General features: G+C 65.7%; 51 protein-coding genes (1 of these 51 running past the window's edge). 21 read left to right on the top strand and 30 right to left on the bottom strand.

Annotated elements, in window-relative coordinates; all coding sequences use genetic code 11:
- Positions 1-9, top strand: the 3' portion of a protein-coding gene (locus tag QQL87_RS29815) for an enoyl-CoA hydratase (RefSeq protein ID WP_284423407.1). 810 nt of this gene lie to the left of the window's left edge; 9 of the gene's 819 nt are visible here — the last part of the coding sequence; its start codon lies beyond the left edge, outside the window; its stop codon occupies positions 7-9.
- Here the strand turns inward: QQL87_RS29815 and QQL87_RS29810 are convergent.
- The 3 genes from QQL87_RS29810 to QQL87_RS29800 form a co-directional block, all read right to left on the bottom strand.
- Complete coding sequence (locus QQL87_RS29810) at positions 6-1,085, bottom strand: isocitrate/isopropylmalate dehydrogenase family protein (protein ID WP_284423406.1); 1,080 nt, start codon at positions 1,083-1,085, stop codon at positions 6-8. The genes QQL87_RS29815 and QQL87_RS29810 overlap by 4 nt on opposite strands.
- Positions 1,086-1,214: 129 nt before the next feature.
- Positions 1,215-2,282 carry an alcohol dehydrogenase gene (locus QQL87_RS29805; RefSeq protein WP_284423405.1) on the bottom strand — a complete coding sequence of 356 codons (1,068 nt, stop codon included), beginning with the start codon at positions 2,280-2,282 and terminating at the stop codon, positions 1,215-1,217.
- A gap of 227 nt (positions 2,283-2,509) precedes the next feature.
- The gene (locus QQL87_RS29800) at positions 2,510-3,679 is read right to left on the bottom strand and encodes a CaiB/BaiF CoA transferase family protein (protein WP_502871232.1); all 1,170 of its coding nucleotides are present in this window, start codon (positions 3,677-3,679) and stop codon (positions 2,510-2,512) included.
- Positions 3,680-3,926: 247 nt separating this feature from the next.
- Here QQL87_RS29800 and glgA point away from each other — a divergent pair, with 247 nt between their 5' ends.
- Positions 3,927-5,342, top strand: coding sequence for a glycogen synthase GlgA (gene glgA, locus QQL87_RS29795; RefSeq protein WP_284423404.1), 1,416 nt, complete (start codon positions 3,927-3,929; stop codon positions 5,340-5,342).
- A 439-nt stretch (positions 5,343-5,781) separates the two neighbouring features.
- Here the strand turns inward: glgA and QQL87_RS29790 are convergent, their stop codons facing one another.
- The 12 genes from QQL87_RS29790 to QQL87_RS29735 all read right to left on the bottom strand — a co-directional run bounded on the left by QQL87_RS29790 (position 5,782) and on the right by QQL87_RS29735 (position 19,060).
- On the bottom strand, positions 5,782-7,905 hold the full coding sequence (locus tag QQL87_RS29790) for a methyl-accepting chemotaxis protein (protein ID WP_284423403.1): 2,124 nt from the start codon (positions 7,903-7,905) through the stop codon (positions 5,782-5,784).
- Positions 7,906-8,143: 238 nt separating this feature from the next.
- Positions 8,144-9,286, bottom strand: a complete 1,143-nt coding sequence (locus tag QQL87_RS29785) for a DUF3734 domain-containing protein (protein ID WP_284423402.1) — start codon at positions 9,284-9,286, stop codon at positions 8,144-8,146.
- A gap of 229 nt (positions 9,287-9,515) precedes the next feature.
- On the bottom strand, positions 9,516-9,701 hold the full coding sequence (gene ccoS, locus QQL87_RS29780) for a cbb3-type cytochrome oxidase assembly protein CcoS (RefSeq protein WP_284423401.1): 186 nt from the start codon (positions 9,699-9,701) through the stop codon (positions 9,516-9,518).
- Positions 9,689-11,893, bottom strand: a complete 2,205-nt coding sequence (locus QQL87_RS29775) for a cation-translocating P-type ATPase (RefSeq protein WP_284423400.1) — start codon at positions 11,891-11,893, stop codon at positions 9,689-9,691. The genes ccoS and QQL87_RS29775 overlap by 13 nt, the downstream gene beginning before the upstream one ends.
- 14 nt (positions 11,894-11,907) lie before the next feature.
- Complete coding sequence (locus QQL87_RS29770) at positions 11,908-12,408, bottom strand: FixH family protein (RefSeq protein ID WP_284423399.1); 501 nt, start codon at positions 12,406-12,408, stop codon at positions 11,908-11,910.
- A 17-nt stretch (positions 12,409-12,425) separates the two neighbouring features.
- Positions 12,426-13,892 (bottom strand): cytochrome c oxidase accessory protein CcoG, encoded by a 1,467-nt coding sequence (gene ccoG / locus QQL87_RS29765; protein ID WP_284423398.1) that lies wholly within the window; start codon positions 13,890-13,892, stop codon positions 12,426-12,428.
- A gap of 111 nt (positions 13,893-14,003) precedes the next feature.
- Positions 14,004-14,876: a cytochrome-c oxidase, cbb3-type subunit III gene (gene ccoP / locus QQL87_RS29760; protein ID WP_284423397.1), complete on the bottom strand. Its 873-nt coding sequence runs from the start codon at positions 14,874-14,876 to the stop codon at positions 14,004-14,006.
- A gap of 6 nt (positions 14,877-14,882) precedes the next feature.
- Positions 14,883-15,047: a CcoQ/FixQ family Cbb3-type cytochrome c oxidase assembly chaperone gene (locus QQL87_RS29755; RefSeq protein WP_041750607.1), complete on the bottom strand. Its 165-nt coding sequence runs from the start codon at positions 15,045-15,047 to the stop codon at positions 14,883-14,885.
- Between the two features lie 18 nt (positions 15,048-15,065).
- Entirely contained in the window at positions 15,066-15,800 is a 735-nt protein-coding gene (gene ccoO / locus QQL87_RS29750; RefSeq protein WP_284423396.1) for a cytochrome-c oxidase, cbb3-type subunit II, read from the bottom strand.
- Positions 15,801-15,811: 11 nt separating this feature from the next.
- Positions 15,812-17,431 carry a cytochrome-c oxidase, cbb3-type subunit I gene (gene ccoN, locus QQL87_RS29745; protein ID WP_502871235.1) on the bottom strand — a complete coding sequence of 540 codons (1,620 nt, stop codon included), beginning with the start codon at positions 17,429-17,431 and terminating at the stop codon, positions 15,812-15,814.
- A 332-nt stretch (positions 17,432-17,763) separates the two neighbouring features.
- The gene (locus QQL87_RS29740; RefSeq protein WP_284423394.1) at positions 17,764-18,189 is read right to left on the bottom strand and encodes a CBS domain-containing protein; all 426 of its coding nucleotides are present in this window, start codon (positions 18,187-18,189) and stop codon (positions 17,764-17,766) included.
- 37 nt (positions 18,190-18,226) lie between these two features.
- Positions 18,227-19,060 carry a putative universal stress family protein gene (locus QQL87_RS29735; RefSeq protein WP_284423393.1) on the bottom strand — a complete coding sequence of 278 codons (834 nt, stop codon included), beginning with the start codon at positions 19,058-19,060 and terminating at the stop codon, positions 18,227-18,229.
- 304 nt (positions 19,061-19,364) lie between these two features.
- On the opposite strand from QQL87_RS29735, the gene fixL reads away from it, so the two are divergent.
- The 4 genes from fixL (at position 19,365) to QQL87_RS29715 (ending at position 22,795) form a co-directional block, all read left to right on the top strand.
- Entirely contained in the window at positions 19,365-20,876 is a 1,512-nt protein-coding gene (fixL, locus tag QQL87_RS29730; RefSeq protein ID WP_502871231.1) for a sensor protein FixL, read from the top strand.
- The gene (gene fixJ, locus QQL87_RS29725) at positions 20,869-21,486 is read left to right on the top strand and encodes a response regulator FixJ (protein ID WP_284423392.1); all 618 of its coding nucleotides are present in this window, start codon (positions 20,869-20,871) and stop codon (positions 21,484-21,486) included. The genes fixL and fixJ overlap by 8 nt, the downstream gene beginning before the upstream one ends.
- A gap of 77 nt (positions 21,487-21,563) precedes the next feature.
- On the top strand, positions 21,564-21,968 hold the full coding sequence (locus tag QQL87_RS29720) for a response regulator (protein WP_284423391.1): 405 nt from the start codon (positions 21,564-21,566) through the stop codon (positions 21,966-21,968).
- A 110-nt stretch (positions 21,969-22,078) separates the two neighbouring features.
- Complete coding sequence (locus QQL87_RS29715; RefSeq protein WP_284423423.1) at positions 22,079-22,795, top strand: helix-turn-helix domain-containing protein; 717 nt, start codon at positions 22,079-22,081, stop codon at positions 22,793-22,795.
- Positions 22,796-22,809: 14 nt separating this feature from the next.
- Here the strand turns inward: QQL87_RS29715 and QQL87_RS29710 are convergent, their stop codons facing one another.
- The 4 genes from QQL87_RS29710 to QQL87_RS29695 form a co-directional block, all read right to left on the bottom strand.
- Positions 22,810-24,132, bottom strand: a complete 1,323-nt coding sequence (locus tag QQL87_RS29710) for an MFS transporter (protein WP_284423390.1) — start codon at positions 24,130-24,132, stop codon at positions 22,810-22,812.
- A gap of 97 nt (positions 24,133-24,229) precedes the next feature.
- The gene (locus tag QQL87_RS29705) at positions 24,230-24,739 is read right to left on the bottom strand and encodes a PRC-barrel domain-containing protein (protein ID WP_284423389.1); all 510 of its coding nucleotides are present in this window, start codon (positions 24,737-24,739) and stop codon (positions 24,230-24,232) included.
- Positions 24,736-26,937, bottom strand: coding sequence for an amylo-alpha-1,6-glucosidase (locus QQL87_RS29700; RefSeq protein ID WP_284423388.1), 2,202 nt, complete (start codon positions 26,935-26,937; stop codon positions 24,736-24,738). Before QQL87_RS29700 ends, QQL87_RS29705 begins: the two co-directional genes overlap by 4 nt.
- A gap of 73 nt (positions 26,938-27,010) precedes the next feature.
- A complete protein-coding gene (locus QQL87_RS29695; RefSeq protein WP_284423387.1) occupies positions 27,011-28,774 on the bottom strand; it encodes an ABC transporter ATP-binding protein in 1,764 nt (587 codons plus the stop codon).
- 316 nt (positions 28,775-29,090) lie between these two features.
- Between QQL87_RS29695 and QQL87_RS29690 the strand changes: the two genes are divergently transcribed.
- Positions 29,091-30,161, top strand: a complete 1,071-nt coding sequence (locus QQL87_RS29690) for a glycosyltransferase family 4 protein (protein WP_284423386.1) — start codon at positions 29,091-29,093, stop codon at positions 30,159-30,161.
- A gap of 44 nt (positions 30,162-30,205) precedes the next feature.
- On the opposite strand, the gene QQL87_RS29685 is transcribed toward QQL87_RS29690, so the two are convergent.
- The 5 genes from QQL87_RS29685 to bioB form a co-directional block, all read right to left on the bottom strand.
- Positions 30,206-32,071 (bottom strand): alkyl/aryl-sulfatase, encoded by a 1,866-nt coding sequence (locus QQL87_RS29685; RefSeq protein WP_502871234.1) that lies wholly within the window; start codon positions 32,069-32,071, stop codon positions 30,206-30,208.
- A 164-nt stretch (positions 32,072-32,235) separates the two neighbouring features.
- Positions 32,236-33,498, bottom strand: coding sequence for an adenosylmethionine--8-amino-7-oxononanoate transaminase (locus QQL87_RS29680; RefSeq protein WP_502871233.1), 1,263 nt, complete (start codon positions 33,496-33,498; stop codon positions 32,236-32,238).
- On the bottom strand, positions 33,498-34,130 hold the full coding sequence (gene bioD, locus QQL87_RS29675) for a dethiobiotin synthase (RefSeq protein WP_284423383.1): 633 nt from the start codon (positions 34,128-34,130) through the stop codon (positions 33,498-33,500). The genes QQL87_RS29680 and bioD overlap by 1 nt, the downstream gene beginning before the upstream one ends.
- Complete coding sequence (locus QQL87_RS29670; RefSeq protein ID WP_284423382.1) at positions 34,112-35,275, bottom strand: 8-amino-7-oxononanoate synthase; 1,164 nt, start codon at positions 35,273-35,275, stop codon at positions 34,112-34,114. Before QQL87_RS29670 ends, bioD begins: the two co-directional genes overlap by 19 nt.
- 388 nt (positions 35,276-35,663) lie before the next feature.
- Positions 35,664-36,716, bottom strand: coding sequence for a biotin synthase BioB (bioB, locus tag QQL87_RS29665; protein ID WP_284422426.1), 1,053 nt, complete (start codon positions 36,714-36,716; stop codon positions 35,664-35,666).
- A gap of 121 nt (positions 36,717-36,837) precedes the next feature.
- Between bioB and QQL87_RS29660 the strand changes: the two genes are divergently transcribed.
- Both QQL87_RS29660 and QQL87_RS29655 read left to right on the top strand, forming a co-directional pair.
- Positions 36,838-37,473, top strand: a complete 636-nt coding sequence (locus QQL87_RS29660) for a GntR family transcriptional regulator (RefSeq protein ID WP_284422449.1) — start codon at positions 36,838-36,840, stop codon at positions 37,471-37,473.
- A 491-nt stretch (positions 37,474-37,964) separates the two neighbouring features.
- Complete coding sequence (locus QQL87_RS29655; protein WP_284422427.1) at positions 37,965-39,077, top strand: hypothetical protein; 1,113 nt, start codon at positions 37,965-37,967, stop codon at positions 39,075-39,077.
- Positions 39,078-39,252: 175 nt separating this feature from the next.
- On the opposite strand, the gene QQL87_RS29650 is transcribed toward QQL87_RS29655, so the two are convergent.
- Positions 39,253-40,383: a sterol desaturase family protein gene (locus QQL87_RS29650; protein ID WP_284422428.1), complete on the bottom strand. Its 1,131-nt coding sequence runs from the start codon at positions 40,381-40,383 to the stop codon at positions 39,253-39,255.
- A 249-nt stretch (positions 40,384-40,632) separates the two neighbouring features.
- Between QQL87_RS29650 and QQL87_RS29645 the strand changes: the two genes are divergently transcribed.
- Positions 40,633-40,941, top strand: coding sequence for a hypothetical protein (locus tag QQL87_RS29645; RefSeq protein ID WP_284422429.1), 309 nt, complete (start codon positions 40,633-40,635; stop codon positions 40,939-40,941).
- A gap of 85 nt (positions 40,942-41,026) precedes the next feature.
- On the opposite strand, the gene QQL87_RS29640 is transcribed toward QQL87_RS29645, so the two are convergent.
- On the bottom strand, positions 41,027-41,518 hold the full coding sequence (locus QQL87_RS29640) for a CBS domain-containing protein (RefSeq protein WP_284422430.1): 492 nt from the start codon (positions 41,516-41,518) through the stop codon (positions 41,027-41,029).
- Positions 41,519-42,029: 511 nt separating this feature from the next.
- Here QQL87_RS29640 and QQL87_RS29635 point away from each other — a divergent pair.
- The 8 genes from QQL87_RS29635 to soxA all read left to right on the top strand — a co-directional run bounded on the left by QQL87_RS29635 (position 42,030) and on the right by soxA (position 49,556).
- Positions 42,030-43,427, top strand: coding sequence for an MFS transporter (locus QQL87_RS29635; RefSeq protein WP_284422431.1), 1,398 nt, complete (start codon positions 42,030-42,032; stop codon positions 43,425-43,427).
- Between the two features lie 137 nt (positions 43,428-43,564).
- Complete coding sequence (locus QQL87_RS29630; RefSeq protein WP_284422432.1) at positions 43,565-44,014, top strand: (2Fe-2S)-binding protein; 450 nt, start codon at positions 43,565-43,567, stop codon at positions 44,012-44,014.
- 10 nt (positions 44,015-44,024) lie between these two features.
- Positions 44,025-46,208, top strand: coding sequence for a xanthine dehydrogenase family protein molybdopterin-binding subunit (locus tag QQL87_RS29625; RefSeq protein WP_284422433.1), 2,184 nt, complete (start codon positions 44,025-44,027; stop codon positions 46,206-46,208).
- A 55-nt stretch (positions 46,209-46,263) separates the two neighbouring features.
- Entirely contained in the window at positions 46,264-47,541 is a 1,278-nt protein-coding gene (locus tag QQL87_RS29620; protein WP_284422434.1) for an NAD(P)/FAD-dependent oxidoreductase, read from the top strand.
- Positions 47,525-47,971, top strand: coding sequence for a sulfur oxidation c-type cytochrome SoxX (gene soxX / locus QQL87_RS29615; protein ID WP_284422435.1), 447 nt, complete (start codon positions 47,525-47,527; stop codon positions 47,969-47,971). Before QQL87_RS29620 ends, soxX begins: the two co-directional genes overlap by 17 nt.
- 6 nt (positions 47,972-47,977) lie before the next feature.
- Positions 47,978-48,463 carry a SoxY-related AACIE arm protein gene (locus tag QQL87_RS29610; protein WP_284422436.1) on the top strand — a complete coding sequence of 162 codons (486 nt, stop codon included), beginning with the start codon at positions 47,978-47,980 and terminating at the stop codon, positions 48,461-48,463.
- A complete protein-coding gene (gene soxZ, locus QQL87_RS29605; RefSeq protein ID WP_284422437.1) occupies positions 48,463-48,783 on the top strand; it encodes a thiosulfate oxidation carrier complex protein SoxZ in 321 nt (106 codons plus the stop codon). Before QQL87_RS29610 ends, soxZ begins: the two co-directional genes overlap by 1 nt.
- Positions 48,780-49,556, top strand: a complete 777-nt coding sequence (soxA, locus tag QQL87_RS29600; RefSeq protein ID WP_284422438.1) for a sulfur oxidation c-type cytochrome SoxA — start codon at positions 48,780-48,782, stop codon at positions 49,554-49,556. Before soxZ ends, soxA begins: the two co-directional genes overlap by 4 nt.
- Before the next feature lie 327 nt (positions 49,557-49,883).
- Here the strand turns inward: soxA and QQL87_RS29595 are convergent, their stop codons facing one another.
- Positions 49,884-50,843 (bottom strand): LysR family transcriptional regulator, encoded by a 960-nt coding sequence (locus tag QQL87_RS29595; RefSeq protein WP_284422439.1) that lies wholly within the window; start codon positions 50,841-50,843, stop codon positions 49,884-49,886.
- 102 nt (positions 50,844-50,945) lie between these two features.
- Here QQL87_RS29595 and QQL87_RS29590 point away from each other — a divergent pair, with 102 nt between their 5' ends.
- The 3 genes from QQL87_RS29590 (at position 50,946) to QQL87_RS29580 (ending at position 52,511) form a co-directional block, all read left to right on the top strand.
- Entirely contained in the window at positions 50,946-51,383 is a 438-nt protein-coding gene (locus QQL87_RS29590) for a DoxX family protein (RefSeq protein ID WP_284422440.1), read from the top strand.
- Positions 51,384-51,445: 62 nt separating this feature from the next.
- Positions 51,446-51,913, top strand: coding sequence for a DsrE family protein (locus QQL87_RS29585; RefSeq protein ID WP_284422441.1), 468 nt, complete (start codon positions 51,446-51,448; stop codon positions 51,911-51,913).
- 106 nt (positions 51,914-52,019) lie between these two features.
- A complete protein-coding gene (locus tag QQL87_RS29580) occupies positions 52,020-52,511 on the top strand; it encodes a TlpA family protein disulfide reductase (protein WP_284422450.1) in 492 nt (163 codons plus the stop codon).
- 59 nt (positions 52,512-52,570) lie between these two features.
- Here QQL87_RS29580 and QQL87_RS29575 read toward each other — a convergent pair whose 3' ends face one another.
- The 3 genes from QQL87_RS29575 to QQL87_RS29565 all read right to left on the bottom strand — a co-directional run bounded on the left by QQL87_RS29575 (position 52,571) and on the right by QQL87_RS29565 (position 57,030).
- The gene (locus QQL87_RS29575; RefSeq protein WP_284422442.1) at positions 52,571-54,226 is read right to left on the bottom strand and encodes a regulator; all 1,656 of its coding nucleotides are present in this window, start codon (positions 54,224-54,226) and stop codon (positions 52,571-52,573) included.
- Between the two features lie 107 nt (positions 54,227-54,333).
- On the bottom strand, positions 54,334-55,020 hold the full coding sequence (locus QQL87_RS29570) for a cysteine hydrolase family protein (RefSeq protein ID WP_284422443.1): 687 nt from the start codon (positions 55,018-55,020) through the stop codon (positions 54,334-54,336).
- Positions 55,021-55,596: 576 nt separating this feature from the next.
- Positions 55,597-57,030, bottom strand: a complete 1,434-nt coding sequence (locus QQL87_RS29565; RefSeq protein WP_349817302.1) for a COG3904 family protein — start codon at positions 57,028-57,030, stop codon at positions 55,597-55,599.
- Positions 57,031-57,671: the final 641 nt, after the last annotated feature.

Raw genomic sequence — 57,671 nt, 5'->3', positions numbered from 1 at the left:
GGACGCTAGAGCGCCTCCAGAACCGCCCTGGTCACCTCGGCCGTCCCGGCGCTGCCGCCGAACTCGAATGGCTTGAGGCCAGCTGCATACACCTTGTCGACGGCCTGCTCGATCCGCTGGGCCGCCTCGGCGGCGCCCTCGATGCCACGGGTATCGGCCAGCCAGTCCAGCATCATCGCGGCCGACAGAATCATCGCGGTCGGGTTGGCCTTGCCCTGCCCCATGATGTCGGGCGCAGTGCCGTGGCAGGGTTGGAACACCGCATGCGTGTCGCCGATGTCGGCCGACGGCGCCATGCCCATGCCGCCGACGAGGCCGGCAGCGAGATCGGACAGGATGTCGCCGAACATGTTCTCGGTGACCAGCACGTCGAAATCCCACGGGCGCTTCACCAGCATCAGCGCACAGGCATCGACGTAGAGATGATCCGCCTTCACATCCGGATGAAGCTGAGCGACCTCGTCGAAAATCTTGCGGAAGTAGGCGAAGGCCTTGAAGACGTTGGCCTTGTCGACGCAGGCTAAGGTGCCCGGGCGGCCGCGCGCCTTGCGGCGGGCGGCGAGCTTGAAGGAGAAGTTGAAGAGACGCTCGGAGGTCTTGCGGGTGATGACGAGGGTCTCGCGCGCATCCTCATGCGTCACCACGCCTTTCCCCATCGAGGCGAACAGGCCTTCGGTCGACTCGCGGATGACGACGAAGTCGATGCCCTTGCTGTCGGCGCCGACGATCGGGCTCGGCACGCCCGGGATCAACCGCGCCGGCCGCACGCCCGCATAGAGGTCGAAATGGAAGCGCAGCTCGATCTGCGGCGCGATCTCGGTGTTGTCGGGATAGCGCACCGACGGCAGGCCGCAGGCACCGAGCAGGATCGCATCCGCCTCGTCGCACAGCCGGATGGTGGACTCGGCGATCGAAACCCCGGTCGCTAGATAGTTGTTGGCACCGGCCTGAGCCTCCGTGAAGCGCAGCGACAGCCCGGCCTTGGCCTCGACCTTGCGCAACACTTCAAGGGCCGGCGCCATGACCTCCGGCCCGATACCGTCACCGGGGAGGACTGCGATGTGGAGTGCGTTGGTCGAGGGCATGTTTTTCTTCGTCGCATGAGGGATTTGGCGCCGTCATTGCGAGCGAAGCGAAGCAATCCAGGGCCCTGGTTGAGACTCTGGATTGCTTCGTCGCTTCGCTCCTCGCAATGACGATGACGAGGGTGTGTTCTACGGCGTCAGCACGGCGCGGCCGACCAGTTGGCCCTTCTGCAGCTCGCGCAGCGCGTCGTTGGCCTTGGCGAGCGGCATCGGCGTCACCGGGATCGGCGCGATGTGCTTGGTGCGGACGAGGTCGAGCAGTTCCTTGGTCTCGCGGAGATTGCCGACATAGCTGCCCTGGATCGTGACCGCCTTGATCGGGATGAGCGGCAGCGCCCATGGCGCGCCGCCGCCGAACAGGCCGACGATGACGAGCTTGCCGCCCTTGGTCAGGCAGTCGAAACCGAGCTGCGCCGTGGCAGGATTGCCGACGAGATCGATGACCGCCCGGATCGGCTCGCCCGCCGCCTTGTTGAGCTGCTCCAGCGCGTCCGGCGCCTTGCCGTCGACCGCCGCCAGCGCGCCTGCGGCAAGCGCCGCCTCGCGTTTGCGGGCATCGATGTCGACGACGATCGCGCCCTTGCCGCCCATCGCCTTGAGGATCGACAGCGCCATCAGCCCGAGGCCGCCGGCGCCGAAGATCACGATCGGCGTATCGAAATCCTTCTCGACCTTCTTGAGCGCGCTGTAGGTCGTGACGCCCGAGCATGCGTAGGGCGCAGTCGTCACCGGATCGAGCCCGTTGAGGTCGATCAGGTGGCGCGGATGCGGCACCGTCATGTGGTCGGCATAGCCGCCGTCGCAATAGACGCCGAGCGAGGCCGGCTTCAGGCACATGTTCTCGTCGCCGGCGAGGCAGGTCGCGCAGGTGCCGCAGCCGATCCAGGGATAGACCAAGGCGACGTCGCCGACCTTCAGCCCGCCCTTCTCGGCTTCGGTGACCTCGGGTCCGAACGCCACGATCTCGCCGGCGCTCTCATGGCCCATGGTCCGCGGCAGCGACACGCCGCGATCCCTGAGGGACAGCGGCTTGCGGCCATGGCCGAGATCGTAGCCGCCTTCCCAGATGTGCAGGTCGCTATGGCACACGCCGGCCGCCTTCACCTTGATCAGCACCTGCTTGCCGAACGGCTGCGGAGTCGGCTCGTCGACCTCGGTCAGCGGCGCGTTGAAATCGGTGACCTTGAAGCTCTTCATGCTTTCACTCCCGTGGTCCGGACGGCGGCGGGACCGGACGGCGCAACGACGGACGGGCGACGGCGGCGCACGGCAACGGCGTCACGACATCTCCTCCCGGCATGCGCGTCCGGCGGATCCGGACTGTTCTTGCAACCTCGCGACATTGGCCGGAAACGCGCGGAGCGGCAAGACCACGCGCGCTGCGCGCGATCATGGCTGCCCTGCAGCCTTTTGCCTCAGCGAGCTCAACGTTTTGCGGCGTCGATCGCAGCCGCCTCGCGCAAGATATCGGCGGTATGCTCACCCAGGCTCGCCGCCCGCGGACCGGCTGTGACCACAGCCTCGGACATCCGGAACGGCAGGTTGACGACCTTGAAGCTGCCGGCGGCATCCTCGACGTCTGCCAACGCACCGCGATGCGCGATCTGCGGATCGGCCAGCGCATCGGCCACGCTGCGATAGGCCGAGCTCGGCACACCACCGGCGTTCAGGGCGTCCAGGCATCCGGCCACGCTCAGTTGGCGCGACCAGGCTTCGACGCCATCCATCAGCGCCCCCCAGTTTGCCCGCCGGTCGGAATATTTCTCGAACCTCACGTCACCAACCCACTCCGGATGGCCGATCACGGTCATCAGGTTCTGGAACGTCTTCTCGCTGGCGATCGCGATCATCACATAGCCATCCCGGCACTCCGCGGGACCAAAGGTTGGCCGCGATGGCTGCGCGACCGGAAATTGCGACCATTGGATCTCGTTCAAGGTCAGGCTGAGCATCGATTCCAGCATCGAGCAGTCGATGTGCTGGCCGCGCCCGGTGCGCTCGCGCTGATAGAGCGCCGATGCGATGGCGCCGAAGGCGTAGGTCCCGGTCACGACGTCGGCGTGATAGATGCCGCAATAATCGGGCCGGCTGCGTCCTGGCTGATAGGAGAGGTGCGCCATGTCATAGCCGGAGGCGGCATGGATCACCGGCGCATAGGCCGGGAGTTCCGCCGACGGGCCGGTCTGGCCGTAGCCGGAGATGGAGCAGTAGATCAGCCGCGGGTTGAGCGCGCTCAGAACCGCAAAGTCGAGGCCGAGCCGCTGCATCACGCCAGGCCGGAAATTCTCGACCAGGACATCGGCCGCTCCGACCAGCCGACGCACCGCCTCGACCGCCTCGCGCGACTTGAGATCGAGCACGACGCTCTTCTTGCCGACGTTGAGCTGACCGAAAGCCGTCGAGCAGCCGCCACGGACCGGCGGCCGGGTGCGCATCGTTTCACCTTCGGCTGACTCGATCTTGATCACGTCGGCCCCCATGTCTGCAAGCATGCGTGCACAATGCGGACCGGCGATCGTGGTCGAAAAATCCAGGACGCGCAGGCCGTCGAAACATCCCTTCACACGGCTCTCATGCTCTCCATCTAAGTTCACGCGTACAGCTCCCCTGTTCTGGCGTTTCTTCTGTGTCGGGCGCGGCCGAAACTGGCGAAAGGCCGCCGCGGCCGCGCTGATTTACGAAGCGTAAGCCATCGGACGCCGAGCCCGTCTTGTCCAGATCGAACCATTCGATGTCGAAAGCGTTCGCCTCTCACCGCCGTGCGGCGCGCCATTTTCTTCATGACCAGATTTGGACCTTTTCTTGCATAGGACAGCCATGGGGCTTGATCGAGGACATCTCTTGCGGGTTCTGTTCGTTACGACCGAAATGGACGATTTCGTCCGGGTGGGCGGACTGGCTGCGGTTTCCGCAGCACTTCCCCGGGCCCTGCGCTCACACACCGACGTCAGGATCATGTTGCCCGGCTACCGGGACGTGATCGAGCAACTCACTCACATCGAGATCGTTGGCCAATGCGCCGCCCTGGCAGAGATGCCGGCGTGCGCACTCGGACGATCATCGACACGCGATGGCCTGCCGGTCTACGTCCTGCTCTGCGACGAGCTGTATGACCGGCCGGGCAATCCCTATGGCGACGAAAGCGGGCAGGACTGGCCCGACAACGACATCCGCTTCGGCCGTCTTGCCGCGGCCGCCGCCGAACTGGCTGCGGGCACACTGGACACGAACTGGGCAGCCGATCTCGTCCACGCCAATGACTGGCAGGCGGCGCTGGTGCCGGCCTATCTGGCGTGGCGCGGGGTCGACGTGCCGTCGATCCTCACCATCCACAACCTCGCCTATCAGGGCCTGTTTCCGCGCGACTCGTTGCGCCGGATCGGCGCGCCGGAATCGTCGTTCCACATCGACGGCCTCGAATTCTACGACAAGCTCTCGTTCCTGAAAGGCGGCCTGGTCTATGCGTCGCACCTGACCACGGTCAGCTCCACCTACGCCCAGGAGATCACGACCTCCGAGCTCGGCTGTGGCCTCGAGGGCCTGCTGCGCCAGCGCTCCAGCGCGCATGAGCTGACCGGCATCCTCAACGGCATCGACGAGAGCTGGGACCCCCGCTACTGCCAGCAGCTGGCGCAGCCGTTCGCGGCCGGCGATTGGGACGGCAAGAAGGCCAACGCCGATTATGTCCGCAAGCAGTTCGGGCTCGCGGTCTCGCGCGGTCCGATGTTCGGCATCGTTGCGCGCCTCGTGCATCAGAAGGGCATCGACCTGGTGCTGGAGGCCGCCGACGAGATCGTCGGCGCCGGCGGCCAGATCGTCGTCACCGGCACCGGCGAGCCGGCGATCGAGCGCGCGCTGATGGAGGCTCACCGGCGCCGTCCCGATGCGATTGGGGTGGCAATCGGATTCAACGATGCCCAGGCCCGGCGCATCTTCGCCGGCAGCGACTTCACCCTTATGCCGTCGCGCTTCGAGCCGTGTGGTCTCAGCCAGATGTATGCGCAGCGCTTCGGCTCGCTGCCGATCGGCCATCAGACCGGCGGCCTCGCCGAGACCATCACCGATGGCGAGACCGGCTTCCTGTTCGAGAAGCCGTCGGCGGAATCGTTCCTCGGCGGCGTGAAGCGCGCCTTCTCCGCCTTCACCAGCACCGAACGGCTGAACGCAATGCGGCTCTCGGCGATGGGGCGCTCGTTCAGCTGGGACCTGTCGGCCGCCTGCTACAACGCGTTGTACCGGAAGATGCTGGCTTCGTAGTCGAGGCTGGTCCCGCCGCCACCCTCCCCTGGAGGGCAGGGCTATCGCATATGAAGCGGAGGAACTGTCCCGGCGGGCAATCCTGCCAATTTGTTACTCCGTCATGCCCGGGCTCCGTCCCGGGCATCCACGTCGTTCCCAGCATGCCGAGCGACGTGGATGGCCGGGACAAGCCCGGCCATGACGACGTGGAGAGAGACGAGCGCAAACTGCGATCGTCATATGCGATAGCCCTGCCCTGGAGGGGGAGGGTGAAACTGAGATCGCGGCGCCTGCTGTCGTCGTCATCGGGACTTTGGCGATGAGAGCAGCATGCGTTTCCTCGAAATCCAGTGCGATAAATAGCCCGGATAAGCGCAGCGACATCCAGGCTGCGCTCAAACAATAAAGCCCGGACAACGTCCGGGCTTTTTTCATTGGCGCCTTAAAGCTGCAACCTTTACGCCGCGCGCACCGCTTCGAGGAAGTTGCCGACCTCGCGCTTGAGGCGGTTGGAATCGCCGGCGAGCGATTTGGCCGACGACAGCACTTCGGCGGAAGCCGAGCCAGTCTGAGCCGCACCGCGCTCCACATCCGTGATGTTGGACGAGACCTGCTGGGTGCCGTGCGCGGCCTGCTGCACATTGCGGGAGATTTCCTGCGTCGCCGCGCCCTGCTCTTCGACGGCGGCGGCGATCGCAGCGCCGATTTCAGCGAGCCGCTCGATCGTCGAGCTGATCGCCTGGATCGAGCTCACCGATTCCTGCGTCGCGGCCTGGACCCCCGAGATCTGCTGCGAGATTTCTTCGGTCGCCTTCGCGGTCTGCTCGGCGAGGGCCTTCACCTCGGTCGCGACCACGGCAAAACCTCGGCCGGCATCGCCGGCGCGGGCGGCTTCGATCGTCGCATTGAGCGCCAGGAGATTGGTCTGCCCGGCGATGCTGTTGATGAGCTCGACGACGTCGCCGATCCGCGCCGCGGCCTGCGACAGCTCGGCGACCCGGCCGTTGGTCTGACGAACCTGCTGCACCGCCTCGCCCGCCATGCGCGCCGACGACTGCACCTGACGGCTGATTTCGTTCACCGAGGACGAGAGCTCCTCGGTGGCGGAGGCCACCGACTGAACGTTGGCGGATGCTTCCTCCGATGCCGCCGCCACCACCGTGCTCAGCTCCTTCGAACGGTTGGCGGTGTCGGTCAGCGTATCCGCCGACGTCTCCAGCCCCGAGGCGGCCGACGACACGGTGTTGACGATGTCGGCGATCGTCGATTCGAAGTTGCGCGTCAGCGTATCCAGCCGCCGGGCCCGATCGATCTGCGCCTGCGCGTCGCGCTGCGCGGCCTCATCGGAGTCCTTCTTGGCGATCAGGGCGTCCTTGAAGATCTTCAGCGCGCGCGCCATGGCGCCGATCTCATCCTTGCGGGACTCGTTGGGAATGTCTGCGCTCAATTCGCCATTGGCGAGGCGCAAGGTCACGCCGGTCAGGCCGACCAGCGGGCCGATGACGCCGCGGACGACGCCGATGACCACGGCGACCGACACGATCACAACCATCAGCAGAACACCGAGCGCGATGGACAGGCGCAGCCGTGCCGCACTGATGGACTGATCGATCGCCTGATGGGCCGACTTGAGTGCGGCGTCGCGCAGCACGATCACGTTGTTGAGCATCGGCGTGGTCCAGCGCCCCCACTCCTCCGCCGTGATCGGCGACGGCTGACCGTCGCGCCCGGCGGTGACGAGCTGACGGTAGCGGCGCTCGCCCTCGCCCATCAGTGTCGAGCGCACATGCTCGAGCGCCGACGCGACTTCCGGCGTGTTGCGGACGCTGCGCGCGGCAAGTTCGATCTGCTGCCACAGCAGGGTCACCTGGCCGCTCTGCTCGGTCACCTCGGCCAGTCGGGCCGGCGTCCAGTTGGTGTTCTGAATGAAAAAGCGCAGCACCGCGGAGCGCGCGCCGTTGATCGTGCGCATCGACTGCGACAGCTGCGCCAGCTGGCCCGATGGCAACAGGTTCTCGACATCGCCGCCGACCCGCGACAGCTCGATCGCCGTCTCGTCGATCGCCGCGTTCAGGGACTCGGCTGCACGGCCGAGACCGTCGGTCGTCGTCGCCTGGATGTTCGCCGGGCGCTGCGCGGCCGGAAGCGGCGCGGCGCTGCGCGCCGCGGATCGAACGCCGCGCAAGGTCTGCTCCGCGGCATCGAGACTCGCGGTCGGCAGACCGGCGGCCTGCGCTGCGGTCTTGGCCTGCAGCAGCGCCTCATCGGTGGTTGCGATGGCCTTGTCGAGCTTTGCAATGTCGTCGGCCGACGCGGACCCGGCCGCAGCGAGCAGATTCCACTGGCTGCGCTCGAGCGGGATCTGGGCGTTGACCTTGAGCGCCAGCTCGAAGGCATCGAGGACCCGGGACCCCTGCTCGCGCTTGCGCAGATCGCCCCATCCGCTCCAGGCGAGCACGACGGCGAAGGCCATGGCAAAGAAGCCGGTCAGCAGGTTGCCCGCGAGGATCTTCCATTTCAGACTGACCGCGCCCGCCTCGGCCTGCGGGGTGGTGCTTCGGATCGCTACACGGTCGGACATTGGCCAATCCCAATCGGATGTTGCCTCGCAGGCCACATGGTGAGCACGACCGCGCGCAGCGAAGCTGACGCGTGGCACCCCGTACGGACAGCGAAAAGGCGTTGCGGCAATGGTGCCGCCGCCGCAATGATTAAGAACAAACTACAACTAATCCCTTAAACCGAATCGACGCCGACGGTACTCGGATGCGGGGCAACCGGACGATAGAGTGTCGATCGTGATTGCAAGCCAACGCCCGCTATTCGGCCGCGGCCAAGGGATCGTGCAGCACGACCCCCGACAGCGGATCAAAATCGCCAACCCATGGCATCCGCTCGAGCACCGATTGTGTTTGCTGATAGCCAGCGTTCCAGCGCGTGGTAATGCCCCGCTCGGTGAAATCGATGTCCTTGGTGTGTCGCTCGCGATCGAGTTGCGGCGCCAGCAGCTGGACGACATGCATCCGGGTCTGACAACCGTAGCTTGCAAGCTCGCGCAGCGCCGGATCGTTGCGCGCCGACTCCGGCAGCCGCGCGGCCAGCTGATTGATGACGTGGCGCAGCCGGTGCGTCTGCTGATGACGCTCGATTTGGCTGCCGATGCGGTTCGAATATTGAACGTCCTTGTGGCGGTTGAACACCTCCGCCATGGTCACAGGCTCAGGTCCCTGCGGATTCCACAGATTCACGGCGAAGATCAGCGAGTCCTTGCGCGGATTGTCGTCGAACACGACCTCGGTCGGGGTGTTCGAGAGGATGCCGCCGTCCCAATACAGCTCGCCATCGATGCGGACCGCTGGAAACGCCGGCGGCAGCGCGCCTGACGCCAGGATGTGGCGGACATCGATGATGCCGTCGCGGCTGTCGAAATAATGCATCCGACTGGTCCGGACATGCGCCGCTCCGACCGTCAGGCGGAGCCCGCCCTTGTTCAGAAAATCGAAGTCGACCAGCTCCTGCAACGTCTCGCGCAGCGGAGCGGTGGAGTAATAGCCGGCGTGCTCGGCGCCGAGCGGATAGGCCTCCCCGGCCTGCGCCATCGCGTTGGGACGGAAGAAACCGGGGATGCCCTGGGTCACGGCGGTCCAGCAGGACAGCAGCTCGTTGAAATCCGGAAAGGCAGTCGGCAGCGTCCAGGCCGGGCTGCGATGCATCCGCTTCCAGAACTCTTGCAGCCGCGTCATGCGCTCATGCACCGGGTTGCCGGCGATCAGGCCGGCATTGATGGCGCCGATCGAGGTTCCGATCACCCAGTCCGGCTCCAGGCCGGCGTCGTGCAGCGCCTGGTAGACGCCGGCCTGATAGGCGCCGAGCGCACCGCCGCCCTGCAGCACCAGAACCACCTGTCCCGGGACGTGATGACGATCGATCGCCGGACCCGCCGCGTTATCGATCTCGGTCATGTCTGCCCCTCCATCCACACGGCGTATTGGTCTGTTCGTCAACGAGACGCCGTTGTTACGCCATCCAGCCATCGATACCGCGGCAATAGCGCACCATCTGGCAGGCGCAAGGCCGCAACGACTCCTAAGGCCCCTCGCACGATGACGTCGCGGGGACGGGCCTGCGGTTCGCAGCGATATTGCACGCCATCAGGTGGGATGTGCGACCGATGATGCCAATGCCGGGCGTTCAGGGCCGGCTCGGCGCGGCCTCGGGCTGAACCGGCGCAACGGGCTCATCGTCGTCGGCGATGGCGCGCCACGCCGCGCCTTCGAGATCCTCATACTGGCCGCTCTTCAGCGACCAGAGGAAGCCGACCAGGCCGGCCAGACCGAGCGCCAGGGCCAATGGCACCAGAATGATCATGACTTCCATGAGGTGGCCTCCCCGGCGACCTTGCGGGCGCGCAACGCGTTCAGCATGACCAAGATCGACGAGCCCGACATTGCGGCCGCCGCGATCAGCGGGGTCACGACGCCGCTGATCGCCAAGGGCACCGCGAGGACATTGTAGCCGACCGCGAGCCACAGATTCTGCCGCATCAGATGCAGCGCCTTGCGGGCGTAGTCGATCGCGGCCAGCACCGGCGCCAGCGGCCGGCCGAGGAACACGAGATCGGCCGTGGCCTGGCTGAGATGCGCGGCCGAGATCGGCGACATCGAGACGTGGGCGGCGGCGAGCGCGGGCGCATCGTTCATGCCGTCACCGACCATCATCACCTTGACGCCCGAGCGCTTCAGTTGCTCAATCCGCGCGATCTTGTCGGCGGGCGTCACACCGGCACGCCACTCGCCGATGCCGAGCGCCTTGGCGGCCGCGGCCACCGCCGCCTCGCGATCACCCGAGAGAATCTCGACCTTGATGCCGCGCCGCTGCAGGCCGGCGATGATCTTGTCGGCATCCGGACGAAGGCCCTGGCGCACCGAGAACAGGAAGGTCTCGGTGCCGCGGCGGAAGGCGACGACGGACGCCTCGGGATCGACGTTGCCGTTCTGCGCGACGAGCGCCTCGGCGCCGCAGAAGGCCGGACGGCCCAACCGGATCTCGACGCCATCGACGACGGCGCGAACGCCCTGCCCCGGCTCCTCGGTCGCGCCCATCAACGGCGACCGAGCCTGCGCGGCCTGCGCGACGGCCGCTGCGACCGGGTGATGGCTCGACAGCGCGAGCTGGCCTGCAAGCGCGAACACATCGGCCGGGATGTCGGCGGCGTTGACGACCTCGAGCTCCGGCAGCGTGAGCGTGCCGGTCTTGTCGAAGATGACGTGATCGGCCTCAGCCAGACGCTCGATCGCGTCGCCCGCATTGAGCAGCACGCCGGATTTGAACATGGCGCCCGAGGCCACCGTCTGTACCGTCGGGATTGCAAGGCCAAGGGCGCATGGACAGGTGATGATCAGCACCGCGATGCCGGTGACGATGGCGTCGTGCCAGCCAGCGCCGGCGAGCACCCAGCCAAGCACGGTGAGCGCGGCCGTCGCATGCACCACCGGCGCGTAGAGCCGCGAGGCGCGATCGGCGAGCCGCATGTAGCGCGAGCGCGCCTGCAGGGCATTGTCGAGCAGACGAGTGATCTCGGCCAGCAGCGTGCCCTCGGCCGCGGCCGACACACGGACACGCAGCGTGCCGGAAATGTTGAGCGAGCCGGCATAGACTGCCGTGCCCTGCTCGGCCGGCACGTAGAGCGTCTCGCCGGTGATCAGGCTCTGGTCGATCTCGGAGCGGCCCTCGATGACGACGCCGTCGACGGCGCAGCGCTCGCCGGGCCGCAGCAGCACGAGATCGCCGGCACGAACGGCAGCGACCGGGACTTCGGAGATCTCGTCGGGGCCGACGAACTTGGTCGCGGTCTCCGCCTTCAGCGCGGCGAGATTGCCGGCGACGGCGCGGGTCCGCCGCCGCATGTTCTGGTCGAGATAGCGGCCGACCAGGAGGAAGGTCAGCAGCATGATCGCGGCGTCGAAATAGGCGTGCTCGGCGTGATGGAAGGTCTCGACGATCGACATGCCCAAGGCGAGGATCACGCCGATGCAGATCGGCACGTCCATGTTGACGTTGCCGGTCTTCAAGGCGCGCCAGGCGGAACGGAAGAACGGCTGGCCGGCATAGGCCACCGCCGGCAGCGCGATGACGGCCGAGAGCCAGTGGAAGAAGTCGCGCTGCTCCGGCAGCATGTCGCTGACATTGCCGGACCATACCGGAACCGACAGCATCATCACGTTCATGGTCGCGAACGCCGCGACACCGAGGCAGCGCAGCAGGAAGCGCGATTCCTCCGCCTCGGTGGTTTCCGCGCTCGCCTTCTCGAACGGATAGGCCTTGTAGCCGAGCTCGGCGAGCCGATCGATGAACTTCGCCGGGTCGAGCGTGCCCTGCTTCCATTCCAAGGCGACGCGGCGGTCGGTCAGATTGACGCGCGCCAGGGTCACGTCGGGCAGCGCGGAGAGGCCGCGCTCGATCTTGGCCATGCAGCCGGCGCAGCTGACGCCTTCGACCGCGAGATCGATGTGCTTCAGACCGGCACCGAGATCCTTGACGTAATGGGAGAAGTCACGCGTCACTTGCATGATCGGAAGTCCCTTTAGTTCAGCAGCACGCGGTTCTTAGACATGAACAGACGCCGGCCGCTGGAATCGCCTTCGATCACGAGGTCCCACTGACCCGGCGCAATCGCCTCCGCGGTGCCGCGATAGACGCCGCTGCCGATCTCGGCGAGCGCAACGTCCTGATCGGCGCGCTTGTCGGCGGGACGCTCGAGCCGGCCCTGGAAGGTCAGGCCCGAGACCGGATTGCCGCTCGCGTCACGCGCACTGACCTGAACCACCGCAGCGCCGCTTGCACCGCGCTCGATATGCGCCTCGACGTTCCAGCGCCGCGCCTCCTGCGCGCGCGCAGCCGCGATTTCCTTCTCATAGCCGAGGCTGGCGCTATAGGCGCTGTCGACCTCGGTGCCCGGCAAGGTCGAGATCGCCATCTTCATCATGTAGACGTTGACGCCGATCACGAGCCCGAAGAAGGCGAGGAGCATGGCGAGCACCATGCGTCCGGTCAGCTGGAAAGACGGGTTGGAACGGCTGGCCATTGACGGGCTCCCCTAGCTTACGGGCTGACGAAATTGTCGGTGGCGGAGGCGACGACGCCGAGGCCGATGTCGGTGACGTGGAACTTCACCGGGATCGACTTCGCGGGATTGTTCTCTTCGGGCGCGGTCACGAGCAGGCGCAGCTCCTCGGTCTGGTCGCGGCCGATCACGATCATCGGCCGGTCAGGCGTCACCGAATCGGCGCCGACGACGTGAACGGTCGAATTGACCGGCCCCTCGATGTCGATGGCGATGACGCGATCGAAGCCGTGCTTGTTGAGAACGCGCACCGTATAGGCGTTGCGGATCGAGCCATCGGACAGCTTGATCGCGATCGGGTTGCGATCATGCAGCACGTTGACCTCGAGCAGCGAGCGGGTCGCGAGCTTGTAGACCATGGCCCCGCCGACGACGGCGATGATCGCGGCATAGGCCACGGTGCGCGCGCGCACGAGCTTGTAGATCGGCGGCTTGCCTTCCTGGCGGCGATGAATGTTGATGTCGTTGTCATACGCAATCAGCCGCGTCGGGCGACCGATCTTGGTCATGACCGTGTCGCAGGCGTCGATGCACAGGCCGCACTGGATGCAGTCCATCTGCGATCCGTCGCGGATGTCGATGCCGGTCGGGCACACGGCCACGCACTGCTTGCAGTCGATGCAGTCGCCGGCGGGCTGGCCCGCCGCGCGCAGCTCGGCGGCCTTCTTGACCGACATGCGGCTCTCGCCGCGGTCATAGCGATAGGTGACGTTGAGCGCCCATTCATCGGTCAGTGCGGCCTGGATGCGCGGCCATGGGCACATGTAGACGCAGACCTGCTCGCGCATGAAGCCGGCGAGCGTATAGGTGGTGGCGGTGAGGATCGCGATCCAGATATAGGCCAGCGGCGGCCCCTGGAAGGTGACGAGCTCCTTCACCAGGGTCGGCGCGTCGCTGAAATACAGCACCCAGGCGCCGCCGGTCCACCAGGCGATCATGAGCCAGATGGAATGCTTGAGCACGAGCTCGGAGATCCGCTCCAGCCGCATCGGATCGTTCGCGGCATCCTTCTTCATGCGCTCGCGCCGGTCGCCCTCGATCAGGCGCTCCACGGCATAGAACAGGTCGGTCCAGACCGTCTGCGGACACAGATAGCCGCACCAGATGCGGCCACCGATCGCGTTCATCAGGAACAGGCCGATCGCGGCGATGATCAGGAGGCCGGTAAAGTAGTAGACCTCCTGCGGCCACAGCTCGATGAAGAAGAAGTAGAAGCGGTGGTTGGGGAAATCGATCAGCACGGCCTGGTCGGGGGCGCCGAGGCCGCGATTCCAGCGCACGAAGGGCAGGAAATAATAGACGCCGAGGCAGACGCCCATCAGCCCCCATTTGATCCGGCGGAACGTCCCCGTGACGCTCTGCGGATAGACCTTTTTTTGCGCGGCGTAGAGCGGACCGTAGTCATCTACAGGCTGCAGGTCGTCCGGTTTTACCGTCTGGTTCATGGCTGGCGCGTCATGGCTGGGGTCTTCTCGCAGTTGCGGCCGAAGGTATGCCCACCTCCGGCCGCTCGGTTGATCCAGCTCAATTGAAGGGAAAGTTCCGTTGGATTTCCGTTACTTTCCTCCGCCGAGCGAGTGGACATAGACCGCCATGGCCTTGATCGTGACCGGGTCGAGACGGCCTTCCCAGGCCGGCATGACACCTGCGCGACCATTGGTGATGGTCTCGATCAGGGTCGCCTCCTCGGAGCCGTAAAGCCAGATCTTGTCGGTCAGGTTCGGCGCGCCGACGTCCGGATTGCCCTTGGCGTTGTCGCCATGGCAGGCCACGCAGTTCTCGGCGAAGACCTTGGCCCCCGCCTTGGCGTCATAACCCGGCCGGGTCGGCAGGCCCGCCAACTCGCGGACGTAGTTGGCGACCGTGACGATCTCCGCCGGCTTCAGGACTCCGTCCTTGCCGAAGGCGAGCATCTGGCCTTCCCGCGCCTTGGCATGACCCGAGCGCACGCCGTACAGCAAGGTCTGCTGGATCTGCTCCAGCGAGCCGCCCCACAGCCAGTCGTCGTCGTTCAGGTTCGGGAAGCCCTTGGCGCCGGCAGCTCCGGTGCCGTGGCAGGCAGCGCAATTGTCGCCGAACACGGTCTTGCCCTTGGCGCGGGCCAGGGCCAGCATCGCCGGATCCTTCTCGATGTCGGCGAGCGAGGCGGTGGCGAGCGCCACCATCTTGGCGCCGCGGATCTTCTCGAGATTGGCGAGCTCGACCGCCACGTCCGCGCGGGACGAGTAGCCGAACAAGCCTGCCGTGTTGCTGGAGATGGTCGGCCAGGCCGGATAGACGATCCAGTAGCCGATCGCCCAGACGATGGTGATGTAGAAGGTGATCACCCACCACCGCGGCAGCGGGGTGTTGAGCTCCTTGATGCCGTCCCAGGCATGGCCGGTCGTGGCCGTGCCCGTGACATTGTCGACTTCGGTATGGTCAGCCATGATGAATTACTCCTCGCGCAACGGCATGCTCGCCGCTTCGTCGAAAGCGGCCTTGTTGCGAGGCCAGAGGGCATAGGTCACGATCGCGATGAAGATCGCAAAGAAGATCGGGGTCCACAGCGTCGTCACGAGTGACGACGCGATGTTTTCGACTGCAATGATGGGCTTCATGATGTTCGCCTCTCGATCTCAGCGCAGGTTGGCTTTTTCGTTGTAGATCTTGAAGTCGACCAGGGTGCCGAGCATCTGCAGATACGCGACCAGGGCATCCATTTCGGTCGGCGCTCCCGCCTTGCCGTCGAAGTTGCGCACCACCGCCTTCGGATAGCGCTTGGTGAGCGCCTCCGCACCATTGCCGTCCGGATCGACCTGGGCCTTGAGGTCGGCGGCCGCGTTGGCGATCTGGTCGTCGGTGTAGGGCACGCCCACCGCACGCAGCGTCTTCAGGTGATCGGCAACGTTGTCGCCGTTGAGCTCGGTCTCCTTCAGGAAGGGATAGCCGGGCATGATCGACTGCGGAACGATGGCGCGCGGGTTGCTCAGATGGGTGACGTGCCAGTCGTCGGAGTACTTGTTGCCGACGCGGGCGAGGTCAGGACCCGTGCGCTTGGAGCCCCACTGGAACGGATGGTCGTACATGCTCTCCGCAGCCAGCGAGAAGTGGCCATAGCGTTCCACCTCGTCGCGCAGCGGACGGATCATCTGCGAGTGGCAGAGATAGCAGCCCTCGCGGACGTAGATATTGCGGCCGGCCAGCTCCAGCGGCGTGTACGGCCTGACGCCGTCGACCGCCTCGATCGTGCTCTTCAGATAGAAGAGCGGAGTGATCTCGACGAGGCCGCCGACCGCGATCGCCAGCAGGATGCCGACGATCAGGATGATCGAGTTCTTCTCGAAGACTTGGTGTCGTTGCCAGAATGACATGGTTGGATACCTCACTCCGCCGGCTGAAGGGCGACGGGCGACTGAACTTCTTCCTCACCGACACGGACCGTCATCCAGAGATTGTAGGCCATGATGAGTGAGCCGATCAGGAACAGCGCGCCACCGGCGGCACGGATGATGTAGAAGGGATGCATCGCCTCGACGGTCTCGATGAAGGAGTATTCGAGGAAGCCGAGCGCCGTGTAGGACCGCCACATCAGGCCCTGCAGGATGCCCGAGACCCACATCGCGGAGATGTAGAGCACGATGCCGAGCGTGGCCGTCCAGAAGTGCCAGTTCACGAGCTTGAGGCTGTAGAGGCCCTTGCGGTTCCAGATCCACGGCACGAGGCAGTACAGCGCGCCGAAGGACACGAAACCGACCCAGCCGAGCGCACCGGAGTGCACGTGGCCGATGGTCCAGTCGGTGTAGTGGCTGAGCGAGTTGACCACCTTGATCGACATCATCGGACCTTCGAAGGTCGACATGCCGTAGAAGGCGACGGAGACGACCAGCATGCGCAGCACGGGGTCAGTCCGCAGCTTGTCCCACGCTCCCGACAGGGTCATCAGGCCGTTGATCATGCCGCCCCAGGAGGGCATCCACAGCATGATCGAGAAGGTCATGCCGAGCGTCTGCGTCCAGTCCGGCAGCGCCGTATAGTGCAGATGGTGCGGACCGGCCCAGATGTAGAGGAAGATCAGCGCCCAGAAGTGGATGATCGACAGCCGGTAGGAATAGATCGGCCGCTCCGCCCGCTTCGGGATGAAGTAGTACATGATGGCGAGGAAGCCGGCGGTCAGGAAGAAGCCGACCGCGTTGTGGCCGTACCACCACTGGAACATCGCATCCTGCACGCCGCCCCAGGCGACATAGGACTTCGAGCCGAAGAACGACACCGGCAGCGCCGGGTTGTTGCCGAGGTGCAGCACCGCGATCGTGACGATGAAGGCCAGGTAGAACCAGTTCGCCACGAAGATGTGCGGCTCCTTGCGCTTGATGACCGTCGTCAGGAAGACGAGCAGATAGACCACCCAGACGATCGTCAGCCACAGATCGGAGTACCATTCGGGCTCGGCATACTCCTTGCCCTCGGTGACGCCGAGCAGATAGCCCGTGCCGGCGATGAGGATGAAGAAGTTGTAGCCGACCACGACGAACCAGGGCGCGAGATCGCCGGCCAGCCGCACGCGGCTGGTCCGCTGCACGACGTAGAACGACGTCGCCAGCAGCACATTGCCGCCGAAGGCGAAGATCACGGCCGAGGTGTGCAGCGGCCGCAGACGGCCGAAGCTGGTCCAGGGCAGATCGAAGTTCAGCGCCGGCCAGGCCAGCTGGGAAGCGATGATGAGGCCGACGGCAAAGCCGGCGATGCCCCAGAACATCGCCATGAACGAGGAGAACTTGATCGGACCGAGATTGTAGTTCGGCCGGCCATTGATCTCCTGCGGCGGGAGTTCGCCGCGCTCGAAGTAGCGGTTGAGGATGAAGAAGACGGACGCCGCGCTGGCGGCAGCCGCGAGCGAGGCGTGAAACGCGAAGGCCGTATCCAGTGCCTTCGCCGCAGCGAAGACGCACAGGAAGGCTGTGACGGCAAAAGTGAGCGACAGGCCACTTTCGCCGATGGTCATGGATTTTGTTGAGGACGCGCTCATGCGGAATCTCGCTGAAAGAACACGAGCCCAGCAACCACAATCGTTCACACGTGGAATTGATCGAAATCAACTTTGCGACCAGTTCGCCGGAAACCGCGGGAGTGTTGCACGGCCCGATGCCGCCAGCTCCAACCGTCGCGATCCCGATGATCGCGCAACAGGATTCGCACGCACGAAAAAAGCCCGCGCGCGAAACCGCGAGCGGACCTCATAGCAAACCCGATCCTCAGACTTTCGTCTACGGACGCGGCCTAAGACGTGGTGTCCGGGGCCAGGCCGCTCAATCCTTGTCGCTCAATCCTTGTCGCTCAATCCTTGGCAGCGGCGGCGAGCGCCCGCACGAGATCCTCGCGGGCAATGATCCCGACCAGGCGGTTGTTGCCGTCAGTCACCGGAAGGCTGCGGATGCGGTGCTCGACCATCAGCTGCAGCACGCGCGTCAGCTTGGTATCGGGCCTGACATAGATGAACTCGGACGTCATCACGTCGGCGACGGTCCGGTTCATCAGGTCGCTGTAGCGCGGCAGCATCTGATTCGGTGTGAACGCGAAGCATTTCAGCACGTCGAATTTGGTGACGATGCCGATCACCTCGTCGTTCTCGACGACGGGATAGGTGTTGAAATCGTCGCGGTCGAACATGTCGCCGAGCTCGCGAATCGTCGTCTCGCGGGTCACGGTCGTGATGGTCCGCGTCATGTAGCTGCCGGCGGTGTCCTCGAGAAATTTGTACAAGGCGGCAATCCTGTGATCGAATGGAGCGGTTGGAGGTTCAGTGCGACAGCAGCACGCAGCGCTCGGTGCGCGTCACCAGATGTTCGGTAACACCGCCGAGGACGAGCTCGCGGAATCGGGAATGGCCATAGGCGCCGGCCACCACCAGACCGGCCGTCAGATCCGCGGCGATGGCATCCAGCTTGGCGGCGACGTTGCGCCCCTGCCCCGGCTCATCGACCCGGGCCGACGCGACTATCTTGTGACGGCCGAGCCAGGCGACCACGTCGTTGAGCCGCGCCTCGCAGGCGTCGTATTCCGAGATGTTTTCCAGGATCTCGACCACGACCACGTCGCCGGCCTTGGCGAGCAGCGGCAGCGCATCGGTCAGCGCACGGCGCGCCTCGGGTGTCTCCTTCCAGGCCACCAGCACGGTCCCGAGATCGAGCCAGCTGGCCGTGTCGGGCACCACGAGCAGCGGCCGTCCGGCCTGCATCACGAGGTCCTTGGGACTGGCGATCGCAAACGCATCCGACATGCCGGGCGCCACGCTCCCGGTGACGAGGATGTCGGCGGCGCGGGTCTGCGCCAGCACGTAGCGGGCCGGGAAATCCAGCGCACTCCGCCAGCTCAGCGGCGCCGCGCGGTCACCGACCGTGGTGCGGAATTGCTGCTCGAGCTCGGCCAGCCGGGTCTGCAGCGCGGCCTCGCCCTGGTCGATCAGGTCCTGGGCCTGCTCGCCCGTCGTGAAATACAGCGGCGGGGTGAATTCCGCGGCCGCCACGCCGATCAGGCCGGCATCGAAACGGGCGGCGAGATCGCTGGCGACCTGAAGACGGGCCTCATTGGGCTGGCTGAGCGCAAGGCTCACCATGACTGTCGCGAGCGTCATCCCGCCTCTCCAAACATTGCTTCCATGCAGCTCTTAGAGGTGAAATCGCCTGCCATGATGAGATAGATCAATGTGCGGGACCGGAACACGGGCGGCACGACCGGTGGAACCCGGTCAAAAATGGCAGAAGGCCTTGAAGTGCCGAACCAAAGTTTAAGTCAGCCAGGGTTGCAACGGCGCAATCTGGTATAGACTGTCGCGATGGCCGGCACCCGCCGCCTCCCGCGCGACAACGGCTTCCCGTCAACCTGCGTCTGGCAACCTGCTTTCCGGCAACAACGGCGAATCGATCGAAGGCTTCGAAGTGCGCGGCGTGACCCAACCCTTTCCCGACGCATCCGTCAGACCCGAGGACGCCCGTGGGCTGGGCTTTGGCGCGTGGGATCTCGACTTCGCCTCGGACGAGTTCTACTGGTCGGTGACGACGCGCCGGCTGTTCGGGATATCAGCCGACGAGCCGGTGACCTACCGCTCCTTCCTGTCCCTGCTCGCGGCCGACGATCGCGCCCCGGTCGAGGCGGCGATCGAGCATGCGCGCCACCAGGGCACCGGGTTCGACATGTCGTTCAAGGCGGCCGGCGGCGGCCACTGGATCCGCGTCCTCGCCGGCATGGTTCCCGACGAGGCGGGCAAGCCGCGGCATCTGCGCGGCATTGCGCTCGACATCGATCAGGAGAAGCGGCTGGAGGAGGCGCTGCGGCTGCGCGAGCAGCACTTCCGCTCGATCCTGGACACCGTCCCGGACGCGATGATCGTGATCGACGGTGACGGCATCATCCAGTTCTTTAGCACTGCCGCCGAGCGCATGTTCGGCTATACCGAGGAGGAGGCCGTCGGCCTCGACGTCAGCGTGCTGATGCCGGAGCCGGACCGTTCGCGCCATGGCGCCTACCTCACCCGCTATCATTCCAGCCGCGAGCGCCACATCATCGGCATCGGCCGCATCGTGACCGGACGCCGCCGCGACGGCGCGACGTTCCCGATGCATCTGTCGATCGGCGAGATGCAGTCCGCCGGCAAGCCGTATTTCACCGGCTTTGCCCATGATCTGACCGAACATCAGCAGACCCAGGCGCGACTGCGCGAATTGCAGTCGGAGCTCGTGCACGTGTCGCGCCTGAGCGCGATGGGCGAGATGGCCTCGGCGCTGGCGCACGAGCTGAACCAGCCGCTCGCCGCGATCAGCAACTACATGAAGGGCTCGCGCCGGCTGCTCGCCGGCAGCAGCGACCCCAACACCGGCAAGATCGAGAGCGCGATGGACCGCGCCGCCGAGCAGGCGATTCGCGCCGGCCAGATCATCCGCCGGCTGCGTGATTTCGTCTCGCGCGGCGAATCGGAGAAGCGGGTCGAAAGCCTGTCGAAGCTGATCGAGGAGGCCGGCGCGCTCGGCCTTGCCGGTGCCCGCGAGCAGAACGTCCAGCTGCGTTTCCAGCTCAATCCGGACGCGGACCTCGTGCTGGCGGACCGGGTCCAGATCCAGCAGGTGCTGGTGAACCTGTTCCGCAACGCGCTGGAGGCGATGTCGCATTCCGCTCGGCGCGAGCTGGCGGCCACCAATCGCAAGGTCGGCGACGACTTGATCGAGGTCGCCGTGTCCGATACCGGAACGGGGTTCCCCGACGACGTCATGCCCAATCTCTTCAAGACCTTCTTCACCACCAAGGACACCGGAATGGGAGTCGGCCTCTCGATCAGCCGTTCCATCATCGAGGCTCATGGCGGGCGCATGTGGGCCGAGAACAACGCGGCGGGCGGCGCGACCTTCCGCTTCACCCTGCCCGCCGCCCCAACCAAGGTTGAGCATGATGGCTGAACGGGCCAAGGTCTATGTGATCGACGACGACGAGGCGATGCGGGACTCGCTCAACTTCCTGCTCGATTCCTCCGGGTTCGAGGTCACGTTGTTCGAGAACGCGCAAGCCTTCCTCGACAGGCTGCCGACGCTCGCCTTCGGCTGCATCCTCTCCGACGTGCGCATGCCCGGCATCGACGGCATCGAGCTGCTCAAGCACATGAAGGCTGCCGGCAGCAGCTTTCCGATTCTGGTGATGACCGGCCATGGCGACGTGCCGCTCGCGGTCGAGGCGATGAAACTCGGCGCGGTCGACTTCCTGGAGAAGCCGTTCGAGGACGAGCGGCTCGTGGCCATGATCGAGACGGCGATCCGGCAGGCCGAGCCGGCCGCCAAGACCGAATCGATCACGCAGGACATTCTCGCCCGCATCGCCAGCCTGAGCCCCCGGGAGCGCCAGGTGATGGATGGATTGATGGCCGGGCTCTCCAACAAGCTGATCGCGCGCGAATACGATATCAGCCCGCGCACCATCGAGGTCTACCGGGCCAACGTCATGACCAAGATGGGCGCCAACAGCCTCTCCGAGCTGGTGCGGCTGGCGATGCGCGCCGGGGCCTTGAAGGATTGAGCTAGATCAAGCTGGCTTGACGGAATCGAGTGTTATGCTGTGCTTCGGTTCAACATGACATTCTCGCGGCACGTGCCATGTCGGTTCACAGCAAACCTACGGTCTACGTCGCCGACGACGATGCCGACGTCCTCGGCTCGCTGCGCTTCCTGCTGGAGGCAGACGGCTTCGACGTCCGCACCTTCCGCAGCGGCATCGCGCTGCTCAACGCATCGGATCACGCGCCGGTCGATTGCTTCGTCGTCGACTACAAGATGCCCGAGCTCAACGGCGTCGAGCTCGCCGTGCGGTTGCGCAAGCAGGGCGCGACCGCGCCCGTGGTGCTGATCACGGGGCATTACGACGACCGGCTGGAGGCGCGGGCGGCTGCTGTCGGCATCCGGGATTTCCTGCTCAAGCCGCTGCTCGACGACAATCTGGTCAAGCGGATCCGCAAGGCGATCGCCAACGGGCATTCGGCCACCGCCCAGCGCGCCTCCTGAGCGGCCGCCTCCGTACATTTACGTAAGGGGCCCCCCTTAAGATATCGCGCGAAATGTCCTTAACGGGAGCCGCCATGTACCACTTGGCCATCCGCCGCAAGGAGATGGTCATGCTCAATCAGTCGATTGCCAATTCGGTCGTCAACCCCAACACCCCCCGTACGGCCCCCTCTCCTGCTGCGCCCTCTCCTGCCGCTCCTGCCGTCAACCCCTTTGCCGAGATCACCGGCCATGCCGGGCTGATCGCCAGCGAATTCTCCTATAAAAAGGACGAGGAGATCTACGGCGAGGACGAGCCGTCCGAATACGTCTACCAGGTCATCTCCGGCGCCGTTCGCAGCTACAAGCTGCTCTCCGACGGCCGCCGCCAGATCGGCGCCTTCCATTTGCCGGGCGACGTGTTCGGCCTGGAATTCGGCTCCGTGCACCGCCTCGCCGCCGAGGCCATCATCGACACCACCGTGCGCCTCGTGAAGCGCCGCAGCCTCGAACAGGCCGCCGGCACCGACGTCGCGGTCGCCCGCAAGCTCTGGACCATGACCGCCGGCGACCTGCGCCATGCGGAAGACCACATGCTGCTGCTCGGACGCAAGACGGCGATGGAGCGCGTTGCCACCTTCCTGCTCGAGATGGACCGCCGCCTCGCCGTCGCCGGCATGATGGCGCTGCCGATGTGCCGTCGCGACATCGGCGACTATCTCGGCCTGACCCTGGAGACCGTGTCGCGCGCGCTGTCGCAACTGCACAGCCAGGGCGTCCTCGGCTTCTCCGGCGCCCGCCAGATCGTGCTGCGCAACCGCCAGCGCCTGCGCAGCATGGACGCGTGAGCGTCCATCGGCCCTCACGCGGCGCGCTCGTGCTGCCGCCCCGTTTCGGGCATCAGGAGCGCGATCAGCACAAGCCCTGTCAACGCCACGCCTGACAGGCCCATGAAGGCGGTGGCGCTGCCGTAGCGATCGCTGGCGAAGCCGGCGATGACGGTAGACAACGATCCGCCGATGCCCGACGCCGTCCCGACGATTCCCTGCGCCAGACTGAAATGACCGCTGCCGAAGGCGACGTCGGCGACCGTCAGCGGAATCATCACCGCGAACACGGCGGCGGTGACACCATCGAAGATCTGCACCGCCACCAGCACGACAGGATCGTGCACGACGGCAAACAGCGCGCCGCGGATCACCAGCGCGGCAAACCCCAGCATCAACAGCGGCCGGCGGCCCCATTGCTGAGCCACCGCGCCGACCGATGGCGAGGTCAGCGCCACGATCGCCTGGGGCACGACGATACAGAACGCGATCAGCATCGGCGCCCATTCGCTCGACTTCGTCGTCACCACGCCGGCCATCAGCGGCAGCATCGCCGCATTGGCGAGCTGCAGCAGGAATACGCCGAGTGCGAACACCAGCAGCGCGCGCTGACGCAGCAGGCCGAGCAGGTTCGACAGCCGCGCAACCTCTCTGTCCTCCCGATTGGCCCGGCCATGCGCACGCGCGATGTCGATCTCGCGCTCGCGGATGCGCGACAATGCGATCAGCGTGGGGAACGCGAGGATGAACGTCACCAGAAAGACCGCGCGGCTGGACAGCAGATAGCCGCAGGTCCCCATGACCGCGGCCGCGACGCCATTGCCGAGCGAGGCGAAGCGCGCATTGCGGCCAAGACGCTCGGCCATGCCGCGCGGCCCGACCAGGCCGAGGCTGAGGGCGGCGATCGCAGGACCGAGCACGCAGCTCGCCGCGGCGTGGAACGTCGCAGCGCCGGCCACGACGAGAAAGATCGGCCACACCGCATAGGCGAGCGCGCAGCAGCCGATGGTGGCGACGGCCAGTCCCGCGACGCGCCGCTCCGATTTCGCGGCATCGATGATCGCGCCGCCCGGCATCTGCCCGATCAGCCCGACGAGGCCGCCGATCGACAGCACCAGACCGATCTGCGCCTGCGTCCATTTCTGGGTCGTCAGATACACCGCGATGAACGGACCGAACCCGGTCTGCACGTCGGCGAGGAAGAAGATGAACCAGTCGAGCCCGCGCAGGCTCTGCTGCGACGGCGCAGGCTTTCCAGAGGGGCCGTGGTCTGGCGCGGCGCCGGCGCGCGCGCCGCCGTCCGAGCCATCTGGCTCGGGCGCGCGGTCGGGCGGTATGGACGGCCGGGCAATCGGCATCGCTCTCAACGGCTCAATTCATGACGGTCGCAGGACATAAGGATCCACCGTGTCCGGAGCACGCAGGCGTGCCGGACCGGCGGTCTCACGCATCAGCTCAATGATCGAAAATCCAGGGCGACAGCTTGCCGGCGGCACCGAGCACGACGACAGGCTTGTCCTCCTTGTACTCGGGCGCGGCCTTCACCTGCTCCTTGTTCAGGTCCAGCGTGACCTGATCGCTCTTGTCAGCGATGTGCTTGAAATCGAGCGCCGTCCAGTCGACCACGATCTTGCGGCTGCCGACGCCGAGGAAGCCGCCGAAATCGATCACCGCGGCCCGGACCGTCCCGGTGAGATCGACGATGACGTCGACGATCTGCCCCATGTCCTCGCCGGTGGAGCTGCGCACGTCGCGGCCGAGCACGCCATGCGCATCGCGCGCGCCGAGGATCGTCACCGAGGGCGGCGGCGCCGGCTCCTTGACGGACGACGCCGCGTCCTTTGCCGGCGGTGGCGGTGACGCTTGCTGCGCGTAGCCCGCATTGATCTGCAGGCCTGCGAGCAGCGACAGCCCGACGCCGAGAGCGCGAGCGTTGCGCCGCCGATGCACAGCCCACCGCGTCATTGCGCCAGCACCAGCGAGACCTGGATCTGGCCGCGCCGCCGCAGCACCTCCATGGAGATGTCCTCGTCGTGGCGCCGGATGCGCAGATCGATCGTCGAGGTGCCGAGCCGGAGATCGCGCAGCACCACCCAATCCAGGAACTCCGGCAGTCGCGGATTGCGCAGTCGGATCTCGCCGCGGCCGGCGTCGAACTCGAGCCCGAGCGCGGCCTCGAGCAGGGTGAACGGCGTCGCGCTCGCCCAGGCCTGCGGCGCGCAGGCCACCGGATACAGCGTCGGTCCGCGATGCTTCTCACGACGGAAGCCGCAGAACAGCTCCGGCAGCCGGCGCAGATCCATGTAGGCCGCGGCCTCGAACAGGCCCTTGAACACCTGCTCCACCGCATGTTTCAGCCCGTAGCGCGACAGGCCGAGCGCGATCAGCGCATTGTCGTGCGGCCAGATCGAGCCGTCGTGATAGGACATCGGATTGTAGCGCGCCTCGCCGGCGGCGACGGTGCGAATGCCCCAGCCCGAGAAGAATTGCGGCCGCAGCAGATCGGCGGCGACCTTGCGGGCGCGGTCCTCGCGCACCATGCCGCTGAACAGCAGTTGGCCGGCATTCGAGGTGCGCACCCGGCAGGGCTGCTTGTCGCCGTCGAGCGCGAGCGCATAGGTGCTGAGGTCCTCGCACCAGAAGGCATCCTCGAACCGTTCGGCCAGCCGCGCCGCCTCCGCCTCGAGCCGGTCCGCCATTGCGGACTTGCCGAGCAGGCGCGCCGATCGCGCCGCAAGCTGCTTGCCGGCGAAGACATAGCCCTGCACCTCGGCGAGCGCGATGTTGCCTTCGGCGAGGCGTCCGTCGGCATGGAAGACCGCGTCGTAGGAATCCTTCCAGCCCTGGTTGGCGAGACCCTGCTCGGAGGCGCGCTGATATTCGACGAAGCCGTCGCCGTCCGGATCGCCGGGCCCGTCGATCCAGCCCAGGGCCAGCTCGATCGCCGGCCATAGCTCCAGCAAGGTCTCGATGTCGCCGGTACGCTCAATGTAGAGCCCGGCCAGCAGCACGAACAGCGGCGTCGAATCGACGCTGCCATAGTAGCAGGCGAACGGCACCTCGCGCAGCGCCGCCATCTCGCCGCCGCGCATCTCGTGCAGAATCTTGCCGGGCTCGGCATCCGCGAGCGGATCAGTGTTGCGCGCCTGATGCGAGGCGAGCCGGCGCAGCACGCCGCGGGCGATGCGCGGATCGACCCAGAGCATCTGCAGCGCCGTGATCAGGCCGTCGCGGCCGAACGTCGTCGAGTACCAGGGAATGCCGGCATAGGGATAGCGCCCCTCCGGCGTGTCCGTCATCAGGATGTTGAGGTCGGCCGCCGCCTGGCACAGCACCTCGTTCAGGATGTCATTGGAGGTCTCGATGCTGGCGGCACCGATGGTACAGCGGCGCATCTCGCGGCGATGGGCGAGCAGGCTGCGGAAGAACCGCCGGGGCCGCTCGCCGGCCTTGGCATTGCACATCACGGCCACGAACAGCGACGCGGATTCCTGCGGCGCCAGCTCGAAATGATAGGTCGCGACGTTGACCGTCAGGTTCGTCGGAATTGGATCGAAGCTCACGTCGGTGGTGCGCAGGACATTGTCCAGCCCGCGATAATGAAGCACCACCTCGGATGGGTCGACCAGCCGGCTCGAGCCGATGCCGCGATGCGGCCGCACCGAGCCCCGCACCTCGAACAGATCGGCAAAATCATTGTCGAAGGTCAGCTTGAGATCGAAGCTGGCGTTGCGATCGCCATGGTTCTGCAGCCCGATGCGCTGATAGGCGGTGCCGTGCCAGAGAAAGATCGTGCGCACGATGTGCAGCATGTCCTTCGGCAGCACCAGCCGGCCCTGGCTGTAGATGTCCGGATTGGTGAGATCCACCGTCAGCGCGGAGTTGTCGTCGCGCAGGCTGGAGCCGAGCAGCAGCGGCTGGACGTCGTCCAGCGTCAATTCGAGCCGCGCGAGATAGCGCGTGTCGGAATTGAACAGGCCATCCGGTCCGCCGGCCGAGGCGCCGATGTCGCCATGACCGTCGAGCACGATGAACGTGTCGTCGTGCTTGAGCGATCGCCGCGGCCGGGCCGCCGGCCCCGTCATGGGAATATAGAACGGCTGCTCGGCGGGCTCGTCGCTCCAGGTGATCGATGACAGCGTGCTTGCGGCTTCGGCGGACATGTTGACCTCATGCGATATTGAAGTGCCCACACAACCGAGAGTGCACATTCTCGACGCAACCCGACGGCAGCGATCAGGCGGCGAACTTGGCGAGCCGATTGATCTCCTGGGTGACCAGCTCCCGATACGGGCCCTCGCCCTGCATGAGCCGGTCCGGCGCGCCGTCCTCGATGATCCGGCCCGATCTCAGCACCACGACCCGATCGAAATTGCGCAAGGTCGTGAGGCGATGCGCGATCGCGATGACGGTGCGCCCGCGCATCAGGCGGCCGAGCGCCTCGCGGATCGCCTCCTCCGACTCGCTGTCGAGCGCGGCGGTCGCCTCGTCCAGCAGCAGGATCGGCGCATCCTTGAGGAACGCCCGCGCGATCGCGATGCGCTGGCGCTGGCCGCCGGAAAGCTTCACGCCGCGATCACCGACCATCGTCTGCAATCCCTCGGGCAGGGTCTCGACGAAATCGCAACGCGCCGCGATCGCGGCCCGCAGCACCTCGTCGTCGGTCGCGCTCGGACGGCCGTAGCGGATGTTCTCCAGGATGGAGCGATGAAACAGCGAGATGTCCTGCGGCACCACCGAGATCGCCTCGCGCAGGCTCTGCTGGGTCACCCGGGCGATGTCCTGGCCATCGACCGTGATGTGGCCGGCTTGCGGATCGTAGAACCTTTGCAGCAACGTGAACAGGCTCGACTTGCCGCCGCCGGACTGCCCGACCAAACCGACGCGCTGGCCCGGCTGCAGCCGCAGCGAGAAGTTCTCGAACAGCTTGTGACCGCCGGGATAGTGAAACGTGATGTCGTTGAACGCGATCGCGGCCCCGCTCTTGACCAGCGGCTCGGCCTCGGGGTGATCGCGCAGCTCATGCGGCTGCAGCAAGGTCGCGATCGCCTCGCTCATGCGCGCGACGTGCTGCGTCACGTCGACCAGTGCCACCGCGAGATCGCGCGTCGCGTTGAGAATGCACAGGCCGAGCGTACACACCAGCACGACATCGCCCGTCGTCGCTCCGCCGCGCTGCCACAGCGAGATCGCCCAGGCCATCAGGGCGACCGTCAGCACGATCGTTACCGTCGCGTGGAGAATGCGCAGCTTTTCGAGGTAGCGCAGACTGCGCCCGCGCGCCTCCAGCTCCTTGTTCACGGTCGCGTCGAACCGGTCGTGCTCGTGGCGCAGGCCGCAGAAGGCGCGGACCAGCGGCATGTTCGAGATCACGTCGACGATCTCGCCATCGACCATCGCGGCCTTGTCCGCGAAATCATCGTGCAGCGGCTTGCCAGCCGCCGCCAGGCGGAACATCGCCAGCACCATCATGGCGGCAATCAAAAGCAGCGCGATGGCCATCGGGCCGCTGACGGTTCCGATCAAGCCGATCGCCGCCACTGTGGCAAGGCATGGTGGCAGCACGTTCCAGACGAACATGTTCTCGACCGTGAACACGGCGTTGGAGGTTGCCGTGATGCGGCTCGACAGCATGCCCGGCAGGCGGTCGCCGAAATAGCTCGGCGAATGGCCGGTGAGATGGCGGAAGATGTCGCGACGAAGATCTCCGGTGACGCGGACGAAGGTGAAGCTCGCGATCCAGCTGGCGACGCGCCAGAGAATATTGTCGGTCGCAATCAGCGCCATCAGCAGCACGAATGCGGCCCAGACGTTGCCGCCATGCGCCGGCCCTGCGGAGAGGCTGTCGACGAGCGCCTTCACGCCATATTGCGTGCCGACCGAGCAGGCAACGGCACCGATGACGGCGATCAGAATGATGAGATGGGCGACTGGGCGTTCGCGCAGATAGCGCATGACGAATGGAAACGGCCGGTGCGCGTAACCTGAAAGCTGATCCATGATCTGTCCGTGAGAGAGATAGCGCGTCTTGCTGCTGCGGCGGTGATGAGCGATCGGAACCGGTCAGGAACGATGCATCTCGAGTTCCCGCAGCATTGTCGTTGCGGAGTCACCATGTTTCGACATTCACAGCACTCACAGGGTTGGAAGCAGGAGATGGCAGTCATGAGACGTCGCGTGGAACGGTGTCTCGAGACCCTTGCTTGGAAGAAAGTGTCCTGCATCAAGGAACTTCGCAAATGCGAGAACGTTCCCGTTCAGCTATCGCCGGATCGCGGAGGAGCCCCTTCCTTGATCACATATAGGAGACGATGAGATGCGCATTGCGCAGGTTGCTCCGTTGACTGAGGCAGTGCCTCCCAAGCTTTACGGCGGTACCGAGCGGGTGGTCCATTGGTTGACCGAAGAGCTCGTCGCCCTCGGTCATGATGTCACGCTGTTCGCGAGCGGCGATTCCCAGACATCAGCCAGGCTCTGCCCCACCTGGCCGAGAGCCTTGCGACTCGATGGCTCGGTCCGTGATCCCAATGCCCTGCACATGGTCATGCTGGAGAACGTCCGGCAACAATGCGACGATGAAGCGTTCGACGTGCTCCACTTTCACCTCGATTATTACCCGTTCTCGCTGTTCCACCGGCAACCGACGCCGTTCCTGACCACGTTGCATGGCAGGCTCGATCTTCCGGAGCACCAGCCGGTGTTCTCCGTCTTCAAGGATGTTCCCGTCGTCTCGATCTCGGATGCGCAGCGCCGACCTGTTCCGAATGCGAACTGGATCAGCACCATTCTGCACGGCCTTCCGGCGACGCTGTTGACGCCAAGGCCGGTGACGCCGAGCTATCTCGCCGTGCTCGGACGGGTCGCGCCCGAGAAGGGCGTCCATCGTGCCATCAAGATCGCCATGCGATGTGGCATTCCGCTCAAGATCGCGGCGAAGGTCGACCGCGCCGATCAGGACTATTACGATCAGGTGATCCGGCCCCTGATCAAGGACAATCCGCTCGTCGAGTTCATCGGCGAGATCGGCGATCATGAGAAGCCGGAATTCCTGTCGGGCGCGCTCGGCCTGCTCCTGCCCATCGACTGGCCGGAGCCGTTCGGCCTGGTCATGATCGAGTCGATGGCATGCGGCACGCCCGTCATCGCGTATAACCGCGGCTCGGTGCCGGAGGTCATCGACAGCGGCGTCACCGGCTTCGTCGTCGAGGACGAGCTCAGTGCCGTCGCCGCCGTCAACCGCCTGCCCGATCTCAGCCGCGCCGCCGTCCGCACGCGCTTCGAGCAGCGCTTCACGGCACGCCGCATGGCGCTCGACTACGTCGCAGCCTATCGCAAACTGGTCGAGAAGGCCGAGCCCCGCATCAGGCTGGTCAGCAGCGCCGAATAGCTCACCGCGAAGGCCGGGTGATTTCACCCGGCCTGTTGCATCCATCAGGTGACCACCGCGCGCTTCGGCTCGACGATCTCGAACATCCGCGGGAATTCGTCCATCAGCGACATCAGCTCGGCGAGCCGCATCGGGTTGCCGACGAAACTGATCTTTCCGGCGGCGACCGCTTCCGGAAATGTCGTCGCCTTGGCAATGACCTCGTCGAGGGTGGATCGCGCCAAGGTGAAGCCGGCATCCGCGGTGGAGGCCTGCACGCCGACCGCGTAGGTCAGTGCGCAATTCTGCAAGGTGAGTACGAAGCGCTCGGCGGTGTCGGTGAAGGTCCAGTTCAGCACGATGTGCTTGCCCTCCGCCTTGGGGCCGTTCAGGCGCACTCCAAGCACGTCCCACAATTGCTCCGTGCGCAGCGCCGCCAATGTCTCGCGCGGCATCCCCGGCCGGGCCGGGACCTCCGGCATGCCGTGGCGCAGCTCCTGCGCACCGAACAGATAGGCGTTGCGCCAGGTCGCGCTCTCGGCGGCAAAGCCGAGCTGCTCCAGCGTGTCGGCGAGCAGCGCGCGGGCCTCGGCGTTGTCGGGTTTGGCGAAGACGAGATGACCGACGACTTGCGCCACGAAGCGAAACTCGCCTTTCGCAAAATCCGCCCGCGCCCGCGCCAGCAAGGCTTCGGCGCCGCCCATGTACTCGACATATTTCCGGCCGGCCTCGACCGGCGGCAAGGAATCGAGATTGACCGGATTGGCGTCGTACCAGCCGAGATATTTCTGGTAGATCGCCTTCACATTGTGCCGGATGTGGCCGTAATAGCCGCGCGCGTGCCACGCGCCGTCGAGGCTCTTGGGCAGCGTGATCTGCTCGGCGATTTCGCTCGCCGTCAGGCCGTGATTCATCAGCCGCACGGTCTGGTCGTGCGCGAACTTGTAGAGGTCGCGCTGCTCGCGGATCATGTGGTCGACACGGCTGGCGCCCCATACCGGCCAATGATGCTGGCCGCACATCACCTCGGCCTTGCCGCCCCACAATTGCAGCGCCTCGCCGAGATATTTCGACCATGCCAGCGCGTCGCGGACGTCGGCGCCGCGAAACGGCAGCAGGTTGTGGAAGTTGTGCGTGCAGTTCTCGGCGAGGTTCAACAGCCGGTAGCGCGGCAGGTAGAAATGCATCTCCGCCGGCGCCTCGCTGTTCGGTGCCATCTGGAACTCGAAGCTCACGCCGTCGATGGTCCTGGTGTCGCCGGTCGCCATGATGAGGTCGGTCGGCCGCAGCAGGGCCACGCCGCCCGCGGCCATGGTCTTGCCGAGACCGCAATCGACGTGCCCCTTCGGACCCTTCGCCAGCAGCGGCCCGAACTGGTATTGCGCCCGGCGCAGCATCGCCGGACCCGCAATGATGTTCTCGGACACCGCGTGCTCGATGAACAGGTTCGGCGCGAGCAGCGGCACGCGGCCGCTGGCGACCGCGTCCTCGTCGACGACGCCACGCGCGCCGCCCCAATGATCGGTGTGGGTGTGGGTGAACATGACCGCCGTCACCGGCCTGACGCCGCGATGCCGATGATAGAGATCGAGCGCGGCGCGGGCGCCCTCGATCGAGGTCAGCGTGTCCACGACGATGACGCCGGTGTCGCCCTCGATCAAGGTCATGTTGGCGATATCGAGCCCGCGCACCTGGTAGACGCCGGGCACGACCTCGAACAGGCCGTGATGCATGTTGAGCTTCGCCTGGCGCCACAGGCTCGGATTGACGGTCGGCGGCGCCTCCTCGGCGTCGAGGAAGCCGTAAGGCGCGAAGCTCCAGACGCTGCGCCCCTGCGCCGTCGTGACCTTGGCCTCGTCGATCGTGCCGAGAAAGCCGCGCGCCGCATCGTCGAAATCGGCGGTATCGCCGAACGGCAACGTCTCCAGCATCGCCTGCTGCGCCGCGCTCACGGCCGCGCTGGCGTCCTTCGGCTCCTTGGAGCTGTTACCACTGACCGGCGCATTCATGGCTGCTTCCTCCCGCAACGAACCTCGTTCGCGGGATGCTAGTGCGGGAGATCGTCGAGCGCAAATTGCACCGCGCGGAACGGCGTTCAAAGCACGTGATCGACGGCCTCGTCGATCACGGCATAGATCGCATCGAGATCGTCCGGCGTGACGCAATATGGCGGCATGACATAGATCGTATGGCCGAGCGGCCGCAGCAGCACGTCGCTGGCGCGGAAGAACGCCTGCAATTTCGGCCCGATCTCGGCGAGGTAGCCCGGCTCATCGGCGTGGAGGTCGAGCGCCGTGATGGTGCCGCAGCGCCGCAGGTCGGAGAAGCGCTCGTCATAGCGAAAGCGTGCCAGGGAGCGCTCTTGCGATTCGGCGACCGAGGCGAGCCGAGCGCGCGTCTCAGGCTGGCGCCATAGCTCGAGATTGGCGCACGCCGCCGCACAGGCGATGGGATTGGCCGTATAGGAGCTGGAATGGAAGAACGTCCGCGCGCGATCAGTCGAGACGTGCGCCTCGAAGATGGCGGCGCTGCACAGCGTGACCGCGAGCGGCATCGCGCCGCCGGTGAGGCCCTTGGCGTAGCAGGCGATGTCGGGCGCAACGTCTGCCTGCTCGCAGGCGAACAAGGTGCCGGTGCGGCCCCAGCCGGTCATCACCTCGTCGGCGATGAACAGCACGCCAAAGGCCTGGCAGATCCGATGCATCTCGCGCAACACCGCGGGCGGATACATCAGCATGCCGCCCGCGCCGAGCACCAGCGGCTCGACGATGAAAGCGGCCGGCCGGTCGCGCTCGCAGATGGCGGCCAAGGCATCGAGCGTCGCCTGCTCCTGCCCTGCTGCGGGAAACGGCACGACGGCGACATCGAACAGCAGCGGCTCATAGGCGGCATTGAACACGCCGCGCGCGCCGACCGACATCGCACCGATGGTGTCGCCGTGATAGGAATGCTGCATCACCACGATGCGCGTACGCGGCGCGCCGATGTTCCTGAAATAGCCGAGCGCCATCTTCAGCGCGACCTCGACGCTGGTGGCGCCTGAGTCGGAGAAGAACACGTGGGCGAGGCCCGGCGGCGACAGCGCCAGCATGCCGGCGGCGACCGCCTCTGCGGGCGCGTGGGTATGGCCGGCGAAGATCACCTGATCGAGCTGCTCGGCCTGCTGCTGGATCGCACGCACGATTTCGGGATGACAATGACCATGCGTGATCACCCACCAGGAGGCGATCGCATCGATGATTCGCCGGCCGTCGCGCGTTTTGAGATAGGCGCCCTCGCCGCCGACGATCGGCGTCATCTCGGGCTGCAGCGCGTGCTGCGTGAACGGGTGCCAGATCGGCGACGCCGGCTTCCGCATCATCGCTCGAAATCCCCGCGCTGGAATTGAGCCGCGAACGCCTGTTGCAGTGATTGCGGCGTCAGCGGCGTGAGCCAGGGCAACCGGCCCAGGCGCTTCACCGCGCCGACGCGGCAGATCGTGTCCTCACTGTCCGGAGCGGCGTCGCCGATGAAGGCAATGCCGCGCACGTCGATGCCGCGGCTGCGCAGTGCCGCCAGCGACAGCAGCGAGTGGTTGATGGTGCCGAGGCTGGTGCGCGCGCAGAGCACGACCGGAAAGCGCCAGCGCGCGAAGACGTCGAGATAGAGCGTATCGACATCGAGCGGCACCATGACGCCGCCGGCGCCCTCGATCACGACGGGCCTGTCGCCCGCCTCGGGCGGAACGAGGGACTGCGGATCGATGCGGATGCCTTCGCGGCGCGCCGCCAGATGCGGCGAGGCCGGCTCGGCCAGCCGGTAGGCTTCGGGAATCACGCGATCATCGCCGAGATCGCCGAGCCGCTGGACGCGGCGGGAATCCGTCTCTTCCGCAAGGCCAGCCTGGACCGGCTTCCAGTAGCAGGCGCCGAGCAGCGCCGTGAGGCCGGCGGCGAACACGGTCTTGCCGATGCCGGTGTCCGTTCCCGTGACTACGATGCACTGCGCCATCGCGGCCTCCCTTCGAGCTCAACGAGCGCATCGAGCAGCGCCGTGACCGCGGCCTCGTCGACATTCAAGGTCAGCGACAGCCGCAGACGCGCGGTGCCGGCCGGCACCGTCGGCGGCCGAATGCCACGGATGTCGAAGCCGCGCAGTTGCAAATCGCCGGCGAGGTTCATCGCGCGCGCATTGTCGCCGACGACATAGGGAATGATCTGCGACGACGACCACGTCTCGCCGAAGCGCGCGACGATCTCGCGATGGGCAAAGGCCACGAGCTGCGTGAGCCTCTGCTGCCGCTCCGGCTCGTCCTGCAGGGTTGCGAGCGCCTCGGAAACCGCCACCGCCATCAACGGCGACGGTGCGGTCGCGAAGATGAAGGGACGGCAGCGGTTGATCAGCGTGTCGCGCAGCACGCGGCTCGCGGTGACCAGCGCGCCGGCGGCGCCAAGCGCCTTGCCGCAGGTATGAACAATCACGATGTTGTCGCGGCCGTCGTAAGCCGAGGCAAGGCCGCGGCCCTGCGCGCCACGCACGCCGGTCGCGTGCGCCTCGTCGATCAGCAGAAAGGCATCATGACGTTCGGCAACCGCGATCAGATCGTCCAGCGGCGCGATGTCGCCATCCATGCTGTACAGACTTTCCACCACGATCCAGGGCCGGCCGATGCCCCCGTCCCTGCGCCAAGCGAGGATCCTCTCATCGGCCGATTGCGGATCGTTGTGGACGAATTGACATGTCTCGGCCCGGCCGGCCCGTGCGCCCTCATGCGTGCTGGCATGCACGAGTGCATCGAGCACCAGCAGGTCGTCGGCTTGCGGCAGCGTCGTCAGCACGGCGAAGTTCGCCATGTAGCCCGAGCCGAAGAACAGCGCGCTGTCGGCCCCGAAGAAGCGTGCCGCCTCGGCCTCGAGCCGTTCATGCTCCGCGCAATTGCCGCGCAGCAGCCGCGACCCGCCCGCCCCCACCGGCGTGCCGGCTTCTATCGCGGCCGCGACCGCGCGCTTCATGCGCGGCGCCTGGGCCAGGCCGAGATAGTCGTTGGAGGAGAAATCCAGACCTGATCTCGGGCTGAGGCGCCGCAGCCGGTCATCGGCTGCGAGATCTTCCAAGCCCTTGGCGTAGCCTGCGAGACGATTGGCGGACGCTTGCATGAATCACTTCCGTTGTCGGCGAACGCATCAATGACGGTGGTGTTGCATCAGGACAGCGCCCGTTTCGGAGCGTCGCCCTCATGGTGAGGCGTGCCGTAGACACGTCTCGAACCAGGAGGCCGAGATCCGGGCCTCGCCCTTCGAGACGCCCGCCTTCGGCGGGCTCCTCAGGGTGAGGAGTGAAGGTGGCTCCGTCGCAGGCAAGTCGTGGATCGAAGCACGCGCGTACTCACTCTCTCCATGAACACGCCTCTCATGGCCGACAGGGGCTGTGCGGTGCCGCATTCGAAGCTCTCCCTCATGGTGAGGAGCGCCGCACATGCGAGCGAGCCGTCGCGAATAGTCGAAATGGCGGCGCGTCTCGAACCATGAGGCCCCCAATGCTGCATCACGCAATGACTGACCGATACGCCGCTTCGCTTGCATCACTTGGCGCACCCGCGCGCGCCGCCAACGACGACGTCATGCCGAGTCGCGCGAGCAGATCGGCATCGCGCGCGGCTTGCGGATTGGCGGTCGTCAAAAGCACGTCGCCGATGAAGATCGAATTGGCGCCGGCGAGCAGGCACAGGCTCTGCAGTTCGTCGCTCATGTATTGCCGCCCCGCCGACAGCCGCACCACGCTCCCAGGCATCATGATCCTGGCCACCGCGATCAGTCGCACCAGCGCAATCGGATCCGGCCGCGCGGCGGTGGCGTTGACCGGCACGCCCTTGACCTCGTTCCACAGGTTGACCGGCACGCTGTCGGGATGCTCGTCGAGATTGGCGAGCAGCACCAGCATGCCGAGCCGGTCGTCGACCGCCTCGCCCATGCCGATGATGCCGCCGCAGCACACCTTGATGCCGGCGTCGCGGACATGCGCGAGCGTGTCGATGCGGTCCTGCAGAGTGCGCGTGGTGATGATGCGGTCGTAGAATTCGGGCGAGGTGTCGACGTTGTGGTTGTAGAAGTCGAGCCCGGCGTCCTTGAGCCGCTGCGCCTGCGGCGGGGTCAGCATGCCCAGCGTCACGCAGGTTTCCATGCCCAGATCCTTCACGGCGCTCACCATGTCACAGACCTGATCGAGGTCGCGGTCCTTCGGGCTGCGCCACGCCGCGGCCATGCAGAAGCGCTCGGCGCCGGCCTGTTTCGCACGCCGCGCCGTCGCGACGACAGCATCATGATCCATCAGCCTAGTCGCCTTCAGGCCGGTGTCGTAATGCGCGCTCTGCGAGCAGTAGCCGCAATCCTCCGGACAGCCGCCGGTCTTGATGCTGAGCAGGCTCGCCGTCTCGACCCGCGAGGGATCGAAATGCCGGCGATGCACCGACTGGGCGCGGAACATCAAATCCGGGAACGACAGCCCGTACAGCGCCTCGGCCTCGGCCCGAGTCCAGTCGTGACGAACGGGATCGCTCTCCTCGCGCTGCCCCTGCGACCCTCCAACCAACTCTGCCATGCTCAAACCTCGCGCAAGATATAGATTATTTTATCTATTATCTATAATACATCCCTATCGATGCACCGTAGCCGACGTGTTGTTGCCCTGCACGCGCTATTTTGATAGATAATCTATGACCATGTCGGATGAGAATTTCACCACCGTCCAGCGCATCGCTGATGCCATCACCGAACGGATCGTCAGCGGCGCCCTGCCGCCGGATGCTCCGCTGCGGCAGGATCATGTCGCCCGCGAGTTCAGCTCGAGCCACGTGCCGGTGCGCGAAGCGTTCCGGCAGCTCGAGGCGCTCTATCTCGTCGTCGCCGAACCACGGCGCGGCGTGCGGGTGGCACCGCTCGATGCGAAGTCGACCAAGGAGATCGTCGAGATGCGGGTCGCGCTCGAAGTCGTGGCACTGCGCAACGCCGCGCCGCGCTACACGCCGACGCATCTCGCCGCCATCGAGCTGGCGCTGATCGAGGCCGACAATGCCGAGACGATTTCGGAGTTCGAGACCGCCAACCGCGCCTTCCACCGCGCGCTGGTCACGCCCTGCGCGATGCCGCGCCTGCTGGCGAGCCTCGATGGACTGCGCCTCGCCAACTCCCGTCTGGTGCTCGCCATGGCCCGCAACGCCGGCTGGCGCCCGCGCACCAACCAGGATCACCGCCTGATCCTGCAGGCGCTGCGCGCCCGCCAGATCGGCCACGCCTGCGAGCTGCTGACACGGCACAACCAGACCATCGAGCGGCTGGCGCGGCCGGGCGGCGCGTAGCGGCGCACAGAGACTCTGACGGTTACAATTGAGGGCCGCTCACGCCCGGCCTGCTCAGGGCCGTGACGTGAGGGGGCTGCAACCTGCCCCTACGTCACATCGATATGATATTCGGCTCGCCGGACGGCTACCTACTTGGTACACAAAAGTTTACAGCGGCGTGGGCCGCAACAAAGTTGAGAGTCCGCTTCGGATCCTAAGCCGATGTCGATCACGCGAGCATAGAATTGAACGAGTTTCGTCAAAAGCAACTAACGCTCCGGGAGCACTATCCAGATATGCGACTTCGATTTATCGTCTCCATCATACTATGTGCGACCACCTCTTACTTCAGCTGCCCAAGAGCGGCACACGCTGTCGAGTGGATCAATTGTATCGATCCGTACTACCGTAAACTGAATCTAGCGCCAGATGGCCAAGGCCCACTCGAACTTGCGAAGGTCACTTGCCAACGCATTCCGTTTGCACTGTTTGATTTCAAGCAGGTTGCCATGGTATCGCCGGACGGTCGCTTAGTCATGTACCTTCAGGGCGGCGGCGACTATTCGGCGGAACGGAAGGTGCTGAATGTCTCGCGGCTCGATGCGCGCGATAGCTGGAGCAGCTACGCGCTGAACATGGGCCCGTTGTGGCAATTCGGTCAGGCCGAGCACTCGGTACCGGCCTATGGATGGGCATCGGACTCGTCAGGCATCTGGACCGGGACACGGGAAAACATCGACTCCGGGGGAACCACCAGTTCGGGCTTGCAACCCGTGTTGATCTCCTTGCAGGACGGCAGCATCCGCAACTTTGCCCCACCGCGTCACAAGGCAGGCCCGCTGGACGGCCTCATGTGGGCGGACGGTGACGGCCTAGCTCTGGCTTACTTCGGAGCGAGAGGCCAGTCGTATCAGCCACAGCGTCACGACAGACATCCCACGTTTGCCATGATCGATGCAAAACGCGGCGTCGTGTTGGACACGCTTCCATTTGACGTCTTCGAACGACTTAAGGATGCCTATTATATCGCGAACGTGAACAACGCCGCAGTCACTCGACTGCACGATGGTCGGATGCGCGCCGTGCTGAGCGCTCTCGACCAGTGGGTCACGTGGACCCAAGGGGAGCCGCCGCGGATCCTGCCCAGTCCCTATCCCGATCGCGAGGAGGCCAACAACAAGATGTCGATCTCGCCGGACGGATCTCGCCTGCTCGTTGCGCGGCTCCGCTGCGACGAGGGCTACGATGAGACAGAAAAGCATTCTTCAAGAAGTCGTTTCTGGCCCCCTTGCAAGCCGGTCGAAACCGTCATTGCCGCACTGTTCGATGCCGACACAGGGCATCGGGTTTGGGAGGTTCGCGGAACCGTTCGTCGGCTCGATTTCTACCCGAACCCGGCCATCAGCCATGATGGGCGCTATGCGCTCATCGGACTACCCCCAGATGGGTCTAATCCTCTCCTGGGCTTGATATCAATGGACGATGGCCGGATCTTGCAGCGTTTCCACTCGCCAGGACCGGGATCGCTCAACTCCATGGGTTTCCTGGAGGGCGACAGTGGCGTATGGGTCCACAGCGAAGGCGTCACATCGCTTTATGACCTTCATACCGGCGTACAATAGTGCGGCGAACGGCCTTGCCGGCCTCAGCACTTCGGATCACGGGACTAAACGGTTGCTTAGTAAGGCGCGATGGCCTGAAGCACTGCTGAGAGCTATAGCCACCGACCGCTCTGCCCTCAGAATGAAGGGCGCCCCAAGCCAGGAGCATCCCCATGCAACAGCGATGCACGCCGCATCACGGATCCCGATGTTCGAGGAATTCCTTCACCGGCCCGACGAAGGGGTGCATGAACTGGCCGAGCATGCCGCCGGGGATCGGCTTCACCGTACCGTATTTCACTGGCCAGCGATCTGCGGGCAGGTGCCAGGTTCCGCCCAGCATATCGAACAGCGGCGTGTGGGCCGCGTAGTTCTTGTCGAGGGCCTCGGCGTCCGAGGCGTGGTGCCAGTGATGGAATTGCGGCGTGACGATGATGTAGCGCAGCCAGCCGACATCCATCTTGATGTTGGAATGGATCAGCACCGACTGTACGGAGATGAAAATGAGATAGGCGAAGATCGTATCCTGCGGGAAGCCGAGCAGGACGATCGGCACAAGCACCAAAGCGCGCGTTGCCAATGGCTCGAAAAAGTGGAGGCGCGATCCCGAGAGCCAGTCCATGTGTTCGGGCGAATGATGCACCGCATGGATACGCCACAGCCAAGGCACCTCGTGATAGGCGCGGTGGGAGACGTATTCGACGGCATCGGCCGCCAGGATCACCAGCACGAAGCGGACGATCGCCGGCAGGGCCACGACATGCGCCTGCAGGGACGGGCTGATCGCCCAGGCGAACGTGTCATGGGCAAAATGCGTCGAGACCACCAGGAAGATGCCGACCAGCAGGTGGTTGACGCCGAAATAGGCGAGATCGAGTCTCCAGCCGGGACTGAGCGGCCCTTGCTCCGGCCGCACCCGCGGAAAGATCCACTCGAGCAGCACGAACGCTGCGCCGGTGAAGAAGAGATCGAGCACCAGCCAGTCGAGGCCGAGGTAGACGCGCGGCTGGAGAAAATCCGGTGTCGGCACGTAGGGCCCACCCAGCAGCGTGGCGAGGAACAGCGCGCTGAGGCCGATCGCAGCCTGCAGCCGCGGGCCGCCAAGCACGATCCCGAGGACGCCGAGCCAGGCACCTACGACCATGGCGATCGCGAGGGTCAGGCGGAGCAGTTCGACGTCGTAATGGACCCGCAGTTCGGGTGTCGTGAGAAAGGCGGGATAGCGCAGGCATAGCACCGCAGCGACGCTGAGCACGCCGATCGCGGCGCAAAGCGAACTGCCGATGCGCCCTTCGCCGATCCGCGGCCTCGAACTGTCTTGAGCCATCGACGGCCTCCCAACAAGGATTCTTGAGCGCGTAAGCATAGGCGCGCGAGGGTTTTTCAAAATTCAACGGCTGGGGTATGTGGATAGTCGATAAGCGTTAAAATTGCTGGAAGTCGAAATCCCGTTTGGACCAATTCCAGACGATGCGCTGCAATCTCTCAAGCTTTCTTAATTCTGGTAGATGCTGTTTTACGCGCCGCGCAGTAGGTAAGGGCGACTGGCGGATAAACGATTTTGGCTGAGTGTGCGATGTTCGACGACAATGTAACGATTAAAATCTTGCTCGCGTTCGTGGCGGCCGCCGCTACGGCACTCCGACTCGTGCTCGCCGACGGAAGAACGCGGCGTTCGCAACCAAGATTGTCGTTCGCTGCCGATACATGGGCAACAGAGAAATTTGGCATCTGGTGGGCAGGAAGAGGAGTGATGGTTTTGGCAATCTTCGCCGCCGGGATCTGTTTTGCCTTTCTCGGTACGGGAAGTTCTGCTGGTTCCTTGATCCTCTCGGGTTTTTCAGTTGTGGGAACCGCCCTGGAATTTATTCGTAGTAAAATGTAGCTGCAAGCTTCCGCCGACGATCCCATGTCCGCTTCGGTTCAGAAGCAGACATACGTGCGGGAAGCCGCAGCACTGCCGTGGTCTGTCACCCCCCGGGGCCGTCCTTCAGGATGTAGCCCATCAGGTCGTCCACATTGTGCTCGAGATCCCGGATGATGTTCTTGACGACGTCGCCGATCGAGATCACGCCCACGACCTTGCCCGCGTCCAGCACCGGCAGATGGCGAAAGCCGCGCTGCGCCATCATGGCCATGCAGGCGTCCAGCGGATGGTCCGGCTTGACCGTCACCGGGTTGGCCGTCATCACCTGGTCGACCTGCGTCTGCTTCGCATCGAGTCCGGGCAGCAGCACCTTGATGGCGCAGTCCCCTTGGGTCACGATGCCGACCAGCACGTCGTCGTCGATGACCAGCACCGACCGGACCCGGTTGTCGCGCATCTGGCGCAACGCTTCGACGACCATGTCGCTGGAACGAACTTGGAAAAGGGCGCTACTTTTCTGGGCCAGAGCGATTCTGACTGTGCTCATCGATGTTCTCTTGCGCTCCCTGGTCTGTGTCGCCTTGACGGTCTGCATGGAAGCGTAGCCGAAATAGGTGGCCGCGTCAGCATTGCGTCGTCGCCGACGCATGCCAGCGATGGTGCGCTGCGGTGTGGCCGCAGATGAGCCGCGAGCCGGGACTGATGGAGAGGAAGCACACTCCCTCCCCTCGTCGTTCCGGGGCGCGCGGAGCGCGAGCCCGGAACCCATACTCACAGGATGCCGTGTGAGGCACCCTCGTGGTCCCACCTCGCCTCACAACGTCTCCCTGTGGTTATGGATTCCGGGCTCATTCGCGCTGCTTCAAAACGGCTGCGCCGTTTTGCGCGCGAATGCCCCGGAAGGACGGAGCAATGCAGCAGCAGCATTCCAGATATCGGCGTGTGTGTCCGCGGACGGAGGCACGGCGAGATTGGCCATACGCGGTCGCCCCGCCCCGCAGCCCCGCGCATAAGCCCATGCGCGCGTGACGGCTGGGGCCCTCGCCCGCTCCCGTGTACATGCAGTTGCGTACGGCGCCCGCGAACCAAAGGTCTCCAAAGTCCACATGTCCAACCGCCACCACGCGACCAAGCATGCCAGCGACGGCGTCGATGGACTGCCCGCCAGCCAGCGCCCCTGGGCGATCGCGGCGATCTTCACCGCGCTGTCGATGGCCTCGCTCGACGTCGCCATCGCCAACATCGCGCTGCCGTCGATCTCGGCCGATCTTCACGTCTCCCCCGCCGAGGTGGTGTGGGTCGTCAACATCTACCAGATCGCGCTGGTGGCAACCCTGCTGCCGCTCGGCGCGCTCGGCGAGATCGTCGGCCATCAGCGGATCTATCTCGGCGGCCTTCTGCTGTTCACCTTGGCCTCGGTCGGCTGCGCGCTGGCGTGGTCGCTGCCGACGCTTGTCGTCGCCCGCGCCCTTCAGGGTCTCGGCGCCAGCGGCATTATGAGCGTCAACACCGCGCTGGTGCGCTACGTCTATCCCGGCAAGATGCTGGGCCGCGGCCTCGGCCACAACGCGCTGGTGGTCGGCATCTCCTTCACGTTCGGCCCGACCATTGCGTCAGCCATCCTCTCGCTCGGCTCCTGGCCATGGCTGTTCGCGATCAACCTGCCGTTCGGCCTGATCGCGATCGCGATCGGGCTGAAGATGCTGCCATCAACGCCGCGCGCCGATCACGGCTTCGACTTTCTCGGTGCCGGGCTCGCGGCGCTCTGCCTCGGCCTGTTCATCACCGGGATCGGCAGCGCAGCCCATGGCGCGACGGCTTACATGGTGGTGGCGGAACTGGTCGGCGCGCTCGTGCTCGGCATCATCCTGACGCGACGCCAGGCCGATCATCCGGCGCCGATGCTGCCGATCGACCTGTTCCGCCGCGGCGTGTTCGCGCTGTCGGCCGCGACAGCGGTGTGTTCCTTCTCGGTCCAGGGCCTCGGCTTCGTATCGCTGCCGTTCTACTTCGAGGACATATTGCAGCGCTCGCAGGTCGAGACCGGGTTCTTCATGACCCCGTGGCCGCTCGCGGTGACCATCATGGCGCCGATCGCCGGACGGCTGTCGGACCGCTTTCCCGCCGGCCTGCTCGGCGGCATTGGCCTCGTGATGCTCGGGTCCGGCATGGCGCTGCTCGCGATGCTGCCGGAGGATCCGAGCATAGCGAACATCGTCTGGCGCATGCTGATCTGCGGCATCGGGTTCGGCTTCTTCCAGGCGCCGAACATGAAGGCCATCATGTCGAGCGCTCCGCCGCATCGCAGCGGCGGCGCCAGCGGCATCGTCGCCACCGCGCGGCTGACCGGACAGACCACGGGGGCGGCGCTGGCCGCGCTCTGCTTCAGCCTCGCCGGCCGCGAGGGCGCCACCCTGGCGCTCGCGCTCGGCGCGGGTTTTGCCGCGCTCGGCAGCGTGATGAGCTTCCTGCGGCTTGCGGTTGCACCACCGCGCGGTTCGTGAGACCGAACAACAAACAACCCCAGGCCATCACAAATCTTCCGCGACGCAAACGCATATTCTTGATTTGAACGTTGCAAACGTTCGCGCCACAGTGCGGCCCTCAGTTCAACTGGCGAGTTGAACGAAAGGGATCTGCGATGGCAAACCTGACGATCAATGGAAAATCCTATACTCTCGATGTCGAGCCGGACACGCCGCTGTTGTGGGCGATCCGCGAGAACGCCGGCCTGACCGGCACCAAATATGGTTGCGGCATCGCACAATGCGGCGCCTGCACCGTGCATCTCGACGGCACCGCCGTGCGCTCCTGCGGGATCACCGTCTCCGAGGCGGTTGGCAAGCAGATCACCACGATCGAGGGGCTCGCGAGCGACAACGGCCTGCACAAGGTCCAGCAGGCCTGGCTCGAGAACGACGTTCCGCAGTGCGGATATTGCCAGAGCGGGATGATCATGGCCGTCGCGGCGCTGCTCAAGGACAATCCGAAGCCGAGCGATCAGGACATCAACGACGCCATCACCAACATCTGCCGCTGTGGAACCTTCGCGCAGGTGCGCGAGGCGATCCACGCCGCCGCGAACGCCTGAGGAGGCCGGCATGAACCAGCATGTGACGCCGCGTCTCAACCGCCGGTCCTTCGTCGTCGGCGCCGCCGCGCTCGGCGGCGGCCTCGCGCTCGGCCTCGACATTCCCTTCGGCGGCCCGCAGATCGTGCGCGCCGCGGATGGCTCACCCGAGGTCAACGCCTGGGTCGTGATCCGGCCCGACGACACCGTCGTGATCCGCATCGCCCGCTCCGAGATGGGGCAGGGCTCGCTGACCGGTCTCGCCCAGCTCGTCGCGGAAGAGCTCGCCTGCGACTGGAGCAAGGTGACGACCGAATATCCGACGCCGGGCCAGAACGTCGCCCGCAAGCGCGTGTGGGGTGATTTCTCCACCGGCGGCAGCCGCGGCATCAGAAGCTCGCAGGACTATGTCCGCAAGGGCGGCGCCGCCGCGCGCATGATGCTGATCCAGGCCGCCGCCGATGAGTGGAAGGTTCCGGTGGCCGAATGCACCGCGGCCAACAGCGTCATCTCGCACAAGGCCTCCGGCAAGACCACGACCTACGGCAAGGTGGCCGAAGCAGCCGCGAAGCTGACACCGCCGGCCGACGTCAAGCTGAAGGACCCGAAGGACTGGACGCTGATCGGCAAGGGCGTGAAGCGGCTCGACACCGCCGACAAGGTGACGGGCGCCATGATGTACGGCGCCGACGTCACGCTGCCGAACATGCTCAACGCCGCGATCAAGGATTGCCCGGTCACCGGCGGCAAGCTGAAGAGCTATGACGAGGCCAAGATCGCCGGCATGAAGGGCGTCAAGAAGGTGGTCGCCATCGACGGCACCGCGGTCGCCGTGGTCGCCGACACCTGGTGGCACGCGAAGACCGCGCTCGATGCGCTGCCGATCGTGTGGGACGAAGGCGAGAATGCCAAGGTGTCCTCGGCCTCGATCGGCAAATGGCTGGCGGAGGGCCTGGAGTCCGGGCCCGCTTACGTCGGCAACGAGAACGGCGATGCCAAGGCGGCGCTGGCAAGCGCGGTGAAGAAGGTCGAGGCGGTCTACAACTATCCCTATCAGAACCACGCCACGATGGAGCCGATGAATGCGACCGCGGTCTATACGGCCGACCGCTGCGAGGTGTGGTGCGGAACGCAGAACGGCGAGGCGGCGTTCGCCGCGGTGCTGGAAGCCTCAGGGCTTCCGGCGGAAAAGTGCGAGGTCCACAAGCTGATCCTCGGCGGCGGTTTTGGCCGGCGCGGGCAAACTGATTACGTCCGCCAGGCGGTGAAGATCGCCAAGGAGCTGCCGGGCACGCCGGTCAAGCTGATCTGGTCGCGCGAGGAGGACATGACGCATGGCCGCTATCACCCGATCACGCAGTGCAAGCTGACCGGCGGCTTTGACGCCGACAACAATTTGACCGCGCTGCACATGCGCATCTCCGGCCAGTCGATCCTGTTCAGCCTGCGTCCCGAAGCGCTGGTCAACGGCAAGGATCCCGCGACCTTCCAGGGGCTGGCGTCCTCGGGCGAGGCCACGATCGGCTACTCGGTGCCGAACCTCCTCATCGAACATTCGATGCGCAACCCGCACATCAATCCGGGCTTCTGGCGCGGCGTCAACGTCAACCAGAACGCGATCTATCTCGAATGCTTCATGGACGAGCTCGCCGCCGCGGCCGGCCAGGACCCGCTGGAGTTCCGCCGCAAGCTGATGAGCAAGAACCCAAAACATCTCGCGGTGCTCAATGCGGTGGCCGAGAAGATCGGCTGGGGCTCCGCGCCGCCCGAGGGCGTGTATCGCGGCCTTGCCCAGCTCCATGGTTACGGCAGCTATGTCGCCGGCGCCGCCGAGATCTCCGTGATCGACGGCACCAAGATCAAGGTCCACCGCATCGTCGCCTCGACCGACCCGGGCTATGTCGTCAACCCGGCGCAGGTCGAGCGGCAGATCGCGGGCTCCTTCGTCTACGGCCTGTCGGCGCTGTTCTATGGCGGCTGCACGGTCAGGGACGGACGCATCGAGCAGACCAATTTCGACAGCTACAACTCGATGCGCATCGCCGAGATGCCCAAGGTGGAAGCGATCATGGTCCCGAGCGGCGGGTTCTGGGGCGGCGTCGGCGAGCCGACCATCGGCGTCGCCGCGCCCGCAGTGCTCAATGCATACTTCGCCGCGACAGGAAAGCGCATCCGCTCGGTGCCGCTGCGCGACCAGAACATCACCTTCGCATGATCAGCGTGACGGCGGCTGTTGGGAACAATGGCCGCCGCCGTGCTATTGCAAGACCATGACGATGTCTCGGCCGCGCACGCGCAGAGAGGTCGGCGGCCTGATCGCGGCGAGCGCAGCCCTGATCGCCGCCCCAGCCGTGCTGCGCGCGCAATCCGCGGCACGCGTGATCGTGATCGGCGGCGGCTTCGGCGGCGCCAGCTGCGCCCGCGCGCTGCGCCAGGCCGACAGCAGGCTCGACGTCACATTGGTCGAGGCCAGCAAGACCTTCACCTCGTGCCCCCTGAGCAATGAGGTGATCGCCGGCCTGCGCGACATCGGCGCCCAGCAATTTGGCTACGACCGCATCGCCGCCGAAGGCGTGCGCGTCGTGCTGCAGGCGGCGACCGCGATCGACGCGTCCGCGCACAAGGTCACCCTCGCCGACGGCACCACCCTCGCCTACGACCGTCTCGTGCTGGCGCCGGGCATCGACATCGATTTCAGCGCGTTGCAAGGCTACGACGAGGCGGCCTCCGCCGTGATGCCGCACGCCTATAAGGCCGGCGAGCAGACGCTGTTGTTGCGGAAGCAGATCGACGCGATGGCCGACGACGGGACGGTTGCGATCGCCGTGCCCGCCAATCCGTCGCGCTGCCCGCCGGCGCCGTACGAGCGCGCCAGCCTGATCGCGCATCATCTGAAGACGCACAAGCCGAAGTCGAAAGTGCTGATCCTCGATGCCAAGGACACCTTCTCGCAGCAGAAGCTGTTCGAGCAGGCGTGGAACGAGCTGTACCCCGGCATGATCGAACGCATCCCGCTGTCGCAGGGCGGCCGCGTCACCGGCGTCGACGTGGCCACGCGCACCGTGATCACCGAGTTCGGCAACTACACGCCCGATGTCGCCAACATCATCCCGCCGCAGAAGGCCGGCCGCATCGCTGTGATCGCCGGCGCTGTTGACCGCACCGGCTGGTGCCCGATCGAGGCCGCGACCTTTGCCTCGAAGCTGGTCCCCGATGTCCACGTCATCGGCGATGCCTGTCTCGGCGGCGGCATCCCGAAATCAGCCGGCGCGGCGCAGGCGCAGGGCAAGGCGTGCGCGGCCGTGATCGCGCGTGATCTGACCGGACGGGCGTCCGAGCCACCGCCGTTGACCGGCGTCTGCTACAGCACCGTCGCGCCGGACTACGCGTTCTCGTTGTCGGGCGTCTACCAGCCCAAGGGAGACCTCTTCGCGGAGGTCGAAGGCGGCCGGACGAGTCCGCTCGACGCGCCGCCCGCCGCCCGGGCAGCCGAGGTGGAGGCCGCAACGGCCTGGTTCAAGGCGCTGACCCATGATGCCTTCGGCTAGCCGGCTCATCGCGATGATCATCGCCGCCCTGCCCGCGGCCACCGTGGCGCAGACGCTCGCGCCCTATGCGATCAGCGGCGACGGCATCCCGGACTCCCTCACCGGCCAGCCCGGCGACGCCACGCGCGGCCTCGCGCTCGTGCTCGCGCGCAGCTCGACCTGCATTCTCTGTCATTCCGGCCCGTTTCCGGAAGCGCGCTTTCAGGGCGATCTCGCGCCGACCCTCGCCGGCGCCGGCAGCCGTTCCACGCCCGCGCAGCTCCGGTTGCGGCTGGTCGATGCCTCCAGCATCAATCCGGAAACGATCATGCCGTCCTATTACCGCATCGACGGCTTCGCGCGCGTCGGTTCCGCCTGGCGTGACAAGCCGATCCTGTCGGCGGAACAGATCGAAGACATCGTCGCCTACCTCGCGTCCTTGCGAGAGTGAGCCCATATGGACAGCATGTTCGCACCCTCCCACCTCTCGCGACGCCACCTGCTGCAACTGGGAACGCTGGCCGCCGCCGGTGCACTGCCGCTGATCACCGTCCGGCCCGCCCAGGCCACGCCGGCGATGCTGGCGTCGGCCATCCGCAACCTCGTCGGCGAAGCCAATATCAAGGTCGGCAAAATCCGGCTCGACATCCCGCCGCTGGTCGAGAACGGCAACACCGTGCCGATGACGGTCAGCGTCGATCACCCGATGACGCCGGAGAGCTACGTCAAGAGCATCCACGTCTTCAACGAGAAGAACCCGCAGCCCAACGTCGCCAGCTTCCATCTGTCGCCAGCGGCCGGCCGCGCCCAGGTCGCGACCCGCATCCGGCTCGCCGACACCCAGAAGGTGGTCGCGATCGCAAAGCTCTCGGATGGCTCGTTCTGGTCGGCGACGGTCGACATCATCGTGACGCTCGCCGCCTGCACCGAGGAGATGCCGTGATGGCTGCAGCCCTGGTCAACGTTCCCGCGAAAGCCAAGCGCGGCGCGGTCATCGAGATCAAGACGCTGATGAGCCACGTCATGGAAACCGGCTATCGCCACACCGCGGCCGGCGAGGTGGTGCCGCGCGACATCATCACGAGCTTCATTTGCCGGTTCAACGGCACCGAGATCTTCCGCGCCGATCTGTTTCCGGCGATTGCAGCAAATCCCTTCCTGTCGTTCTTCACGACCGCGAGCGAAAGCGGCCGCTTTGAGTTCGAATGGATCGGCGACAACGGCTTTGTGGCCAACGCCACGGCGTCGATCACGGTCGAATGATGCGGCGAGCTCTGTTCGTGCTGGCTCTGCTCGGCGCAGCGCTGCCTGCCGCGGCCGGCGAGATCGCACCATCCGAGCGCCGCTCCGGCTATGACTTCATGTCCTCGGACACCAAGGCGATGCAGGACGACGACACCGCCAATCCCGGCATGCTGTCGGTGCTCGACGGCGACACGCTATGGAATACGAAGGCCGGTGCGGCCAACAAATCCTGCAGCGATTGCCATGGCGACGTGTCCGTCAGCATGAAGGGCGCGACCGCGCGCTACCCCGCCTTCAATGCCACAAGCGCCACTCCGATCGATCTCGGCCAGCGCGTCAATCTCTGCCGCACGCAGCATCAGGAGGCCGCCCCGTTGGCTCCGGAGAGCAGCGAGCTGCTGGCGCTGACGGCGCTGATCGCAAAGCAGTCGCGCGGCATGCCGATCATCGCCGGCGACGACGCGCGACTCGCGACGTCCATCGCGCGCGGCCGCGAACTGTTCTTCCAGCGCGAGGGCCAGCTCAATATCGCCTGCAGCAATTGCCACGACGACAATGCGGACAGGCATCTCGCAGGCTCGGCGATCACGCAAGGACAGCCCACCGGTTACCCGATCTACCGGCTGGAATGGCAAGGCATGGGCTCGCTGCAGCGGCGCATCCGCGGCTGCATGACCGGCGTCCGCGCCCAGGCTTTCGACTTCGACGCAGCAGACATGATCGCGCTCGAACTCTATCTGATGTCGCGCGCGCATGGCATGAAGATGGACGCGCCAGCGGTGCGGCCGTGAGGATCGGGCTCGCGATGAAGCGCGGCAAAGACAGGATCACTTCGCTGCTCGAGCGCGCCCTCTCCACGCGTCATTCCGGGGCGCGCGCAGCGCGAGCCCGGAATCCATAACCACGAGCCGTCATTGGACGAAGACAAGCGCCACGGGCAGCCTCTGGCCTCATGACGGCCTGTGGCTATGGATTCCGGGCTCATTCGCGCTGCTTCAAAATGGCTTCGCCATTTTGCGCGCGAATGCCCCGGAATGACACCGGGGGATGTTGGAAGCGCTGGACCAGGAACAACAATCAGTTCAGCACGGACTCATCCCAAAACCGTCCTACCCGCATCACGGCCCGAGCTTCCGCCCCTTCCTTGCACCCGCTGCCATCGCGTCGATTGCAGCCGCCGGGCCTTCCGAGGCCTGCTTCATCAGCGGATCGGCGGCGATGAAGTCGATGAAGGTGCGGACCTTGGCGGAGAGATATTTGCGGCTGGGATAGACCGCCATCAGCGGCGCCTTGATCGTCAGCGCCTCCGGCAGCACGGTCTCGAGCCGGCCCGCGGCGAGATCGTCGGCCATCAGCCAGCGCGGCAGCACCGCCATGCCCATGCCGGCGACGGCGGCATGGTGCAGCAGGGTCTCGTTGCCGCTGATCAGCACGTCCTTGAAAGCCAGCGCGACCTCGCCCTCGGGTCCGGACAGCGTGATCGTCCGCAGCGGATACAGCGCATATTTGAGCATCGCGTGACCTTCGAGATCGGCCAGCGTCGTCGGCCGCCCGGCGGCGGCGAGATAGCTCGGCGCGGCGACCAGCTGCATCAGGACCTGCGGCAGCGGACGCGCGATCAGCCCATCGCCCGGCGCCGCGGAGACACGCAGCGCCAGATCAAACCCCTCGTCGACGAGGTTCACCAGCCGGCCGCTGAGATCGAGATCGATCACCACGTCCGGATAGCGCGCGCGATAGGCTGCGAGCATGCCGGCAAACAGCGGATTGGCGAACCACACCGGCGCGCTGACTTTCAACGTGCCGCGCGGGATCACGGTCGCCTTGCTGACGACGGCCTCTACCTCCTCCAGCGTGTCGAGCATCTGCCGCACCTGGTCGAAATAGACCTGGCCGGCCTCGGTCAGGCCGACCCGCCGGCTGGTGCGGTTGAGCAGCCGGGTCGACAGCCGCTGCTCGAGCTGCATCACGTGCTTGGAGGCCATCGCCGGCGACATGCTCAGGCGGTCGGCCGCCGCGGCAAAGCTCTTCAGCTCGGCGACCTGGCAGAACACCCGGATACTGACCAGCGTATCCATCCGTCATCAACCCACAGGAAATGATCCTTCAACGATAAGCATAATGATCAAACGAGAGGAAATCATCAATCTTCGGTCTCCAGTTCATCTTGGAGACCGCCCATGTCCAGCGCCGCATCGACCACCGACCTCGCCCCACTCCAGCCCTCGCTGGCCCTCCGCATCGGCCTGTGGGTCGCCCAGACCCTGCTTTTCCTCCTGTTCTGCTTCGCAGGCGTCACCAAGGTCTTCACGCCGATCAAGGAGCTCGCCCAGATGATGCCGTGGGCCGGCGAATATTCAGTGGCCTTCGTCCGCACCATCGGCCTGATCGATCTGGCCGGCGGGCTCGGAATTCTGCTGCCGTCCCTCACCCGCGTCGTGCCGCGCCTGACCGTGCTGGCCGCGATCGGCTGCGCCACGCTGCAGGTGTTCGCGTTCGCCTTCCACCTCTCGCGCGGCGAAGGCGCAGTCACGCCCTTGAACATTCTGCTGCTGGCGCTGTCGCTGTTCGTGCTGTGGGGCCGCAACAGCAAGGCGCCGATCGCGCCGCGCGGCTGAGCCGGCCCTTCCGGTGCCGGCCACCCAGCGCCGGCGCATTCCGCGCTATGAAGGAAGCCATGATGAGCGAACCGATTCCTGACGTGTCGCGCCGTGGCCTCCTCGCTGGCGCGACGGCCCTCGGCGTCCCAGCCCCCGCCGTGCCGGCCGTCGCCCAGCGGCGCGCCGGCATCGTCGTGCTGATCGACCGCAACGACCCGCATGTGATGGGCCACGCCATCAGCTACACCGCCAACCTCTCCAGGCATTTCGCCAGCAAGGGCCAGGTCGCGCCGCCGATCGAGGTGGTCGCCAACGGCTCGGGCATCGACGTTTTCCGCGCCGACAAGTCCCAGCTCAAGGAGCCGCTGGCTGCGCTGCGCCAGATGTATCCGAACGTCGTCTTCAGCATGTGCGCCTCGTCAAAATCGATCGCGGAGAGCAAGGAGAACGTCACGATCGAGCTGATCGATGGCGCGAAGCTGGTGCCGTTCGGCATCGGCCGCATGGTTGAGTTGCAGATGAAAGGCTGGGCCTACGTCCATGGCTGATCAGAGCGCGCATCCGTCGCGGCGCCGGCTGCTGCAGCGAAGCATCCTGCTCGGCCTGGGCCTGATGCTGCCCGGCCAGGCCGGTGCGCAAGTGCCGGACCCACCGCTGTTCGGCGCCGGCCGCAGCCAGTTCGTTCTGGTGCGCCCGCGCAAGGCGCTGCCGCCGTTGCGGCTGCAGGACATGACCGGCAAGGACGTGATCCTGGCGCCGAAGCCCGGCCATGTCACCCTCGTCAACCTCTGGGCGACCTGGTGCGCCGCCTGCAAGACCGACCTGCCGATGCTCGCCGCACTCGACAAAGCCCAGCTTCACGGTCTCGACGTCTGGACCATCTGCGCCGACCGCCGCGACCTCAAGACCATCCGCCGCTACGCCCAGGAGACGGCGATGCCCCGCCTCTCCTTTGCCGATCCGCATGCACAGGCGACGCATCCGACCGATCCGGAGTCCTCGGTGTTCGCGCTGCCGGCGATGCCGATCACCTATCTGATCGGCACCGGCGGCCTCATCGAAGGCTACATCACCGGCGCGCCAGAATGGATGTCGCCGGCCGGCCAGGCGCTGCTGCGCTACTATCTCGATCTGCCGGCCGCCTGACGCTCCAAAGCAAAACCGGCGGCAGAGCCGCCGGTTCGCCTGTCCATCAATGTTGCGAACTATTCCGCCGGCGCGGCATGCATGTCGGCATGCGGCACGTAGCTCTCGGACATGCCCATCCGGCCGAGCGAGAACAGCCCGCCCGCGACCACGGCATAGGCCAGCGCCACCGCCGGCGTGACGCCGAACCCGCCGCCAATGCCGACCGCCTCGCCGTGCATGAATCCGAAATAAGTCATAACCGCGCCGGCCAGCGCGAACGCCGCCGCTTTGGTGAAGTCCCGTTCGATCACGAACACGCCGATCGCGCCGAGCACGAGGCCGGCGAGGATCGACCCGCCGCCCATCACTTCGAGGCCATGATACAGCACGCCCTGCTGCGGGAGTGCCGCGATCGCAGCCGTCTTGACCGCGTCAACCTTGTCGGCGGCGAGGCCTCCCACGCTCTGCGCCGCCGTCACCGTCGAGGCCAGCATGGTGTCGATCTGCAGCTTGGCCCAGGCGGCGAGATGCGGCGTGAAGGCGAGCACGATCGCCGGCGCATGCTTGACCGGCGTGGTCTGGAACGCCTGCGCGCCGATCAGCATGCCGATGTAGAGCAGGATCGGCGAGATCGCGACCACCGGCACCAGCGCCAGCAGCACCGAGATGATGCCGAGCCAGGACAGCACGATCACCATCAGGCCTGTTGCCGCCGAGTAGCCGATCCGGCCGCCCATCGCCTTCCAGCCGGGATGGCCGATATAGACCGCGTTGATGAACGGGTTGCCCATCATGCAGCCGATCAGGCTGACGATGCCGTCGGCGGTCAGCACGCGCGTGGTCGGATATTCATCGCCGGCCGCTTCCGCGCTCTCGACGTTATCCATCGCCTCGACGAGGTCGTAGATGCCGAACGGGATCGCGGTCACCAGGATGATGCCGAGATATTCGAAGCCGGAGAACACCGTGCCGAAGGCGGGCAGCGGCACCGAGAAGCCGAAGCTCGCAAAGGCATCACCGACGCCCTTGACGCTGAGGCCGCCGAGACCGAGGCCGAACAGGTTCGAGCCCCAGGCGATGATCATGCCGACCGCGATCGCCACGAGGCCGGCCGGCAGCCCCTTCGGATATTTCACGCCGCCGAACCAGCTGACCAGGATGATGGCGAAGCACACCAGGCCGATCTGCGGCGTCATGTACATCTCGAGCGCCGGACGCATCGAGATGAAGGTGACGGAGACGCCCGCCAAGGTGCCGAGCAGCGCCGCGCGCGGCGTGATCTTGCGGATGTAAGGCGCAACGAAGCCGCCGATCATCAGGATGAAGCTCTGGAAGAACACCCAGACGAGGCCGGCCGACCAGCCCTTCAAGGGATCGCCGGTCTTCAAGGTGATCGGCAGCATGATCACGAAGGTGACGATGAACATGTGCGGGACGCTGACGCCGGACGGCAGCGCGCAGACGTCGGTGCGTCCGGTCTTCTGCGCCAGGCGGTAGGCGAGGAACGCGTAGTAGAAGGTCGACAGGCACATCATCAGGCCAAGCGCCGGCAGGATGCGGCCGAACACCAGGCTGTCCGGCATCTTCAGCACGAAGCGCAACAGCCCGGTGAGGACCAGCATGTTGACGAGGATGTTGGTGCCGAAACCGAAGAACGCGTTCCAGTCTCCCTGTGTCCAGAGCACTGGCTTGAAATCTGCTTTGACCGAGCTTGCCGTCCCGCTTCCGCTCATCGCCTTGCTCCCCTGTTGCCTGCAGCGACTACATCGTCGAACTCATTGGTCTCTACGCTTGGCTCTCAACACTTGGCTCTCAAAACTTGGCTCTCGAGATCTCGCTTTCAGCTCATGGCTTTCAGAACCGCGGCCGACTCGGCGACCCAGCCGAAGATGCCGCCCTGCGCCTTGATCATCTTCAGGCCCATCTCGTGGAATTCCGGAAAGTAGGACGCGCAGCCGTCGGACACGACGACGCAGCGATAGCCGCGATCATTGGCCTCGCGCACGGTGGTGTTGACGCAGACCTCGGTGGTGACGCCGCACACCAGCAGATTTTCGATGCCGTGATGCTTCAGCACGTCGCCCATCTCGGTCGCGTAGAACGCGCCCTTGCCGGGCTTGTCGATCACCACCTCGCCATCGATGGGATAGAGCGCGGGAATGATGTCGTGCCCGGCCTCGCCGCGAATGAGGATGCGCCCCATCGGGCCGGGATCGCCGATGCGCAAAGACGGCGCGCCGCGCTCGACCTTGGCCGGTGGTGCGTCAGACAGATCCGGCTCATGGCCCTCGCGCGTGTGGATCACCAGCATGCCCGTCTTGCGCGCCGCCGCCAGCACGCTGGCGATCGGATCAACCGCCCGCGCCAGTTGCGACACGTCGTTGCCCAGCGTCTCGCCGAAGCCGCCCGGCTCCATGAAGTCGCGCTGCATGTCGATGATGACGAGCGCGGTCCTGGACAGATCGAGCGCGATCGGCTCCGGCTCAGCGATGATCGTTGCGGTTGCCGATGCAACTGGGTTCGCCATGTCAGCCGCCTGCCTCCCCACGAGAATGCGTCGCAGAAGACGAAGCAAGCGCTGTGCCATTGTGTACAATGCGGCGGACACCGACGGCCGTGATGAAGGATAAACTAATTCAATGAGTTGCCGGAGATCGCCGAGACTGCCCGGTTACTGAGCAGGTTTGCGACGGGCGGCAACAGCTCATTTCGTGAGCTGCCATTGCATGCAACGTCAACGATGCTGCATTTCCGTGCGCCACAGCGAGTGCCACCGCCCCAAGCCTCCCTTTCCACTTACTCCAGGCTGAGCACCAGTTATTCCCGCTGTTCGATCACATGATCGAAGCGAACGAGTCATGCAGGTCTTGCTGCCGTGCATGTGCCCGGCCATCTCGAACCTTCCGCCCGGCGCCCACGCAACATCCGTTATTGGTGACAATCTGGGGTCACCGGCCATGCGCGGGCAAGGCGGCTTTTGACCCGAAGCAGATCCCGAATTGTTCCCATGCTGTTGCGAGCAGTCGCAGCGCTCGACATCGATGATTGCTGGATTGGCGGCGGCGCCATTCGAATTTCTGCGCACGCGTTCCCGTATCACCGGTCAGCGCACGGGCTGAGCGGCGAAGGCTTGCGGCCAGGGAATCTGCTGCCAGGGCACGGGTGAGACGACAGGCTGCGGAGCCGTTTTGGGCGGCGGGCAGGTGTCCACCAGCAACTTCAGGGCGTTCTGCAGGCCGTCGCCGTCGACCGGGATTGTCGCGTCGTCTGCACGCGCGACGGTCGATGGGCCCTCCATCAATTCGGCAGCCGACGCCGCCAGTGCCCGCGCCTGGCCGAAGTCGAGCAACGCGCCCCACGTTTCACCGCTGTCTGATCTGCGCGGCGGCGAGAGGAAGTTCAACCGGACCTCCCGGCTCACCAGCGCCAGCGATGCAGATCCGGCGCCGGAGGGCGCATTGCGCTCGACATCGAGCTCGAAACGGTCCTGATTGAAGCAAACGAGCCGAAGGCGCGTGGCGCGGAACGAGGCCTCGCCTTCCTTGCGGACGAGAATGGTCTTGGAAGCGACGCCGCGATCGACGACCTCGAACATCCAGGGACTCTCGATCCGCTCGCGCCGATCGAGCGCAAAGCGCGCGATCTCCTCGCGCGTCAGGTTGCGCATGCCCTCGAAGGGCACGGAGCGCGACACGGTCCACAGGCGCGGATCCGCGCCGAGCTCGCTGATATAGTCGAGCACCATCCGGTCCAATCGTGCCATGTCCTGCTGCAACGCCTGTCCGCGCACCTCGTCGGTCGGCAAGCCGCCGGTGTAGTTCCGGAAGACGCGCGGCGCATGCACCGCGAGCGTTGCATCCGGGGCGATCTCGCGGATGGGCGCGCCCAGGATCAGGAAGGGACAGGCCGAGTCGCACATCGCCCCGCGCGTCCAGACCTCGCCGTGCAGCTCGCGCCCGGACTGCTTGAGCCTGGTGCAGGTCTCGCCGTCCTGGGTCTCGAAGCCGCACTCCCGCAACGTGGTGCGGCCGACGCGAACCACGGCCTTGCGCTCGCGCAGAAGGGTGCCGATGGCGAGCGCCTGCTCGAGAATGCCGCCCGGAGAATTGAAGTAGATCGGCAGCTTGCTTTCGCCGATCTGCTCCATGAACTTGCGGAAACGCGCCGCCGCGCCGAGGTCGATCGTGCCCTCGGCCGCGATCCAGCTGTCGCAACCCGCGCCACAGGCATCGGCGGTGCCTCTGACGAGGGCAAACGAAATCGGCGCGAAGGCATCGGCCGCCTGCAGTGACGTTCGCGCGGGACGTGCGGCCAGCTTTATCTGTGCGGCGGGCTTCGTCATCGCAGCCAGCTTGGTCGCCGCCGGCGCGGCTGCAAACGACGCACCACTCGACAGCACGAACCCGAGCAGCACTGCCGCGACGCAAATGCCACGGCGCCAACAAACAGAGAAAGGCGTCTTCCCTGCAGACACCATTGTCAACACGTCCCCATGCCCCAACACACGAAGTTGTATCATATCGGCCCGCCGCGGCAACGCGAAGCAATCGGTGTTGGCTGACGAGCTGAAACGGATTGCACGCGTCCTGGACGTCAGCGTTGACGACCTGATCTCCGACGAAATTTTCCCGTGACCCGCTGCGAACGGCTGCGGCGCCGTAAGCGGCTTAAAACCTCAACGAGCACGTCAAAATTTGTGAAGGGTTTCGGATGCCGCCGACCGCCCGTGTCCGCGACCAGGCCGATCGAGCCCCCTGCGTGGCTACCGATAAAATTAAAGCACTTGCGTATTTTCAGAAATCATGATCATCTGCGCGCATCCCGCCTCACCGCAGAGGGGCGTTGCGCGCGATCGTCACGACACGCGAGGCGGGGATGCGATGGCCGTGGGAGCTCGCAGCATGTCCTTGTCGGGCGTGCGGACGAACGAGCGCCTGCGGACGTGAAGTCGCAGCGTCCTGATACCCCGACGCTGGTATCAAGCCGCGATGGCACGGATGTGCCGCGTGGCGATGGTGGCCAACAAGCCCGGCGCACCAGGGAGACTGCGTATAAGCGTGAAGACCATCGCGCAGGGAATGCCGGCTACGGCTGCACCTGTGGTACCTGCCGCCTGCATTTTCTTCCGCAGGCGGGCCATGGGTGAGGCCTTCACCCGGCATTCCCTGCGCCCTCTGC

This window comes from Bradyrhizobium sp. SSBR45G, assembly GCF_030159255.1.
GTDB lineage: Bacteria > Pseudomonadota > Alphaproteobacteria > Rhizobiales > Xanthobacteraceae > Bradyrhizobium.
The sequence above is the reverse complement of the archived record's forward strand: the minus strand, read 5'-3'. Positions and strand labels throughout refer to the sequence as shown.

Coding starts and splice junctions, on each gene's coding strand:
- QQL87_RS29810 (WP_284423406.1), bottom strand. CDS start 1,085: ATGCCCTCGACCAACGCACTCCACATCGCAGTCCTCCCCGGTGACGGT.
- QQL87_RS29805 (WP_284423405.1), bottom strand. CDS start 2,282: ATGAAGAGCTTCAAGGTCACCGATTTCAACGCGCCGCTGACCGAGGTC.
- QQL87_RS29790 (WP_284423403.1), bottom strand. CDS start 7,905: ATGTCCGACCGTGTAGCGATCCGAAGCACCACCCCGCAGGCCGAGGCG.
- QQL87_RS29785 (WP_284423402.1), bottom strand. CDS start 9,286: ATGACCGAGATCGATAACGCGGCGGGTCCGGCGATCGATCGTCATCAC.
- ccoS (WP_284423401.1), bottom strand. CDS start 9,701: ATGGAAGTCATGATCATTCTGGTGCCATTGGCCCTGGCGCTCGGTCTG.
- QQL87_RS29775 (WP_284423400.1), bottom strand. CDS start 11,893: ATGCAAGTGACGCGTGACTTCTCCCATTACGTCAAGGATCTCGGTGCC.
- QQL87_RS29770 (WP_284423399.1), bottom strand. CDS start 12,408: ATGGCCAGCCGTTCCAACCCGTCTTTCCAGCTGACCGGACGCATGGTG.
- ccoG (WP_284423398.1), bottom strand. CDS start 13,892: ATGAACCAGACGGTAAAACCGGACGACCTGCAGCCTGTAGATGACTAC.
- ccoP (WP_284423397.1), bottom strand. CDS start 14,876: ATGGCTGACCATACCGAAGTCGACAATGTCACGGGCACGGCCACGACC.
- QQL87_RS29755 (WP_041750607.1), bottom strand. CDS start 15,047: ATGAAGCCCATCATTGCAGTCGAAAACATCGCGTCGTCACTCGTGACG.
- ccoO (WP_284423396.1), bottom strand. CDS start 15,800: ATGTCATTCTGGCAACGACACCAAGTCTTCGAGAAGAACTCGATCATC.
- ccoN (WP_502871235.1), bottom strand. CDS start 17,431: ATGACCATCGGCGAAAGTGGCCTGTCGCTCACTTTTGCCGTCACAGCC.
- QQL87_RS29735 (WP_284423393.1), bottom strand. CDS start 19,060: ATGACGCTCGCGACAGTCATGGTGAGCCTTGCGCTCAGCCAGCCCAAT.
- fixJ (WP_284423392.1), top strand. CDS start 20,869: ATGGCTGAACGGGCCAAGGTCTATGTGATCGACGACGACGAGGCGATG.
- QQL87_RS29720 (WP_284423391.1), top strand. CDS start 21,564: ATGTCGGTTCACAGCAAACCTACGGTCTACGTCGCCGACGACGATGCC.
- QQL87_RS29715 (WP_284423423.1), top strand. CDS start 22,079: ATGCTCAATCAGTCGATTGCCAATTCGGTCGTCAACCCCAACACCCCC.
- QQL87_RS29710 (WP_284423390.1), bottom strand. CDS start 24,132: ATGCCGATTGCCCGGCCGTCCATACCGCCCGACCGCGCGCCCGAGCCA.
- QQL87_RS29705 (WP_284423389.1), bottom strand. CDS start 24,739: ATGACGCGGTGGGCTGTGCATCGGCGGCGCAACGCTCGCGCTCTCGGC.
- QQL87_RS29700 (WP_284423388.1), bottom strand. CDS start 26,937: ATGTCCGCCGAAGCCGCAAGCACGCTGTCATCGATCACCTGGAGCGAC.
- QQL87_RS29695 (WP_284423387.1), bottom strand. CDS start 28,774: ATGGATCAGCTTTCAGGTTACGCGCACCGGCCGTTTCCATTCGTCATG.
- QQL87_RS29690 (WP_284423386.1), top strand. CDS start 29,091: ATGCGCATTGCGCAGGTTGCTCCGTTGACTGAGGCAGTGCCTCCCAAG.
- QQL87_RS29685 (WP_502871234.1), bottom strand. CDS start 32,071: ATGCTGGAGACGTTGCCGTTCGGCGATACCGCCGATTTCGACGATGCG.
- QQL87_RS29680 (WP_502871233.1), bottom strand. CDS start 33,498: ATGCGGAAGCCGGCGTCGCCGATCTGGCACCCGTTCACGCAGCACGCG.
- bioD (WP_284423383.1), bottom strand. CDS start 34,130: ATGGCGCAGTGCATCGTAGTCACGGGAACGGACACCGGCATCGGCAAG.
- QQL87_RS29670 (WP_284423382.1), bottom strand. CDS start 35,275: ATGCAAGCGTCCGCCAATCGTCTCGCAGGCTACGCCAAGGGCTTGGAA.
- bioB (WP_284422426.1), bottom strand. CDS start 36,716: ATGGCAGAGTTGGTTGGAGGGTCGCAGGGGCAGCGCGAGGAGAGCGAT.
- QQL87_RS29660 (WP_284422449.1), top strand. CDS start 36,838: ATGTCGGATGAGAATTTCACCACCGTCCAGCGCATCGCTGATGCCATC.
- QQL87_RS29655 (WP_284422427.1), top strand. CDS start 37,965: ATGGTATCGCCGGACGGTCGCTTAGTCATGTACCTTCAGGGCGGCGGC.
- QQL87_RS29650 (WP_284422428.1), bottom strand. CDS start 40,383: ATGGCTCAAGACAGTTCGAGGCCGCGGATCGGCGAAGGGCGCATCGGC.
- QQL87_RS29645 (WP_284422429.1), top strand. CDS start 40,633: ATGTTCGACGACAATGTAACGATTAAAATCTTGCTCGCGTTCGTGGCG.
- QQL87_RS29640 (WP_284422430.1), bottom strand. CDS start 41,518: ATGCAGACCGTCAAGGCGACACAGACCAGGGAGCGCAAGAGAACATCG.
- QQL87_RS29635 (WP_284422431.1), top strand. CDS start 42,030: ATGTCCAACCGCCACCACGCGACCAAGCATGCCAGCGACGGCGTCGAT.
- QQL87_RS29630 (WP_284422432.1), top strand. CDS start 43,565: ATGGCAAACCTGACGATCAATGGAAAATCCTATACTCTCGATGTCGAG.
- QQL87_RS29625 (WP_284422433.1), top strand. CDS start 44,025: ATGAACCAGCATGTGACGCCGCGTCTCAACCGCCGGTCCTTCGTCGTC.
- QQL87_RS29620 (WP_284422434.1), top strand. CDS start 46,264: ATGACGATGTCTCGGCCGCGCACGCGCAGAGAGGTCGGCGGCCTGATC.
- soxX (WP_284422435.1), top strand. CDS start 47,525: ATGATGCCTTCGGCTAGCCGGCTCATCGCGATGATCATCGCCGCCCTG.
- QQL87_RS29610 (WP_284422436.1), top strand. CDS start 47,978: ATGGACAGCATGTTCGCACCCTCCCACCTCTCGCGACGCCACCTGCTG.
- soxZ (WP_284422437.1), top strand. CDS start 48,463: ATGGCTGCAGCCCTGGTCAACGTTCCCGCGAAAGCCAAGCGCGGCGCG.
- soxA (WP_284422438.1), top strand. CDS start 48,780: ATGATGCGGCGAGCTCTGTTCGTGCTGGCTCTGCTCGGCGCAGCGCTG.
- QQL87_RS29595 (WP_284422439.1), bottom strand. CDS start 50,843: ATGGATACGCTGGTCAGTATCCGGGTGTTCTGCCAGGTCGCCGAGCTG.
- QQL87_RS29590 (WP_284422440.1), top strand. CDS start 50,946: ATGTCCAGCGCCGCATCGACCACCGACCTCGCCCCACTCCAGCCCTCG.
- QQL87_RS29585 (WP_284422441.1), top strand. CDS start 51,446: ATGAGCGAACCGATTCCTGACGTGTCGCGCCGTGGCCTCCTCGCTGGC.
- QQL87_RS29575 (WP_284422442.1), bottom strand. CDS start 54,226: ATGAGCGGAAGCGGGACGGCAAGCTCGGTCAAAGCAGATTTCAAGCCA.
- QQL87_RS29570 (WP_284422443.1), bottom strand. CDS start 55,020: ATGGCGAACCCAGTTGCATCGGCAACCGCAACGATCATCGCTGAGCCG.